The organism is Gillisia sp. JM1, from assembly GCF_000424645.1.
Lineage (GTDB): Bacteria > Bacteroidota > Bacteroidia > Flavobacteriales > Flavobacteriaceae > Gillisia.
Genome location: NZ_KE384219.1, coordinates 922,743 through 980,413, shown reverse-complemented (window position 1 = coordinate 980,413; position 57,671 = coordinate 922,743). Strand labels below are relative to the sequence as shown.

Annotated in this window: 51 protein-coding genes and 2 tRNA genes (2 of these 53 cut by a window edge); 35 read left to right on the top strand and 18 right to left on the bottom strand. The window is 35.0% G+C overall.

The window, feature by feature from the left end; genetic code table 11:
• The 8 genes from H033_RS0118900 to H033_RS0118865 all read left to right on the top strand — a co-directional run.
• A protein-coding gene (locus tag H033_RS0118900; RefSeq protein WP_026839696.1) for a MotA/TolQ/ExbB proton channel family protein crosses the window boundary here: on the top strand, nucleotides 1-179 show its end. The gene continues 523 nt to the left of window position 1, outside the view; 179 of the gene's 702 nt are visible here — the last part of the coding sequence; its start codon lies beyond the left edge, outside the window; it ends in the stop codon at nucleotides 177-179.
• 1 nt (nucleotide 180) lies between these two features.
• Complete coding sequence (locus tag H033_RS0118895) at nucleotides 181-582, top strand: ExbD/TolR family protein (protein WP_026839695.1); 402 nt, start codon at nucleotides 181-183, stop codon at nucleotides 580-582.
• Between the two features lie 13 nt (nucleotides 583-595).
• Nucleotides 596-1,414, top strand: a complete 819-nt coding sequence (locus H033_RS0118890; protein ID WP_026839694.1) for an energy transducer TonB — start codon at nucleotides 596-598, stop codon at nucleotides 1,412-1,414.
• 29 nt (nucleotides 1,415-1,443) lie between these two features.
• Nucleotides 1,444-2,637 carry a bifunctional folylpolyglutamate synthase/dihydrofolate synthase gene (locus H033_RS0118885; RefSeq protein ID WP_026839693.1) on the top strand — a complete coding sequence of 398 codons (1,194 nt, stop codon included), beginning with the start codon at nucleotides 1,444-1,446 and terminating at the stop codon, nucleotides 2,635-2,637.
• A 228-nt stretch (nucleotides 2,638-2,865) separates the two neighbouring features.
• A tRNA-Val gene (locus tag H033_RS0118880) sits at nucleotides 2,866-2,940 on the top strand.
• 71 nt (nucleotides 2,941-3,011) lie between these two features.
• A tRNA-Val gene (locus H033_RS0118875) sits at nucleotides 3,012-3,086 on the top strand.
• 87 nt (nucleotides 3,087-3,173) lie between these two features.
• Nucleotides 3,174-3,356: a GIY-YIG nuclease family protein gene (locus H033_RS20710; protein WP_231367662.1), complete on the top strand. Its 183-nt coding sequence runs from the start codon at nucleotides 3,174-3,176 to the stop codon at nucleotides 3,354-3,356.
• Between the two features lie 138 nt (nucleotides 3,357-3,494).
• A complete protein-coding gene (locus H033_RS0118865; RefSeq protein ID WP_026839692.1) occupies nucleotides 3,495-3,734 on the top strand; it encodes a GIY-YIG nuclease family protein in 240 nt (79 codons plus the stop codon).
• Here H033_RS0118865 and H033_RS0118860 read toward each other — a convergent pair.
• Nucleotides 3,723-4,643, bottom strand: a complete 921-nt coding sequence (locus H033_RS0118860; RefSeq protein WP_026838318.1) for a transposase — start codon at nucleotides 4,641-4,643, stop codon at nucleotides 3,723-3,725. The genes H033_RS0118865 and H033_RS0118860 overlap by 12 nt on opposite strands.
• A 58-nt stretch (nucleotides 4,644-4,701) precedes the next feature.
• Nucleotides 4,702-5,043: a hypothetical protein gene (locus tag H033_RS0118855; protein WP_026836780.1), complete on the bottom strand. Its 342-nt coding sequence runs from the start codon at nucleotides 5,041-5,043 to the stop codon at nucleotides 4,702-4,704.
• 88 nt (nucleotides 5,044-5,131) lie between these two features.
• Here H033_RS0118855 and H033_RS0118850 point away from each other — a divergent pair, with 88 nt between their 5' ends.
• The 5 genes from H033_RS0118850 to H033_RS0118830 all read left to right on the top strand — a co-directional run bounded on the left by H033_RS0118850 (nucleotide 5,132) and on the right by H033_RS0118830 (nucleotide 12,238).
• The gene (locus H033_RS0118850; protein WP_231367661.1) at nucleotides 5,132-5,350 is read left to right on the top strand and encodes a GIY-YIG nuclease family protein; all 219 of its coding nucleotides are present in this window, start codon (nucleotides 5,132-5,134) and stop codon (nucleotides 5,348-5,350) included.
• A gap of 398 nt (nucleotides 5,351-5,748) precedes the next feature.
• Nucleotides 5,749-6,474 (top strand): hypothetical protein, encoded by a 726-nt coding sequence (locus tag H033_RS0118845; protein ID WP_026839690.1) that lies wholly within the window; start codon nucleotides 5,749-5,751, stop codon nucleotides 6,472-6,474.
• Between the two features lie 15 nt (nucleotides 6,475-6,489).
• On the top strand, nucleotides 6,490-9,258 hold the full coding sequence (locus H033_RS0118840; RefSeq protein WP_026839689.1) for a TonB-dependent receptor domain-containing protein: 2,769 nt from the start codon (nucleotides 6,490-6,492) through the stop codon (nucleotides 9,256-9,258).
• 4 nt (nucleotides 9,259-9,262) lie between these two features.
• Nucleotides 9,263-10,468 carry a DUF4249 domain-containing protein gene (locus H033_RS0118835; protein ID WP_026839688.1) on the top strand — a complete coding sequence of 402 codons (1,206 nt, stop codon included), beginning with the start codon at nucleotides 9,263-9,265 and terminating at the stop codon, nucleotides 10,466-10,468.
• A gap of 9 nt (nucleotides 10,469-10,477) precedes the next feature.
• Complete coding sequence (locus H033_RS0118830; RefSeq protein WP_026839687.1) at nucleotides 10,478-12,238, top strand: hypothetical protein; 1,761 nt, start codon at nucleotides 10,478-10,480, stop codon at nucleotides 12,236-12,238.
• Nucleotides 12,239-12,292: 54 nt separating this feature from the next.
• On the opposite strand, the gene H033_RS0118825 is transcribed toward H033_RS0118830, so the two are convergent.
• Both H033_RS0118825 and gldJ read right to left on the bottom strand, forming a co-directional pair.
• Entirely contained in the window at nucleotides 12,293-13,591 is a 1,299-nt protein-coding gene (locus H033_RS0118825; protein WP_026839686.1) for a UDP-N-acetylmuramoyl-tripeptide--D-alanyl-D-alanine ligase, read from the bottom strand.
• A 134-nt stretch (nucleotides 13,592-13,725) separates the two neighbouring features.
• A complete protein-coding gene (gene gldJ, locus H033_RS0118820) occupies nucleotides 13,726-15,393 on the bottom strand; it encodes a gliding motility lipoprotein GldJ (protein ID WP_026839685.1) in 1,668 nt (555 codons plus the stop codon).
• Between the two features lie 352 nt (nucleotides 15,394-15,745).
• On the opposite strand from gldJ, the gene porV reads away from it, so the two are divergent.
• The 9 genes from porV to H033_RS0118775 all read left to right on the top strand — a co-directional run bounded on the left by porV (nucleotide 15,746) and on the right by H033_RS0118775 (nucleotide 25,170).
• Nucleotides 15,746-16,903: a type IX secretion system outer membrane channel protein PorV gene (gene porV / locus H033_RS0118815; RefSeq protein WP_026839684.1), complete on the top strand. Its 1,158-nt coding sequence runs from the start codon at nucleotides 15,746-15,748 to the stop codon at nucleotides 16,901-16,903.
• Nucleotides 16,904-16,987: 84 nt separating this feature from the next.
• Nucleotides 16,988-17,470 (top strand): cytidine deaminase, encoded by a 483-nt coding sequence (gene cdd, locus H033_RS0118810; RefSeq protein WP_026839683.1) that lies wholly within the window; start codon nucleotides 16,988-16,990, stop codon nucleotides 17,468-17,470.
• A gap of 106 nt (nucleotides 17,471-17,576) precedes the next feature.
• Nucleotides 17,577-18,578, top strand: coding sequence for a pyruvate dehydrogenase (acetyl-transferring) E1 component subunit alpha (pdhA, locus tag H033_RS0118805; protein ID WP_026839682.1), 1,002 nt, complete (start codon nucleotides 17,577-17,579; stop codon nucleotides 18,576-18,578).
• A 3-nt stretch (nucleotides 18,579-18,581) separates the two neighbouring features.
• Complete coding sequence (locus H033_RS0118800) at nucleotides 18,582-20,267, top strand: pyruvate dehydrogenase complex dihydrolipoamide acetyltransferase (protein WP_026839681.1); 1,686 nt, start codon at nucleotides 18,582-18,584, stop codon at nucleotides 20,265-20,267.
• A 70-nt stretch (nucleotides 20,268-20,337) separates the two neighbouring features.
• A complete protein-coding gene (locus tag H033_RS0118795) occupies nucleotides 20,338-21,330 on the top strand; it encodes a M28 family metallopeptidase (protein WP_034886456.1) in 993 nt (330 codons plus the stop codon).
• A 2-nt stretch (nucleotides 21,331-21,332) separates the two neighbouring features.
• Entirely contained in the window at nucleotides 21,333-22,013 is a 681-nt protein-coding gene (locus H033_RS0118790; RefSeq protein WP_026839679.1) for an SDR family NAD(P)-dependent oxidoreductase, read from the top strand.
• A gap of 10 nt (nucleotides 22,014-22,023) precedes the next feature.
• Nucleotides 22,024-22,623, top strand: a complete 600-nt coding sequence (locus H033_RS0118785; RefSeq protein ID WP_026839678.1) for a SprT-like domain-containing protein — start codon at nucleotides 22,024-22,026, stop codon at nucleotides 22,621-22,623.
• 19 nt (nucleotides 22,624-22,642) lie between these two features.
• Entirely contained in the window at nucleotides 22,643-23,731 is a 1,089-nt protein-coding gene (locus H033_RS0118780; RefSeq protein WP_026839677.1) for a mannose-1-phosphate guanylyltransferase, read from the top strand.
• A gap of 2 nt (nucleotides 23,732-23,733) precedes the next feature.
• Nucleotides 23,734-25,170: a DUF389 domain-containing protein gene (locus tag H033_RS0118775; RefSeq protein WP_026839676.1), complete on the top strand. Its 1,437-nt coding sequence runs from the start codon at nucleotides 23,734-23,736 to the stop codon at nucleotides 25,168-25,170.
• Here H033_RS0118775 and H033_RS0118770 read toward each other — a convergent pair.
• Nucleotides 25,167-25,931: an ABC transporter ATP-binding protein gene (locus tag H033_RS0118770; RefSeq protein WP_026839675.1), complete on the bottom strand. Its 765-nt coding sequence runs from the start codon at nucleotides 25,929-25,931 to the stop codon at nucleotides 25,167-25,169. The genes H033_RS0118775 and H033_RS0118770 overlap by 4 nt on opposite strands.
• Nucleotides 25,931-26,668: an MlaE family ABC transporter permease gene (locus tag H033_RS0118765; protein ID WP_026839674.1), complete on the bottom strand. Its 738-nt coding sequence runs from the start codon at nucleotides 26,666-26,668 to the stop codon at nucleotides 25,931-25,933. Before H033_RS0118765 ends, H033_RS0118770 begins: the two co-directional genes overlap by 1 nt.
• Before the next feature lie 122 nt (nucleotides 26,669-26,790).
• On the opposite strand from H033_RS0118765, the gene pafA reads away from it, so the two are divergent.
• Nucleotides 26,791-28,449: an alkaline phosphatase PafA gene (gene pafA, locus H033_RS0118760; protein WP_026839673.1), complete on the top strand. Its 1,659-nt coding sequence runs from the start codon at nucleotides 26,791-26,793 to the stop codon at nucleotides 28,447-28,449.
• Here the strand turns inward: pafA and H033_RS0118755 are convergent.
• From H033_RS0118755 to gcvP, 4 genes are all read right to left on the bottom strand, one after another.
• Nucleotides 28,446-29,294, bottom strand: a complete 849-nt coding sequence (locus H033_RS0118755) for a glycosyltransferase (protein ID WP_026839672.1) — start codon at nucleotides 29,292-29,294, stop codon at nucleotides 28,446-28,448. The genes pafA and H033_RS0118755 overlap by 4 nt on opposite strands.
• A 60-nt stretch (nucleotides 29,295-29,354) precedes the next feature.
• A complete protein-coding gene (locus tag H033_RS0118750) occupies nucleotides 29,355-29,873 on the bottom strand; it encodes a methyltransferase domain-containing protein (RefSeq protein WP_026839671.1) in 519 nt (172 codons plus the stop codon).
• A gap of 1 nt (nucleotide 29,874) precedes the next feature.
• A complete protein-coding gene (locus H033_RS0118745) occupies nucleotides 29,875-30,933 on the bottom strand; it encodes a 3-oxoacyl-ACP synthase III family protein (RefSeq protein ID WP_026839670.1) in 1,059 nt (352 codons plus the stop codon).
• Between the two features lie 193 nt (nucleotides 30,934-31,126).
• Nucleotides 31,127-33,976: an aminomethyl-transferring glycine dehydrogenase gene (gene gcvP / locus H033_RS0118740; RefSeq protein ID WP_026839669.1), complete on the bottom strand. Its 2,850-nt coding sequence runs from the start codon at nucleotides 33,974-33,976 to the stop codon at nucleotides 31,127-31,129.
• 120 nt (nucleotides 33,977-34,096) lie between these two features.
• On the opposite strand from gcvP, the gene H033_RS0118735 reads away from it, so the two are divergent.
• Nucleotides 34,097-34,921, top strand: coding sequence for a hypothetical protein (locus tag H033_RS0118735; RefSeq protein WP_026839668.1), 825 nt, complete (start codon nucleotides 34,097-34,099; stop codon nucleotides 34,919-34,921).
• Here H033_RS0118735 and H033_RS0118730 read toward each other — a convergent pair.
• From H033_RS0118730 to purK, 5 genes are all read right to left on the bottom strand, one after another.
• Nucleotides 34,908-35,165: a hypothetical protein gene (locus H033_RS0118730; RefSeq protein ID WP_026839667.1), complete on the bottom strand. Its 258-nt coding sequence runs from the start codon at nucleotides 35,163-35,165 to the stop codon at nucleotides 34,908-34,910. The genes H033_RS0118735 and H033_RS0118730 overlap by 14 nt on opposite strands.
• Before the next feature lies 1 nt (nucleotide 35,166).
• Nucleotides 35,167-35,718 carry a sigma-70 family RNA polymerase sigma factor gene (locus H033_RS0118725; RefSeq protein ID WP_026839666.1) on the bottom strand — a complete coding sequence of 184 codons (552 nt, stop codon included), beginning with the start codon at nucleotides 35,716-35,718 and terminating at the stop codon, nucleotides 35,167-35,169.
• A gap of 91 nt (nucleotides 35,719-35,809) precedes the next feature.
• Nucleotides 35,810-37,843, bottom strand: coding sequence for a M3 family metallopeptidase (locus H033_RS0118720; RefSeq protein WP_026839665.1), 2,034 nt, complete (start codon nucleotides 37,841-37,843; stop codon nucleotides 35,810-35,812).
• 227 nt (nucleotides 37,844-38,070) lie between these two features.
• Nucleotides 38,071-38,553, bottom strand: a complete 483-nt coding sequence (gene purE / locus H033_RS0118715; RefSeq protein ID WP_026839664.1) for a 5-(carboxyamino)imidazole ribonucleotide mutase — start codon at nucleotides 38,551-38,553, stop codon at nucleotides 38,071-38,073.
• Between the two features lie 36 nt (nucleotides 38,554-38,589).
• Nucleotides 38,590-39,750, bottom strand: coding sequence for a 5-(carboxyamino)imidazole ribonucleotide synthase (gene purK, locus H033_RS0118710; protein WP_034886455.1), 1,161 nt, complete (start codon nucleotides 39,748-39,750; stop codon nucleotides 38,590-38,592).
• Nucleotides 39,751-39,883: 133 nt separating this feature from the next.
• Here purK and H033_RS21490 point away from each other — a divergent pair, with 133 nt between their 5' ends.
• From H033_RS21490 to H033_RS0118695, 3 genes are read left to right on the top strand one after another with little or no spacing between them, the layout of a single operon-like run.
• Nucleotides 39,884-40,990 carry an adenylate kinase gene (locus H033_RS21490; RefSeq protein WP_081661915.1) on the top strand — a complete coding sequence of 369 codons (1,107 nt, stop codon included), beginning with the start codon at nucleotides 39,884-39,886 and terminating at the stop codon, nucleotides 40,988-40,990.
• Nucleotides 40,991-41,050: 60 nt separating this feature from the next.
• On the top strand, nucleotides 41,051-42,058 hold the full coding sequence (gene obgE, locus H033_RS0118700; RefSeq protein ID WP_026839661.1) for a GTPase ObgE: 1,008 nt from the start codon (nucleotides 41,051-41,053) through the stop codon (nucleotides 42,056-42,058).
• Between the two features lie 60 nt (nucleotides 42,059-42,118).
• The gene (locus H033_RS0118695) at nucleotides 42,119-42,640 is read left to right on the top strand and encodes a DUF4136 domain-containing protein (protein ID WP_026839660.1); all 522 of its coding nucleotides are present in this window, start codon (nucleotides 42,119-42,121) and stop codon (nucleotides 42,638-42,640) included.
• A 301-nt stretch (nucleotides 42,641-42,941) separates the two neighbouring features.
• Here the strand turns inward: H033_RS0118695 and H033_RS0118690 are convergent, their stop codons facing one another.
• The 3 genes from H033_RS0118690 to H033_RS0118680 are packed head-to-tail and all read right to left on the bottom strand — an operon-like array spanning nucleotide 42,942 to nucleotide 50,211.
• Entirely contained in the window at nucleotides 42,942-44,561 is a 1,620-nt protein-coding gene (locus tag H033_RS0118690; RefSeq protein WP_026839659.1) for an OmpA family protein, read from the bottom strand.
• Nucleotides 44,562-44,574: 13 nt separating this feature from the next.
• On the bottom strand, nucleotides 44,575-45,516 hold the full coding sequence (locus H033_RS0118685) for a type IX secretion system membrane protein PorP/SprF (RefSeq protein WP_026839658.1): 942 nt from the start codon (nucleotides 45,514-45,516) through the stop codon (nucleotides 44,575-44,577).
• Nucleotides 45,517-45,540: 24 nt separating this feature from the next.
• On the bottom strand, nucleotides 45,541-50,211 hold the full coding sequence (locus H033_RS0118680; RefSeq protein WP_026839657.1) for a gliding motility-associated C-terminal domain-containing protein: 4,671 nt from the start codon (nucleotides 50,209-50,211) through the stop codon (nucleotides 45,541-45,543).
• Nucleotides 50,212-50,421: 210 nt separating this feature from the next.
• Between H033_RS0118680 and H033_RS0118675 the strand changes: the two genes are divergently transcribed.
• The 8 genes from H033_RS0118675 to H033_RS21105 all read left to right on the top strand — a co-directional run.
• On the top strand, nucleotides 50,422-51,303 hold the full coding sequence (locus H033_RS0118675) for a tetratricopeptide repeat protein (protein ID WP_026839656.1): 882 nt from the start codon (nucleotides 50,422-50,424) through the stop codon (nucleotides 51,301-51,303).
• Nucleotides 51,304-51,364: 61 nt separating this feature from the next.
• A complete protein-coding gene (locus H033_RS0118670) occupies nucleotides 51,365-52,720 on the top strand; it encodes a UDP-N-acetylmuramate--L-alanine ligase (protein ID WP_026839655.1) in 1,356 nt (451 codons plus the stop codon).
• Nucleotides 52,721-52,796: 76 nt separating this feature from the next.
• Nucleotides 52,797-53,495 carry a RadC family protein gene (radC, locus tag H033_RS0118665; RefSeq protein ID WP_026839654.1) on the top strand — a complete coding sequence of 233 codons (699 nt, stop codon included), beginning with the start codon at nucleotides 52,797-52,799 and terminating at the stop codon, nucleotides 53,493-53,495.
• Nucleotides 53,496-53,507: 12 nt separating this feature from the next.
• Complete coding sequence (locus tag H033_RS0118660) at nucleotides 53,508-54,797, top strand: DUF7033 domain-containing protein (RefSeq protein ID WP_026839653.1); 1,290 nt, start codon at nucleotides 53,508-53,510, stop codon at nucleotides 54,795-54,797.
• Nucleotides 54,784-55,473, top strand: a complete 690-nt coding sequence (locus tag H033_RS0118655) for a YjjG family noncanonical pyrimidine nucleotidase (RefSeq protein ID WP_026839652.1) — start codon at nucleotides 54,784-54,786, stop codon at nucleotides 55,471-55,473. Before H033_RS0118660 ends, H033_RS0118655 begins: the two co-directional genes overlap by 14 nt.
• Before the next feature lie 46 nt (nucleotides 55,474-55,519).
• Nucleotides 55,520-56,071: a hypothetical protein gene (locus H033_RS0118650; protein WP_026839651.1), complete on the top strand. Its 552-nt coding sequence runs from the start codon at nucleotides 55,520-55,522 to the stop codon at nucleotides 56,069-56,071.
• 3 nt (nucleotides 56,072-56,074) lie between these two features.
• Complete coding sequence (locus H033_RS0118645) at nucleotides 56,075-57,484, top strand: DUF5723 family protein (protein ID WP_051228096.1); 1,410 nt, start codon at nucleotides 56,075-56,077, stop codon at nucleotides 57,482-57,484.
• A protein-coding gene (locus tag H033_RS21105; RefSeq protein ID WP_051228093.1) for a hypothetical protein crosses the window boundary here: on the top strand, nucleotides 57,481-57,671 show its start. It continues 658 nt past the right edge of the window; 191 of the gene's 849 nt are visible here — the first part of the coding sequence; the start codon lies at nucleotides 57,481-57,483; its stop codon lies beyond the right edge, outside the window. Before H033_RS0118645 ends, H033_RS21105 begins: the two co-directional genes overlap by 4 nt.

Here is a 57,671-nt window from a genome sequence, read left to right as displayed (position 1 = left end):
AAATGGGTACACTTGCTGAAGGTATTTATACTGCAATGACAACGACCGTAGCTGGGTTAATTGTAGGGATTATAGCCTACATAGGTTATAACCACTTAGTTGTGAAAACAGATAAAGTGGTTCATCAAATGGAGGCTACAGCAGTAGATTTCCTTGACCTATTAAACGAACCTGCTTAAAATGAAATTAAGAAGTAGAAATAAAGTAAGCGCAGATTTTAGCATGAGCTCTATGACAGATATTGTATTTCTGTTATTGATCTTTTTCATGTTAACTTCTCCAACTATAACTCCTGAGGCCTTAGATCTTATTTTACCAAAAGCAAAGGGGAAGACTACTAATAAATCTAATCTTTCTGTAAGTATAACGAAAGATCTACAGGTTTATATAGATAATGACAGAATAAGCAATAGTGCTTTAGAAAGCACGCTTATCAAGAGATTAGCAGGGGTTGAAGATCCAACAATTATATTAAGGGCTGAAGAAGGAGTGCCAATAGAAAAAGCAGTGAACGTTATGGACATTGCTAATAGAAATAAATATAAGATTGTACTTGCTGTTAAGCCTGAAAAAGTAAATTAATAATAAGAACTCTGTGAGCTTTCTAGATACTAAACACGAAAAAAAATCTTTTACCATCACGGTAGTAATACACGTGTTGCTCATACTTATTTTACTACTTTTTGGGTTACAATATTTAGATCCACCGCCAGAAAATGGAATAGCAATTAATTTTGGCACGTCAGAAGTGGGTTCTGGAGAAAAGCAGCCTACGGAAGCAATTAAATCTGCACCACAAAAATCTGCTCCTCCTGTAGTTGCTCAACCTAAAACTCAAGTTGAAGAGGTAGTAACTCAAGAATCTGAAGAAGCTCCGGTTATTCAGAAAAAAGCAGAGAAAAAACCTATAGTTCAGGAACAAAAGGTGGAGCCTAAAAAGTTACCACCAGCTAAGAAGCCAGATCCTACTCCAGATAAGTCTACTACAGATGCTATGAGTAGTATCTTGAACGGTCCGAAAAGTGATGGGACTGCAGCCGGGGGTGAAGGGGACGACAGAGTTGCCGGAGATAAAGGAAGCAGAGATGGTGATCCCAATGCTAGTTCTTATTATGGAAATGGTTCAGGATTAGATGGTGATGGAAATTATAGATTAGGTGGGAGAAAAGCATTGAATAAGGAGAAGATTCCGCAAGATTGTAATCAGTCTGGAATTGTGGTCGTAGAGATCAAAGTGAATCAAAATGGACAAGTTATAAGCGCAAGTCCGGGACAAAAAGGAACTACCAATAGTGCTACTTGTCTAACAGAGCCAGCCAGGAAAGCAGCCTTAGCTACAAGATTTAATAGTGATTCTAATGCACCTGCTGTTCAAACAGGATTCATTACCTACAATTTTAAATTATCTGAATAGTGTCTACTTATTCCCAAACTGTTGAGTGGATGTTTCAGCAGTTGCCCATGTATCAACGTGTAGGTGCAGATGCCTTTAAAAAGGATCTTTTCAATATTATAAATTTATCAGAATTCTTAGGGAATCCTCACAGGACCTTTAAGACGGTTCATGTTGCAGGCACTAATGGTAAAGGTTCTACAAGCCATATGCTGGCTTCCATTCTTCAAGAATCTGGATATAAAGTAGGTCTCTATACCTCCCCACATCTTATCGATTTTAGAGAACGTATTAAAATTAATGGCCTTGAGATCCCAGAAAATGAGGTTATCTCTTTCATAGATTCCAACAAGAATTATTTGGAGCAGCATAATCTTTCCTTTTTTGAAATGACTGTTGGAATGGCCTTTAGTTATTTCAGTAAAGAAAAAGTAGATGTTGCAATTATTGAAGTTGGCTTAGGGGGAAGATTAGATTCTACAAACATTATTAACCCGGTACTTTCTGTGATCACTAACATTGGCTTAGATCATACTAATATTTTGGGAAATACTCTAGAGGAGATCGCTTTAGAGAAGGCCGGAATTATAAAGCCGAATACCCCCGTGGTTATTGGTGAGTTTCAAGACGAGACCTTTCCTGTATTCGAAAGGGTAGCTAAAAATAAATCTGCAAAGATACTTTTAGCTTCTTCTCAAAATGTAGTTTTCGCATCAGATCTTAAGGGAGATTATCAAGAAAGAAATTCTATAACAGCATATTCCGCAGTGAAAGAACTTCAGCTACTCGGATTCAATATTTCTTCAGAAAATATTACGGATGGTTTGCTCTCTGTAGTTAAAAACACAGGGCTTCAAGGAAGATGGCAGCAACTTCATGATAAACCCAAAGTGATATGTGATACGGCTCACAATAAGGAAGGTTTAAAATATGTCATAGCTCAGTTGAAAAAAGAAACTTATAAGCGGTTGCATATAGTTCTTGGATTTGTAAGTGACAAAAAATTGGAAGATGTATTGCCTCTATTTCCTAAAGACGCAAATTACCATTTTTGTAAACCTGATATCCCGAGAGGGCTAGATGAAAAAGTACTTCTCAAGGCAGCTTTGCAATTCCATTTAAAAGGAAGCGCATACAAAAGCGTGCAAGAAGCTTATGAAGTTGCTTTGCGCTATGCAAAAGAAGATGATCTCATCTTTATTGGGGGTAGTACTTTTGTTGTTGCTGAAATTCTCACTCTTTAACACAAAATTCTTCTGTTTTGTCGACTATATCTATTTAACCGCGCAAGACTTTTCACATAATTCAGTTAGAGGATTGACTCTGAATCAATTAATTCACGGTTTATATTTTGGCTCTACTAATCAGGAATTTTACTTTTACTAAAATCTGTAAATAATTAATTTTTTTCAAATTTTAGTTTGTGATATTCAAAATCTAGTCTATATTTGCATCCGCATTCAAGCGTTTGCGGGCAATTAGCTCAGTTGGTTCAGAGCACCTCGTTTACACCGAGGGGGTCGGGGGTTCGAATCCCTCATTGCCCACTAAAAAGCTTCCTTAAAAGGTAGCTTTTTTTAATGAAATATTGGAATAACATCCTATTGTGTTAATAATAGGGCAATTAGCTCAGTTGGTTCAGAGCATCTCGTTTACACCGAGAGGGTCGGGGGTTCGAATCCCTCATTGCCCACGAAAGAAAGCCTTCCATTTATGGAGGGCTTTTTTTGTGTACTTTGATTTAATGCGATTTTATCTCTACATTCTTCATTCTAGGCAATTGAATAAATACTATGTTGGTCATACTTCCAACATTGAAGAACGGCCAAAATCTCACTTATACAATCATTTAGGGTTTACTTCCAAAGCAAAAGATTGGGTTCTTGTTTATTCTGAAGAATTTTCTAAAAAACAGATGCACAAGCCAGAGAGCTACAAATTAAGAAATGGAAAAGTAGATTAATGATTGAAAAATTAATTGAAGAAAAAAAGGTTTAGAGCATCCCCATTTAAATCGGGAGGGTCGGGGGTTCGAATCCCTCATTGCCCACTAAAGAAAGCCTTCCATTTATGGAGGGCTTTTTTTGTGTGCTTTGGTTTAATGCGATTTTATCTCTACATTCTTCATTCTAGGCAATTGAATAAATACTATGTTGGTCATACTTCCAACATTGAAGAACGGCCAAAATCTCACTTATACAATCATTTAGGGTTTACTTCCAAAGCAAAAGATTGGGTTCTTGTTTATTCTGAAGAATTTTCTAAAAAACAGATGCACAAGCCAGAGAGCTACAAATGGATCAAACCATATTATTGGGGAGCTCAAAAATTATGCATATAATTTAGTTAGTCTATAGAGGAAGAATTTCACATCTCTGACACCTCTAAATGAAGCTCTGAATTCTTTTATTTTGGCATTAAAGGATTCCGCTGAAGCGTTGGTGCTTCTGTTGTTAAAATAGTTTAGGATGGTCTCGTAGTGCAGTTTTACGGATCTTGCAATGGTATTGAAAGACTTAAATTCGGAATTGTCGACTTTGTTGTACCAGTGTGCCAATTTTAGCCTAGCTACATCTTTATTTGTGTTGTTTCTAAAAATATGGCTTAGCCCTTGAGAGAAGTTGTATGCTTTTTCAATAGTTGGGTATAGATCAAATAATATTTCAGCCCTTTCTATTTGTCTTGCCGTCCATTTGGCTTTTGATTTGAACAATAGATATCGGCCTCTAGCGAGCAGCTGCCTGTGCGTGTCCCCATTACTGAGAAGCTCTGGTTTATATGTTTTTTCATTTTTCCTGGCTTCTTCAATAGCTTTGTTTTCTTCTTCTATAATTTCCCACCTTAATCGGATACGTTCTTCTTGCACTGCTTCTGAGGCCAGTTTTTGAACATGGAACCTATCTGTGACTATTTCGGTTTTGGGGAAACATTTTTTAGCGATCAAATTCATGCTCCCAGCCATATCCACAGTGACTTCTTTTACCATATTGCGCCTTTCTACTGGGATTTCATTTAGTACCTCAATGACATCAACTGCTTTGGTTCCTTTAACAATGGCCACTATGCTGCCTTTCTTTCCGTTAGCTGCTTTGTTTGTTAGAATAGTGTAAAGTTCACCGTTGGATAAAGAGGTTTCATCTAAACTCAAATAGTTGCCCAAGTTCTTTCCATAGAGCAGCCAATCTTGTGAATGCTCTTTTTGCGCCCAATCCTTAAAGTCGCTGAGATGGTTTTTGTAGTGGTACTGCAGCGCTTTGCCATTGGTCTTATAATAGTCACCAAACCGTTTGGCACTTACCGCATGAGTATCAAGCGATACCTTTTAAAAAAGAGCCAAACTCGTTAGTTATCCGAGTGCCTTTAGCTATTAAGTTCCAATCTCTTTTTACTATCTCTCCTGTATTGACCAGGGTCCAACGCCTACGTTTTATATGGAGCAATACGGATTTACCCCTTAGCGGAAAATCTTCAACCGTTATTTCTGGTAAGAAGCCTTTGGATTGTGCTATTTCTGATTGATATTCTTTGGGTAGAATGTTCTTCTCTTCTAAATAGAAATGAACCTTGTCTGTTGATGATTTATGACTGATGATCTCGAAGTATTCCAATATGCCTTCTGGCAATAAATAGCGGGCTAATTCTTTATCCAAGTTCTAAGTGTTTTGCTTGCAAAGATACATTTCTCCCCAAGTATTTACCTTGATCCGATTTTATCTCTACATTCTTCATTCTAGGCAATTGAATAAATGCTATGTTGGTCATACTTCCAACATTGAAGAACGGCTAAAATCTCACTTATACAATCATTTAGGGTTTACTTCCAAAGCAAAAGATTGGGTTCTTGTTTATTCTGAAGAATTTTCAAAAAAAACAGATGCACAAGCCAGAGAGCTACAAATTAAGAAATGGAAAAGTAGATTAATGATTGAAAAATTAATTGAAGAAAAAAAGGTTTAGAGCATCCCGATTTAAATCGGGAGGGTCGGGGGTTCGAATCCCTCATTGCCCACTAAAGAAAGCCTTCCATTTATGGAGGGCTTTTTGTATTTTGTAGATATGTATTTTTATCTATATATTTTAGGATCAAGCCTAATTATTGAGTTTATGCAAAAATTGGTCTTGATCCATAATTTGCATCTTAAAGAGTTGCTATATGTGCATCCAAAATCTCATATATTTTGCTACCTAATGATTATTCTATAAAAATATGAATTCGATTAGGTTTGAAAACCGCTAGAAATCAGCATTTAAGAGTGGTATCTCTTGTAAGAAATATGTTGTAGTTTTAGGTAATATTTTATTTAATACATTTTAAAACTGTTAGGTTATTTCCTGACATCTAGTTTATAGATATTATGCTTAAATTTATTATAACGTATCTTTCCTTTTTTTGTATAGGTCTGCTATTTAGTCTGAAGTCTTATAGCCAAAATTTAGTACATAAAGATAATTCTGAGTATTATCTATTATTCGACGAGGTTGTCGGAATACAAAACACAAAAATTTATAACGGTACAGAAATCATTCAAGGGCATAGAGTTTCAAATGAAAAAAATGAATATTTCTTTGAAGACTCTTTTGTGTCCTCAACCGTTATTTTTGATGGTCAACCTTATTTCAATGTAGACTTAAATTATAATATTTTTGAGGACCTAATAATTATTCGTTTAAAAAATGATATTGGAAAGATTGCTTTCAAACCAGTTCAAGAGAAGGTAGAAGGTTTTGTTTTCGGACCGTTTGAATTTACAAATTTCACTTCATTAAATTCTCCAGAATTTAATGGATTTTATCAGATTTTGGAAGATAACGAAGAATTTACACTATTAAAAAAACATAAACTTAAAAGAATAAGCAACTTAAAAAAGAAGATGTTTTTTTATGAATTTATTCCAGTAGAAGGAGAATACTATATTCAAAGAGTCGGTACTCTTAGCGAGATTAATTCCAAATCGGACTGGTTAAATCTGTTTCCAAATCATGATTCGGCAATTAGAAAATTTTTCAGAAAAAACAGGAAACTTAGAAAGCAATATCCTGAAGAGTTTATCCAAAACTTATTTTTCTCTACTACAAATTAAAAGAATGACTAATTCATGAAAAAAATTTTACTTTTTGTTTTTTTGATTTGTTTTCAATTTGTTACGGCTCAAAATATACAGGATAGCTTATCTGTTTCGTTTAAAAATGTTAGCATTAAAGAGGCGATTCTAGAAATAGAAGAAAGTAGTTCGTATTCCTTTTATTTTATAGAGGACTGGTTTGATGGGTCCACATTAAGTGGTGATTATAAGAATGAGGATGTTAATACGATTTTATCTGATATTCTTAAGAAAACAGATCTCAATTTTTATATAATTAATATTAATCAAATTGTACTAATAAAGAATAATATAATCTATGATGAACTTCCCAGCGGTTTTTTCGGAAGGAAGCAAACAGTGGTTCAAGTAGAAAATGCGCAAGATGTGACCCGAAGAGATAATCCTATATTCTACGGAGAAGGCACTCAGAAACAACAAAGAATTAAAACAATCAATATAGGAAAAAAGATTAAAGGAAATGTAAAAGATAGTTTTACACTAAAAGGTATAGTTACCGATTTGAAAAGTGGCAAGCCTATTCCTAGCTTAGCTCTTTTTGTTAATGCTTTGGGAAAAGGTGTAGTTACCGATGATGAAGGTTATTATGAAATAATTTTACCGCCCGGGGCACACATGTTAGAAACACAATCTTTTGGATCGGAAGATTTGCTTACGCGTGTAGTAATTTATAATAATGGAGAGCTTAATTTAAGCTTGAATGAGAATTATGAGCAATTGGGGGAAGTTTATATAGAGAGCAATACTGATGCAAATGTGGTAGAAGTACTCGCAGGTACTGAAACTATTAAGTTTGAGGAAATTAAAACAATTCCTTTGGTTTTAGGGGAACGTGATATCTTAAAAGTTGCTACCACCCTGCCAGGAATTAGCTCTGCAGGAGAAGGTGCAGCAGGTTACAATGTGCGTGGAGGGAAAGCAGATCAAAATCTTATATTACTAGATAATGGGGTAATTTTTAATCCTTCCCACTTTTTTGGATTATTTTCTGCCTTGAATCCATTTACCTCTGGCGAAATCAATATTTATAAAGGAAGTATTCCTGCTAAATATGGAGGCCGACTATCCTCTGTTTTCGAAATTAATACTAAAAATGCCAGTACACAGAAATTTGGGGGTGAAGCTTCCATAGGCCCCGTAACTGGGAATTTGGCATTAGAAATTCCTATTGTACATGAGAAATCTGGACTTTTGATTGGAGGAAGAGGAACTTTTTCTGAATATATCTTGAGAAACCTCGACGAAGAATCCTTAAATAATAGTGAAGCATCTTTCTATGACCTTGTGGGTAAATACCATCATAATTTCGATGATAAGAACTCATTAGAAGTTACCGGATATTATAGTCGGGATAAATTTAGTGTGAGTTCAGATTCTCTTTTTAGTTATAGCAACAGACTTGCTTCTTTTAAATATGATCATAAATTTAATAATAGGCATTCAGGAAGTCTGATATTTTCAAATAGCGATTATCAATTTAATATCGATTATGAAAATCATTTGCGAAATAGTTTTAGATCTGGTTATCGCATTAACGAGAGTGAAGTAAAGTTTGATATGCAGTATAGGCTTAATACCAAGCATAGCTTTAATTACGGGATTTCAAGTAAGCTATATTTAGTAGAACCAGGTGAAATCGAACCACTCGGTGAAGATTCCCCCATACAACCTCTGAGTATACAAGAAGAAAAAGGTTTGGAATCGGCAGTTTTTTTAGAGGACTCATTCAGAATAAATGATCAACTTACATTAAATGCCGGAGTTCGTTATTCTTTATATGCCGCTTTGGGTGAAAGCACCAATAGGGTTTATCAGGATGGTCTGCCTAAAAATGATGCTACAGTCATAGATATTCTGCAATATGATAATAATGAAGTTATTGAAACCTATCACGGGGCTGAGGCTAGAATTTCGGCCAGATATTTATTGAAACCAGATTTATCTGTAAAAGCCGGTTATAGTAATACCTTTCAATACATTCACACTTTGTCTAATAACACCACTATTTCACCAACTGATATCTATAAATTATCCGACGCCAATATAGAACCACAAAGAGCTACCCAATATACTTTGGGTCTGTTTAAGAATATCTATGATAATATGTACGAATTGAGCGTGGAAGGTTATTACAAAAATTCTGATGATATTCTAGATTTTGAAACTGGAGCTAATTTATTTTTAAATGAAAATGTTGAAACCGAAGTGCTACAGGGGGAAGGGCGATCTTATGGTTTAGAATTTTTAGTAAAAAAGACGAAAGGGAGGTTGAATGGCTGGCTAGGTTATACGTATTCCAAATCTGAAATTAAGTTAGATGGTGATTTTGCTGAACAGATTGTAAACAACGGAGAATACTTTCCTTCAAATTTTGATAAGCCGCATGATCTTAGCATTGTTGCAAACTACAAGGTCACTAAACGTTTTAGTTTTTCAGCTAATTTTGCATATCAAACCGGGAGACCAGTAACTTATCCTACAGGAAAGTTTAATTTTAATGGATCAGAATTCGTTACTTATAGTGATCGTAATAAATTTAGAATACCAGATTATTACCGACTGGATGTAAGCTTTAATGTAGAAGGAAACCATAAAATTAAGAAGTTTGCACATAGTTTCTGGAATATTTCAATCTATAATGTCTTGGGTAGAAATAATCCTTATTCAGTATTTTTTGTGACTAAAGATGGGAAAATAGAAGCCTTGCAGAGTTCTATTTTTTCTATCCCTATTCCTACAATTACATATAATTTTAAGTTTTAATTAAATGATGGATTTTATTAAACATAGAGATTTAAAAATAAGCTGGTATTTTAGTTTAGTGGCTATATTGTTTTGTAGCTGCGTGGAGCCTTACGATATCGAAACTAAAACCTTTGAAAGTGCTTTAGTAGTAGAAGGTACTATTACAGATCAGCGAGAAACGCAGGAAATCAAACTTTCCAGAACCTTTAGATTAGAAGAAAATAATCCAGCACCAGAAAATGATGCCAAGGTGAAAGTTGTAGGGGACGATGGTGTTGAATATTTCTTCAGCTCAATTGGGGAAGGTATATATCATTCTAACAATCAATTTCGAGCCATTTCTGGTGTGAATTATTCTTTAGAAATAATGACCGAAGATGGAAGCAGCTATGCTTCAAAACCAAGTACTTTGAGTGGAACAAGTATCATAGATGATATTTCTGCAATTAGAACAGTTCAAACAATAGATGGCCTAGATTCGGATGGAATTGTAATATTGGTAGATAGTAGGAATGCTTCCGCTAGCAGTATTTATTATCGCTATACCTTCGAGGAGACTTACAAAATTAAATCACAATATAACGTTCAAAAAAAGCTTATAGTAACAGAAGGCGGCGGTCTGGAAGTAGTCTGGAAAGAAGAACCAGATAATATTTGTTATAGAACAGAGTTTTCTAACGATATAATTTTGACCAATACAAATTTAATTACAGATAATAATATTGAAAAAGCACAGGTTCATTTTATAGATAAAAGTAATACAGCTTTAGCGTATAGATACAGTATTTTGGTAAAGCAATACTCACTTTCTAGAGAAGCTTATGAATTTTATGAAATTTTAAAGGAACTATCGGGCTCAGAAAGTCTTTTCTCTCAAAATCAACCAGGATTTATTAACGGAAATTTGTTTTCTTTAGATAATCCAAACGAAAAAGTTTTGGGTTATTTTTCAGTTTCTGCGGTAGATTCCAAGAGACTGTTTTTCAGTTTCACAGATTTTTTTGATCTTTTAGAGTTTCCTAGGTCAAAATTTGACTGCTCAATAACTCGACCAGACGCATTTGCTTTACTTGGACTTATTGAATCTGGAATAGTTCAATATTATGGCGATGCTGGTCTGGGCAGTCCTTCCGATGAGGGAGAGGGTCCGTACAGAGTAGCCAACATTATTTGTATAGATTGTAGAATATTAGGAACAACTGAAGTTCCCGAATTTTGGATAGAATAAGTAAGATATATGAAACAATTAATTTATCTATTTGCACTTTTTACATTTTCTATCCCTAAAATTTTGGGACAGAACCAGGACACGAATTTAGCGGAGCTTGAAGCTAAAATTCCTCAGGAAAAAGTCTTTATTCATTATAATTCATCAATACTTTTTCCTGGGGAATACCTTTATTATAAATTATACACTTTAAACAAAGAAAATAAGAATTTAAGTGATATTAGTAAAATAGCTTATGTAGAACTTATCGATAGCTCTGGTAAATCTGTTATAAAGCATAAGCTCAACCTAGATGGAGGTTTGGGACAAGGTGACTTTTTTATCCCTACTTCACTAAAATCTGGGAACTATAAAATAGTAGGTTATACAAAATGGATGCGAAATGGAGGAAGTAAAAATTACTTTAGTGGGAATATAACCATTATTAATCCCTACAGAAATGATCAAGAAGCCATTCTGAGTACAGTTGATTCCACCTTAACCACTAAGAAAGTATCAGAATATCTACAGGTTGTAGATAATATGGATGATTTTAAAATTGAATTAGCTGAAGGAACCACTTACGGGAAAAGAGATATGGTTTCTTTTAGCATTCAGAATTCAAGGATATCCAAAATTACAGGAAATTTTTCCATATCGGTTAGAAAAAAGGATAGTCTTGATTTGCCAAAACGAGTAACCGCAACTAATTTTTTGGATTCTTACCTTGTTAGTAATAGAAATACAAATAGAGACTCTACGTTTTTGCCCGATCTAAGGGGCGATCTTTACTCCGGGAAAATTATAGTAAAGAGTAATTCGCAAGAAATTGCACAACAGGAAAAAATAGCGATTTCTATACCTGGAGATGATTTTGCACTTCAATTGAGTCAGGCAGACAGCAAAGGAAACTTTTATTTTATATTAAACGAAGGTGATTATGGAGATGATATGTTCCTTCAGGTAACGGGAGAAAATCGAAAAGAATATGACATTGAAGTGAATCAAGAATCCTATTTTGATTTTGCTAATATGAAGTTTGAGGGATTTGTAATTAATGAGGACCTTCGAAATTTAATAGTTAAAAGGAGTATATATAATCAGATAGAAAATAGTTATTACTCGGCTAAACCAGATACTCTTAGGATTAAACAGCATAGTGTACCTTTCTATGGATTAAAAAATGTAGAAACATATAAGTTGGATGATTATACCCGATTCAAGACGGTCCAAGAGACTTTCATAGAAATAATAACTAACGCTAGAATAAGAAAGGGTGAAAATGGCGAGGCAGTATTTGAGGTATATCCTTTATTAAATGCACAAAACTTAATTTCACCTGCTCTTTTATTGGTAGATGGAGTTTATATACAGGATACAGAACGATTATTAAACTATGATGCTCTTAAAATAGATGAAGTGGAATTAGTTAGGGATAAATATTTTTATGGTTCTAAGATTTTTACTGGAATAATCGCTATTCAAACTAAAGATAACGATTTTCTGGAAGGATTTACGGGAGACTTTATTACCAAAGAAAGCATGATAATTCCTCAATTAGAAAAGTTCTATTTTAAACCCGACTACTCTCAAAATAAACCAAATTCTAATCGTATTCCAGATTTCAGATTACAATTATTATGGGAGCCAAATTTTGACTATTCAGAAGTTACTAATGGAGAAGTGCTGTTTTACACTTCAGATGTTCCAGGGGAATACGAAATTTCAATAGAGGGTTTTACCGCAAACGGTGCACCTGTTTCTTTGATTAAAAGTTTTAAAGTAAAATGATGAATTTTCATCCCTGAATAAAAGTGATGTTTATAGCAAAATAGAAGCTCTAAATTATTTTTTTACAGCGGACTTTAAAACATCTAAAACACGCTCCAGAGCCATACCTCTTGAGCCCTTAATAAGAATATAGGAATTATTGAATTCTGTGGTTTCTAAGCTAAATTGTAAATCCGAAAATGATTTTAACTTCGTGATTTTATGCCTTGCGCTGGTGGTTTTATAAAAATTATCTCCTACTAAATAAGCATGTAACACATTTATACTTTCAAGATAATTCACGATGTTTTGATGCTCTTCTTCAGAAGAAGTTCCCAGCTCAAACATATCCCCTAAGATCACTATTTTATTTTCTGCAGGATTAGCTTTAAAACTTTCCAATGCAGCTTTCATGCTCGTTGGATTTGCGTTATACGCATCCATTAGTAAAGTGTTGCTGCCAAGTTTAACGATTTGAGAGCGGTTATTCTTTGGGAGATAGCCGATAATGGCTTTCTGAATTCTTTCTATTGATATTTTGAAGTATAGCCCAACGCAAATAGATGCGGCAATATTTATGGCATTGTAGGCACCTGTAAGCTGACTTTTAATTTTGATTTGCTTGTATTGAACTTCGGCTAAAGTATTAGTGCTATCATAATTAATTACAACGTCGGCATCGACCGATTCTCCGAAAGTAAATATATCATTATAGATGGTTTGATTTTGCTGAATAGGATCATCAATGTTCAAAAACAGCTTCCCGTTATTTGACTTTAAATACTTGTATAATTCACTTTTGCCTAAAATCACTCCTTCTATGCTTCCAAAGCCTTCCAGATGTGCTTTCCCGAAATTGGTGATATAGCCAAAATTAGGTCTTGCTATTTCGCATAATTTTTCGATTTCTTTTATGTGGTTGGCTCCCATTTCTACTATTCCAAATTCAGTTTTGGAATTCATAGATAGTAAGCTGAGAGGAACCCCTATATGATTGTTGAGATTGCCAACTGTAGCTACCGTTTCAAACTTTTTCTTTAATACGGCATGTATTAATTCCTTACTGGTGGTTTTTCCATTACTTCCTGTAATTGCTAGAATTGGAATGTTTAAAAATTCCCGGTGATAGGTGCTTAATTTTTGAAGTGTCTCTAGGACATTTTCAACTAAAATATAACGATCATTCGGCTTATTTAATTCTTCATCTATAATTGCATAGCCTGCGCCTTTTGAAAGTGCTTTTTCAGCAAATAAATTACCGTTAAAATTGTCCCCCCTCAATGCGAAAAATAGCTGATTGGTTTTAATTGCGCGGGTATCTGTAGCCACGCCTTTGCTCTCAAGAAAAAGCTGATGTAATGTTTCAATATTCATTACTTAAATATATTAAATAGCAAACGGTTTAAAAAGTAGTTTTTCAAATTTTAAAATAAATTAGAAACCTAAGTGTCCAATTATTATAAACGAAAAATAAACTTTTTAAACCGCTTTATTCAAAGACGCAGAGATTAATTTCTTGCTGTCTTGTTTTTGTCTTTAGATTTAGAACCAACTCTAGACATTGCATTTCTAAACCCTATATAGTCTGTAGCCATATCTTGAGGGAAATATCTTCTTTGGGAAGGGTCTAACCAATACGCTCTATCTCTCCATGAACCACCCTTATATACACGAACTTCATCACTAATCATAGTAGTCCTGCTAGTTTCGTCGTATTTAGGTTTTACATTTCCTGTACTATCTGTGTCTGTGCTGAATTGAGGAGAGTTATACATTCTCTTAGATGGATTAGAGATCTCGTTGAAGGGCTCGTAATACCTTGTGGAACTTTTATCTCCATCACGGAAGTTTCTATTGTCACTTTCGTTAAAGTTTGTTCTAAGATAAGTGTCCTTTTCATTAATTGGGACTTGTGCAATTTCTCCAGGAAGGGCACGAGCCATAATTCTACCGCTACTTAAAGTATCATATACTACACCTTCTGGCGCAACAATTTTTACTGTACCATCATCATTAATAGCATTTTTGGTATAAACATTTCCTCTATAGTAATTAAAGTCGTTAAATTCATCATCTACAATAGGTCTGTAAACATCGGCAACCCATTCTGCTACGTTTCCGGCCATATCATAAAGACCATGATCGTTTGCTGCGTAAGACTTAACTTCTGCAGTAATATCTGCACCGTCATCACTCCATCCTGCAATTCCGCCATAATCACCGTCACCTTGTTTGAAGTTAGCTAATTGGTCTCCTTGTCTTTTCACGTCTCCTGAGCGAGTATATTGGCCATCCCATGGGTATTTTTTTCTACCACGGTAAACATTATAATTTCTAATGCCTACTAATCCTAAAGCTGCATATTCCCATTCCGCTTCAGTTGGCAATCTGTATTCAGGTAATAGTACACCATCCTTACGTTGGATGTAGATGTTTTTAGCATTACTCGTATCCTTCGCAGTGCCTAATTTATCGGCATTTTTACCTCCACGTGTAATACTATCGTTTCCACCATAAGCCATGGTAGGTGCATTAAGATATGTTTCTGTATCAAAAGTAGTACCTGCTGAAACATCTGTATAACGAGCACCTTCTTTAGTATAGCCTTCATTTTCTAATTGTAATTCATTTACCCTATTGGTTCTCCATTTACTAAATTCAGTTGCCTGAATCCAGTTTACTCCAACTACAGGATATCTTGAATATGCCGGGTGGCGTAGGTAGTTATTTACCATGGTCTCGTTGAAACCTAGTCTATTTCTCCATACCAAAGTATCTGGTACAGCACCAGAATAAATATTTTTATAATTTTCTTCACTTGGAGGAAAAACATTTTTCAACCAATCCAGGTATTCCATATACATGATGTTGGTGACTTCAGTTTCGTCCATGTAGAAGGACTGAACGTGTTGCTGAGTAGGACTGTTATTCCAGTCATGCATAACGTCATCCTGAACTCTACCCATTGTAAAGGTTCCGCCTTCAACAAAAACAAGTCCAGGGCCAGTTTCCTGCTCCTTATAATCTGTCTTGTATTGGAAACCACCTTCTTTAGAATTAATATCCCATCCAGTAGCTCGTGAGTTGTTTTTGTAATCTCTAGAATTGTTACAACTAAATAAGCTAGCGCCTAGAGCGATAGCAAATAGTGTCTTAAAGGCAACATTAGTCCTCATATTTTATTCTGTTTGTGTAGTAATTTAGGCCTTGCAATATAGTGATTAACGCGAAAAATACAAGTTTATTTTATCTTAATCAAAATATGCTAAACACTTAATATTCTTAAGGCTTAGAACTTTTTTGACATATCTAATATTGTCACAAAAGTAAGATTAAAAGTTCAGGTTTGAAATATTTTTAGTTAAGCACATTAAAACAAGTGGGTAGATACAATAAAAACTGCAAATTGTAGTTTTAATAGAATCCTTGAGTTTTTACTAACTCTATTAAAATTCAATGCAAAATTGATGAGAGGAACTTCTCTTAACAAAAATAAAAATATATATTTGTTAAAGACTAATTAATGTGATGAAAAAAATTACTATACTTTTTCTTGGATTTTCCCTTTTGTCAAACGCACTTGTCTTCTCTCAGGAGGAACGCGATAGGGTTATAACTACAGCTATACCTTTCTTGTTAATTGCTGCTGATGCTAGAGCAGCTGGTATGGGAGATCAGGGAGTTGCAACTTCTGCAGATGCTTTTTCTCAACAATGGAATCCTGCTAAGTTTGCATTTATAAATAGCGAACAAGGTATTGGTGTATCCTACACGCCTTATCTAAGCAGTATAGTTAATGATATATTTTTGGGGAACCTTACCTATTTTAATAGACTTGACGATAGAAGTGCTGTTGCAGCAAGTTTAAGATATTTTAGTTTGGGATCTATTGAAACTCAGGAGAACTTTGGAGATGAAGCTTTATTATTGAGTCCGAACGAATTTACTTTAGATGTTTCTTATTCTTTACGATTAGCCGATAATTTTTCTATGGCGGTTGCAGGACGTTACTTAAGATCAGATCTTAAGTTGGCAGTAAATAGTGAAGATGCTACTGCGGCTTCTTCTTTTGGTGTAGATATAGCTGCATTCTATCAAAGTCAAAATATTGTATTTTCCAATTTTGACGGAAAAATTAGAGGAGGAGCAAATATCTCTAATATTGGTCCAAAAATTAAATATGATGAAGTAGGTCAGGAAAATTTTATCCCTACCAATCTTAAAGTTGGAGGAGGATTCGATTTTATTTTTGACCCTTCTAATAGGTTAGGAACTTATCTTGAATTCAATAAATTATTAGTTCCAACACCACAAGATTTTAATGGGGATGGGCAGATTGATGTTGCAGATGAAGATGAATATAATAATATTGGTTCTATTGAAGGAATTTTCAAATCTTTTGGAGATGCTCCAAATGGGTTTAGTGAAGAACTGAAAGAAGTTACCTGGGCCTTGGGTGCAGAATATGTTTTTCAGGATCAATTCTCACTGAGATCGGGATATTTTAATGAAAGTTATGATAAAGGTTCAAGAAAATTTGTGGCGATAGGAGCCGGATTTAAATATGCGCCAGTTGTAATAGATGTATCATACTTGTTTTCAACATCCCGACAAATAAGCCCTTTAGAGGGAACGCTAAGGTTTGGGTTAGTCTTTAATTTCGGGGAAACATTCTACGATAATTAATAATTTGTATATTTCCTGAAGTTCGTTACGTGGCCTATTTTAAATGGTTACAATACTATCACGAACAAAAATCAACTACTTTAAATGAAATTAATTACTGTTTCTACATCCATAGAGATTTACGATTCTATAGATGAACTTCCAGTGGAAGTTATAAAATTAATGAATACAGCTGTTGAAGCACGGGAAAAAGCATATGCTCCATATTCAAAATTTCAGGTTGGTGCTGCCATACTTTTAGATAATAATGAAGTGATTCCCGGTAGCAATCAGGAAAATGCCTCTTATCCCAGTGGTTTGTGTGCAGAGAGAACCGCAATCTATTATGCAGGAGCCAAGTACCCTAAAGCTATTATTAAGATAATGGCAATTTCGGCTACTTCCTTAAATCATGCTGTAACTTATCCAATACCTCCTTGTGGAGCATGTAGGCAGGCTATTGCAGAATATGAGGTCAAGCAAAATGAACCTATAGAAATTTATTTTATGGGAGAAAGTGGTGAGGTTGCAAAATCCAATTCTCTGAAAGATTTATTGCCTTTTGCATTTGATAAGTCAAATCTATAACGATTTAGTAGTTTTTAATATTAAAACTGTTTTTCATTCCTATTGAAAATAGTATTTTTGTTATCCGCTAGGCAAAAACCAGTGTCCGGTCTAAATATATTTGTAAATGAAGAAAATTACCAAAGCCACATATTTGAAGTGGTACGAGGATATGCTTTTTTGGAGAAAGTTTGAGGATAAATTAGCTCAAGTATATATTCAACAAAAAGTACGAGGTTTTTTGCACCTATATAATGGTCAAGAAGCAATTTTAGCCGGATCATTGCATGCAATGGATCTTACCAAAGATAAGATGATCACTGCTTATAGAAACCACGTTCAGCCAATCGGGATGGGTGTAGACCCAAAACGAGTGATGGCAGAACTATTTGGTAAAAAAACAGGTACTTCTCAAGGTTTGGGAGGTTCTATGCACATATTTTCCAAAGAACATCGTTTTTACGGTGGTCATGGAATTGTAGGTGGACAAATCCCTTTAGGAGCTGGATTGGCTTTTGCCGATAAGTATTTCAAAAGAGATGCGGTTACCTTAACTTTTATGGGAGATGGTGCTATGCGCCAAGGTTCTCTTCATGAAACTTTAACCATGGCTGTTAACTGGAATTTACCAGTTGTTTTCTGTGTAGAAAATAATGGGTATGCTATGGGAACTTCCGTCGCCAGAACCTCCAAGAATACAGAGATCTGGAAAATGGGGTTGGCTTATGATATGCCTTGTGGTCCAGTAGATGCTATGAATCCTATTAAGGTTGCAGAGGCGATGGATGAAGCTATTAAGAGAGCTAGGGATGGAAAAGGACCTACTTTCTTGGAGTTGAAAACCTATAGATATAGAGGTCATTCCATGAGTGATGCACAGAAGTATAGAACTAAAGATGAAGTTGCCGAATATCAAAAAATAGATCCTATAACTCAGATTTTAGAGGTTATAAAAGATAAAAAATACGCAACAGAAAAAGAGATCAAGGAAATAGACAAGCGTGTAAAGGATTTGGTTCTGGAATGTGAAAAATTCGCAGAAGAATCAGACTATCCAGACGCAAGCTTGATGTATGATGCTGTTTACGAGCAAGAAGATTATCCGTTTTTATCACATAAAGTAGAGTAAATTATGGCTGAAGTAATAAATATGCCACGTTTAAGTGACACCATGGAAGAAGGTGTTGTTGCTAAATGGTTGAAGAAAGTTGGAGATAAGGTTGAGGAAGGAGATATTTTGGCTGAAATCGAAACAGATAAAGCTACTATGGAATTTGAATCTTTTCACGAAGGGACATTATTGCATATTGGAATTGAAGAAGGAGAAGCCGCTCCCGTAGATAATTTACTTGCCATTATTGGTGAAGAAGGAGAGGATATTTCCAGTTTATTGAAGGATAATAAATCTTCCGATAAAAAGGAAAAAGCTAAGGAATCTAAGGATGAATCCAAAGATGCTCCAAAAGCAGATTCTAAGAAGGTTAAGGAAAAAGAGGATGATGATAATAGTGAAGAGTCTGAATCTTCAAATGAAATTCCTGAAGGAGTAGAGGTGATCAACATGCCTAGACTTAGTGATACCATGGAAGAAGGTACAGTAGCTTCTTGGCTTAAAAAAGAAGGAGATAAAGTAGAAGAAGGAGATATTTTAGCTGAAATCGAAACCGACAAAGCTACTATGGAATTTGAATCTTTTTATAATGGAACTTTATTGAAAATTGGAGTTCAAGAAGGAGAGACAGTAAAAGTTGATACTTTATTAGCTATTATTGGTCCTGAAGGAACAGATATTTCTGGAATTACTTCCGGGGAACCTAAGTCGAAATCTTCTGGTAAAAAAGAGGAAACTGCTTCTAAGGAAGAGGATTCTGCTAATGATGCTTCAGAAGAAAAATCGAATGTGAATACTACCGAGGCGAAAGATGGAAGTAGAATATTCGCTTCACCTTTAGCAAAGAAGATTGCCGAAGACAAAGGAATAGATCTGGCAGAAGTTAATGGTTCTGGCGAAAATGGACGAATTGTAAAGAAAGATATTGAGTCTTTCCAACCTTCAGCTAAACCTGCTGCGGCAAAAACAGAAAGTCCTGCGGCTTCTTCAGAAAAAACAGTTCAAACATACACACCCGCTGGCGAAGAATCTTTTGAGGATATCAAGAATTCTCAGATGCGTAAGACTATTGCAAAGCGTTTAGGAGAATCTAAATTTACTGCGCCTCACTATTATTTAACTATAGAAGTGAACATGGAAACTGCAATCGCTTCCAGAAAACAGATAAATGAAATTCCAGATGTTAAGGTATCATTTAACGATATGGTGATCAAAGCTTCTGCGATGGCATTGAGAAAACATCCTAGAGTGAATTCTCAATGGACTGGAGATGCTACAAAAATTGCGAAACATATCCATATGGGTGTTGCCGTAGCTGTAGAAGACGGATTGGTTGTGCCTGTTGTAAAATATGCAGATCAATTATCTATGACTCAAATTGGAGCACATGTAAAAGACCTTGCAGGAAAATCGCGAAATAAAAAGCTGCAACCATCAGAGATGGAAGGAAGCACTTTTACGGTTTCTAATCTTGGAATGTTCGGGATCACTGAATTTACCAGTATCATAAATCAGCCGAATTCTGCAATCCTTTCGGTAGGAGCAATTGTAGAAAAGCCGGTAGTGAAAGACGGACAGATCGTAGTAGGGAATACCATGAAAGTTACTTTGGCGTGTGACCATAGAACTGTAGATGGCGCTACTGGAGCTGCTTTCTTGCAAACTCTAAAAGTATATTTGGAGAACCCAGTAACTATGTTGGCATAATCCAAAGACTTTTTAGAATATACTATTTAAAAATCCCGCGCTATTGCGGGATTTTTTTATCTTTATAACTATGATAAAAACATATTTAAGTACAGCTTGTTTAGGACTACTATTGTTGTTTTCCGCGTGTAATCTTACACAAAAATCTACAGAAGAATCCAAAGTTATTATTCCGGCTAAAATTGAAACGCCAAAAGCATCAATTGATCAGACTTCAGTTAAATCTGAAATAGAATTTCTAGCATCTAATGATTTACAAGGTCGGAATACGGGATCCGAAGGGATAAACAAAGCAGCAGTTTATATACAGGATATCCTCCAAAAGAATAACATTAAGCCTTATTTTACAACTTATAGAGATTCTTTTGAAGTTAAAGATGCAATTGGATATAATATTGTTGGGTTTAAGGAAGGAACAGATCCAGTTTTAAAAAATGAGTTCTTAATAATAAGTGCCCATTACGATCATATTGGGTTACTATCTCCAATTGGAAAGGATTCTATAGCAAATGGTGCTAATGATAACGCAGCGGGTTCTGTTGCAGTACTGGAATTGGCAAAATACTTTGGAGCTGCACCAATAAATAAAAGAAGTATTCTCTTTGTTTTTCTTTCTGCGGAAGAAAAAGGCCTTTTAGGTTCCAAGCATTTAGCAAAAAGATTAAAAGACGAAAAGCTAGATCTATACGTTAACTTGAATATAGAAATGATTGGAGTGCCTATGGTTGGAAAAGATCATATGGCGTATTTAACAGGATTTGAAGAATCTAATCTGGCAGCTAAATTCAATGAATATTCTAATGAAAAGGTTCTAGGGTTTCTGCCGAAAGCAAAGGAATTTAATCTTTTTAAACGCAGCGACAACTACTCATTCTACAAAGAATTCAACGTGCCGGCGCAAACCATTAGTACTTTCGATTTTACGAATTATAATTATTACCATCAAGTTCAGGATGAAGCAGATAAGATGGATATTCCGTTTATGGCAGATCTAATAGAATCTATTATTCCCGGAATATATACTATGGCAAATACATCAACTAAAGAAATAAAATTAAATTAAAAATGAAGCATGTTGTAATAACAGGAACCAGTAGAGGAATTGGATTTGAAATGGTCAAGATTTTTTCTGAAGCCGGTCATCATGTAATAGCATTATCCAGGAAATCAGAATCTCTTCAAGCTTTAAATTTGAAGAATGTTCAGGTAATTGCTTGCGATATTACTAAGGAAGAGGAGCTTCAAAAAATAGCGGCTCATATTGCAGTGACTTGGAATAATGTTGATGTTTTAATAAATAATGCAGGAGCAATTTTAAATAAATCCTTTGCTGAAGGATCTTTGGCAGAATTTAAAGCCATTTATGATACTAATGTTTTCGGAGTGGCCGGACTTATTCAAAAATTACTTCCTGTTATGAATTCTAATTCTCATGTAGTTAATATAAGCAGTATGGGCGGAGTACAAGGCAGTATGAAATTCCCCGGTCTTTCTGCATATAGCTCGAGTAAAGGAGCCTTAATAACTCTAACAGAGATGTTAGCAGAAGAATATAAAGAAAATGGACCGTCTTTTAATGTATTGGCTTTAGGTGCTGTACAAACTGAAATGTTGGAAGAAGCATTTCCAGGTTATAAAGCACCGGTTTCTGCAAAAGAGATGGCTAAGTATATCGTTGATTTCAGTCTTACTGCTCAAGAATATTATAACGGTAAACTTTTACAGGTTTCTAATAGCACCCCTTAAAGAGGAAGAAATGAGTGATGTTCTTGAAAAATATTTACCGAGTCATGCTGTATCTCCATTATTCAAACTTATTGAGCAAAATAACATTCATCTAAAGATTGTTAATGAAAGGGTTACTAGGCATGGAGATTACAGAAGGAAAGAAAATGGAGTTCATCAAATAACCATCAACGCCAATTTAAATAAGTTCAGATTTTTAATAACCTTAGTTCATGAAATTGCTCATCTACTAGCCTTCGAAAGGTTTGGTACAACAATTAAACCACATGGTAGGGAATGGAAATTCACCTTTCAGCAAATGATGTTACCATTTATAAGACCTGAAATATTTCCAGTACAATTACTACCTTTAATTGCAAAACATTTCAAAAACCCGAAAGCGAGCAGCGATACCGACGCCCAATTATCTGTAGCCCTTAAAAGTTATGACCCCGAAAATGATAAAAATTATGTTTTCGAACTTCCTCTTGGAGGTGTGTTTAGAATTTATAACGGTAAGGTTTTTAAAAAAGGTGCTAAGAGAAGAAAACGCTATGAGTGTGTGGAGATGGATACCGGTAGGATTTATTTATTTCAACCTAATGCCGAAGTTGAGTTAATAGCAGGCTAGATTTTAAAGAAAAGAAATAATGAAAAGTTACAATCAAGATTATTATGCGGTAATTATGGCTGGTGGAGTAGGTTCCAGATTCTGGCCTTTAAGTACAGCTAAATATCCAAAGCAGTTTCACGATATGTTAGGCCTAGGGGAAACCTTATTGCAAAGCACTTTTAATAGACTTACCAGTGTAGTTCCCTATGAGAATATCCTTATTTTGAGTAATGAGGCATACAACGATATTATTAAGGAACAGCTTCCAAAAATAACTCAGGAGCAAATTATATTGGAGCCAGCAATGCTAAATACTGCGCCTTGTATCTTATTAGCGGCAATGAAGATCAAGAAAAAAAATCTAAATGCTGTAATGATTGTAGCTCCTAGTGATCATTTTATTAACGATGAAGATGCCTTTGCTGCAGATATAAATTTAGCTTTAAAAGCTGCTAGTAAAGAAGATATTCTTGTAACATTGGGAATAAAACCCACTTTCCCAAACACCGGCTACGGATACATAAAATACGAAAAAGAAGAGGGGAAAGATCTTCAGAAAGTGGAGGTTTTTACTGAAAAGCCAACATTAAGAAATGCTAAAAAGTATTTAGAAGAAGGGAATTACGTATGGAATGCCGGAATCTTCATTTGGAAAGCATCTTTTATTGCTGATTCTTTTAAAACGTATTTGCCAGAAATGTTCGATCTATTTAATGAAGGAATAGAACATCTAAACACTCCCAAAGAAGAAAAGTTTGTTAAGGAAACCTATCCAGAGGCAAAAAATATTTCTATAGACTATGCAATCATGGAAAAGTCAGATTCGGTTTATATAATTCCTGCCTCCTTTAAATGGAGCGATTTGGGAACTTGGGGTTCCTTATATGATGAGCTAGCAAAAGATGAAAATAATAATGCCGTGGTGAATACGCGATTGCTGCCTCAAGATGCTAGTGGAAATATAATCTACACTCATAATTCTAAAGTTGTAGTTTTAGAAGGGCTTCAAGATTATATTATAGTAGACGATAAAGATGTTCTTCTTATTGTACCCAAAGAAAAAGAACAAGAAATTAAGGAAATTAGAAATGCGGTGATGACAAAATTTGATGAGAATCTAGGATAAGAATGGTAAATCAGGATAACATAGGAAGCAACCCTCCAGAATCAGAAACTTTCGATACGGAATTCTCTAAGGCTAAAGGTCTATGGGAAAATATCAAAGTTTTTATTTCTGAACTATTGGATATTCGGCCGGATACGGACAGAGAATCTACTGTAGAAGCTATCACGAAAGATATTTCCTTTAAAGGGCATAACGCATGGATCCTTATCTTTTCCATTTTTGTAGCCTCTATTGGACTAAATGTTGGTAGTACAGCAGTGGTAATAGGTGCGATGCTTATTTCCCCATTAATGGGACCAATTGTAGGGATAGGACTTTCTGTAGCGATTAACGATGTAAGGATGTTAAAAAGATCCTTTATCAACCTTGGTGTGATGGTATTTCTGAGTGTACTTACTGCTACTTTTTATTTTTTTATATCTCCAATCAAAAATCCATCACCAGAGATCTTAGCTCGTACGTATCCTACTATTTTAGACGTTTTGGTTGCTATTTTTGGTGGTTTGGCATTGATTGTTGCTAAGACGAAAAAAGGAACCATTGCAAGTGTGATTTTTGGAGTTGCCATAGCCACAGCATTGATGCCGCCACTTTGTACTGTAGGTTATGGATTGGCAATAGGAAATTTGGAATATGCTAGTGGAGCACTTTACTTATTTTCGATAAATGCTGTTTTTATAGCCTTATCAACATTTCTGGTTTCTAAACTGCTTGGTTTTCCTTTGGTGAAATATGCCAACCAGAAAAAAAGACGCAGAATTGCACAAATAGCAACTGCAGTAGCAATAATCGTGATGATACCGAGTGTTATTTTGTTCGTCAATCTCCTTAGAATTCAAGTTTTTGAATCGAAAACAGAAGAATATTTAGCAAATGTGGTCAAGTATGAGGGTACAGAAACTATTAAATACGAGGAAGATTTTAATAAGAAAAAGATAGAAGTCTATCTAATTGGAAAGGTGGTTCCTAGTAGAACAATTGAATTTTGGCGTGAGAGCCTAAACGATTACGAAGCTTTAAAAGGCAGTAAATTAATCATTCATCAGGGAATAAACGATGGTGGGGATATCCATTTATTGTCATCTCAGGTTAAAAGTGGAATATTAGAAGAACTTTATCTTAAGAATCAAGAAGTGATAGAGAATAAAGATGCCCAAATTAGTTTTTTAGAAAATGAACTTTTGAAATATAAGCAAGAAGATTTTTCTTTTGAAGAGATAAGCAGAGAGCTCAAAATCAACTATCAGGAGGTTGAGAATTTGGCTTATGCACATACTATTTCAACTAATTTCAAGAAAACAGATACTATTCCCACATTCAATGTGACTTGGGATCGGAAAATAAAAAGGGCAGATAAGATCGCAAAGGTGGGCAAGATTCAACAGTGGTTAACTCTGAGGTTGAAATTAGATACGCTTAGTGTTAGATCTCTTAATTAATACCCTTTTAATTGCGCATCCCTTACTTTTTTGAAAAGATCTGAAGAGTATACGAAATCGGTCACTGTTTTGTCTTCTGTTTTAAAGATCTGGGATTTATCGCCTTTCCAAGCTAGAACACCATCCTTTAAAAATGCAATATTTTCCCCTATTTCTAGCACAGAGTTCATATCGTGCGTTATAATTACTGTAGTTATATTATTTTCTCTGGTAAGTTCTTGAATAAGTTTATCTATAATAGTAGCTGTTGTTGGATCTAACCCTGAGTTGGGTTCATCACAAAACAAATATTTTGGTTTGTTTACAATAGCCCGCGCAATTGCTACTCGCTTTTGCATACCACCACTTATTTCAGCGGGATATTTATTTTCGTTCCCATCTAAATTCACACGTTTTAAAACTTCGGCTACTCTGGTTTTTAATTCGCGCTTTCGCTGCTTTGTAAACATTCGTAAAGGAAACATTACGTTCTCCTCCACTGTCATTGAATCAAATAAAGCACCTCCCTGAAATAACATTCCTACTTCTTTCCGCAGCTCACGTTGTTCTTCATCTGTAAAAGAAGAGTATGCTGTTCCATCATATTCTATAGTTCCTTCTTCGGGTTGAAATAAGCCGAGCATACATTTTAAAAGCACACTTTTACCCGAACCAGATTGGCCTATAACGAGGTTTGTTTTACCAGTTTCAAAAACGTAGTCTATTCCTTTTAGAATTTCTTCGCCACCAAAACCTTTATGAAGATTCTTTATTTCGATCATTAACTAAGTAATAATTGGGTTACTATATAATTTGTAATAATAAGAACAACACTAGTCCATACGAAAGCAGTTGTACTTGCATGTCCAACTTCTAATGCTCCACCTTTCATATAGTAACCATGATATGCAGGTATTGTTGCAAGGATCATTGCAAAAATGAATGTTTTAATAAATGCGTAAACAATATGAAAACCTTCAAAACCATCCTGAAGCCCGGTAAGAAATAGATCATTCCCTACAAAACCTCCAAACACTGCCGCTGCGTATGCTCCAATAATTCCTAAAAACATTGAAATTGCAATTACAAATGGATATGTAAGCATTGCAATGATCTTTGGAAATATAAGATAGTTCAAAGAATTTATACCCATCACTTCAAGTGCATCAATTTGCTCTGTTACCCTCATAGATCCAATACTGGAAGTTATAAAAGAGCCCACTTTACCTGCCATGATAATAGAGATAAAGGTAGGAGCAAATTCAAGAATTATAGATTGCCTTGCAGCAAAAGCTATCAAGGTCTTTGGGATCAAAGGATTGTTGAGGTTTAAAGCCGTTTGTATAGCAACAACGCCACCAATAAAAAAGGAGATAAAAGCAACTATTCCCAAGGAACCAATTATAAGCTCATCGATTTCTTTGAAAATTAATTCTTTAAGTACAGATCGTTTGGTCATTCTACCAAACACGCCTTTAATCATTAAAAAGTATTCACCAATAGAATGGACGTAGCTCATCAAGGAATTTTTGTAAAGCTAAAATACTAAAATTTAGCAGGAAACTATTTAACGTAGAATTAAAGTTTAAAGACTAATTCTTTTAGTATTTTTGAAATAATTACCATCAGTTCATCTAATTTATGAAATATTCCATCACGATTCTTTTAATTTTGGTTCTCTCTTTTACCTCTTTAGCTCAAGTCAAATTAGAAAACTCAATTAATCCCGATAAGCCAAAATTAGTAGTTGGTGTTGTTGTAGACCAGATGAGATATGACTATCTAACTAGGTTTTGGAATAAATATGGGAATGATGGGTTTAAGAGATTAGTTGCCGAGGGTTTCAACCTTAAAAACAATCATTTTAATTATATACCAACCTATACTGCTCCAGGGCATGCTTCAGTTTTTACAGGAACTACTCCGCAAAATCATGGAATTATCAGTAATAGCTGGTATAGTAAATTTGAGGAAAAATATATTTATTGTGTTACAGATGAAAGTGTACAGCCACTAGGAACAATTGCTTCCGCAGGGAAAATGTCTCCTCATAGATTATTGGCTACAACTATTGCAGATGAAAACAGATTGTTTACTCAAATGCGAGGGAAAACAATTGGGATAGCCCTAAAAGATAGAGGAGCAATATTGCCAGCGGGTCATACAGCCAATGCTGCTTATTGGTTTCATGGACAAGAAGAGGGAAAATGGATAAGTAGTACTTTTTATATGGAGGATCTACCAAAATGGGTTAAAAATTTCAATATTTCTGGAACGGCACTTTCTTATATGAAGCCATGGGACGCAATCCAAGATTTAGACACGTATTTGGAAAGCGGCATAGATGAGAACCTTTTTGAAGCTGGATTTAATGGAAAGGAAACGGCTACTTTTCCATACGATTTACAAGCTCTTGGAAAAGAAAACGGGAATTATGACCTTTTGAAAGCTACGCCTTATGGGAATTCCTTAACTACAGATTTTGCAATCGCTGCCATTAAAGGTGAGGAATTAGGTAAAGATGAATATACAGATTTTTTAACGGTAAGTTTTTCCAGTACAGATTATGTAGGCCATAATTTTGGAGTAAATTCCAAAGAAATAGAAGACACTTACCTAAGATTAGATCTCGATTTAGCAAGACTGCTTTCAGAATTAGATAAAAATGTTGGAAAAGGAAACTATACCTTATTTCTTACCGCAGATCACGGTGGGGTAGATGTGCCAACTTATTTAACTTCAGTTAAGATTCCTTCAGGATATTTTGATGATGTTAAATTTGAAGAAGATTTGAATAAGTTTCTAGGTAAAAAGTATAGTAAAGGAGGAATCATAGAATCTGTTTCAAATTATCAGGTTTTTTTTAATTACACTACTTTGGCTCAATCAAACATAGATAGAATATCCCTGGAACAAAGCATTGCTCATTTCATTTTACAATATCCTAAAGTAAATAAGGTGTTTACTAGAACTCAGTTAGAAAGTGGAAGTTTTACTGCTGGAACTGCAGCCTTGGTTCAAAATGGTTACAATCAGAAACGCAGTGGGGATGTAGTTTTTGTGTTAGATCCTGCGGTGATTTCTTATACTACCACAACCGGCTCTACACACGGAAGTGGCTTTTCTTACGACACTCACGCACCTTTAATTTTCTTTGGAAAAGGAATAAAACATGGGAGCACGGCAGCAAGATCTGAAGTAGTAGACATTGCTCCAACGATCTCTGTGCTATTGGGAATTTCATTTCCAAACTCGGCAACAGGAGATCCTTTAGAAGAGGTGTTAGAGAAAAAGAATTAAATTATTTTTCCCAATATTTTTTTCCATCTAAGGTTTCTTGCGAAACGACCTTGTTCTTGAGATAAGAGAAATGGCTGTCTTTGTTTTGAAGCTTTAAAATAACCACTAATATAATCTTGAAATAGGCTGAAGTCTTTTTTTCTAAAGGCTAGCTTCGCAGATGCAATTAAGGTAATTAACAGCCCATATCTAAGTTTGTAAAAAGCCTCACCTTGTTTATACTTAGATTCTTTATTATAGATGCTTCCTGTAGGTTTAAGATGTTTTACCAAAAGACTTTGATTTGTCTTTATTTCCCATCCATGAAATTGAGCTAAGAGCTCATCTGCAGTATCCCATCCCATGGCAGGTTTTAATCCCCCAATATCCTTAAAACAAGCTTTACGATAAGCCTTAAGTGCTCCTCTTATATGGTCTTTATTGGTTAGATTTTCTAAAACCCAATTTTTATCTTTTTGAATACTGCAAAATCCTCCTGCAATTCCAACTTCTGAAGAATTTTTAAAAAGATCAACTACTGTTTCCAGATAGTTATTAGGGAAAATAAGGTCAGCATCAAATTTACATAAGATATCATAATCGTCATCGAGTGTTTTAAGTCCTTGATTAAATGCTTTGACCACTTTGCTTCCCGGAAGGTGGGCTTCCGCTGAGGTAATAGAGAGCAATGAGATAAAAGGAGATTTAACTCTAAATGCTGAAACTATATCTGCTGTGGCATCATTAGATTGATCATCTACAACCACTATTTTTTCTGGTGCGTAGGTCTGGTTTACTAATGACTGTAATGTAGAGCCAATATTTTCAGCTTCATTATGTGCAGGAATTACAATGTAAATCTTCAAAATATAACAGAGTCAATTTAGTAGAATTGAAGGTGAGGATAAATTTTCAGAAAATAAAATTTATCGCTCCGCATATACAGCGTAATATCTCGGGGTCATGGTTCTAAGTAGTGGCCTAATTCCAATTTTTTGTACAGGATTCGTCCATTTTGTCCTTTTCTTGATATTCCATCCGGCTTTTTCCAAGAGCCAGTCGAATTGCCAATCTTCAAATTCATGATAATGTCGATCTCGCATGTCGGTCTTACTTCTGTAGGCATCGGCAAACCAAAGTTTCAAAGGTACTGTGGCAACAAGTTTAGTTGTTTTAAGATCTTTCAATAAATTAAACGGAGATAATAAATGCTCAAATATTTCAAAAGCAGTTACTAAATTGTATTCATTTTCATGATCGACTTGTGGATGAAGATCTAGATCTTCTCCAGTAGTATTGGTAACCTCATACTTTTGAGATTTCATGATAGCAGAAAATGGATTTTCTACACCCAGATCTAAAACCTTTGCAGGAGCTGGGACAGCATTTTCAAGAAATTCTAATGTTTTTTTAAATCGTTTATTCGGAAATGTATTTTCGTACATTCTAGTATTGGTAGACAAGTGCATTAATATTCATTCCTGCTCCAACGCTTGCAAGGATGATAACGTCTCCTTTCTTTAAGTCTTGATTTGGAATGTTTCCTGTAATTACCAAGTCTAAAAGTGTGGGAACGGTTGCTACGCTACTATTTCCAAGTTCATGAATACTCATTGGCATCACATTCTCTGGAGCTTTCATTTTATATTGCTTGTAAAAACGGGCTATAATAGCTTCATCCATTTTTTCATTAGCCTGATGTAAAAACACTTTTTTTACATCTTCAATAGATTTTCCGCTTTCTTCCAAACAAGCTTTCATAGCTTCAGGTACATGTGTTAAAGCAAATTCGTAGATCTTTCTACCATTCATTTTAATATATCTCGTGTCAACTTCTTCTTCATTTCTATTAGATTTTCCGAAGTAGATATGATGCGCATCTTGATATGCATAGGTAGCAGAACTATGAGCAAGGATTCCGCCTGGTTCTTCTGAAGCTTCGAAGATCGCAGCTCCAGAACCATCAGAAAAAATCATAGAATCTCTGTCGTTATTATCTACAACTCTAGAAAGTGCTTCAGCTCCAATAACCAAGCATTTCTTGGCCATCCCACTTTTAATGAAGGCTTGAGCTTGAATTACCCCTTCTATCCAGCCTGGGCAACCAAAAAGCACATCGTAACCAACGCATTTTGGATTTTTTATTCTGAGATTATGTTTTACTCTTGTGGCAAGACTAGGTACAGTATCGCTCTGGACACTTCCAAATCTAACATCCCCATAGTTATGGGCGACGATCAAATAGTCTAATGTTTCGGGATCTATACCGGCATTTTCTATAGCTTTTTGAGCGGCAACAGTTGCCATATCTGAAGTGCTTAGGTCATCTTCAAGATACCTTCTTTCTTCAATTCCGGTAATCGCTTTAAATTTTTCAATAGTTATCTCATTAGCATGAGGAAAACCTGATCCATCTAAATTCAAAAATTCATGTTTCAAAAAGTCTGAATTCTTTCTCTTTAAGTTCGGAATAAAACTTCCTAAACCTGTCATCTTTATGCTCATTGAAACCGAGTGTTTTTTAATTATATCAACTAAAATACTAAAAGCAATTTAAGAAAACCTTAAGGAATTACATAATTTGCTGCATTTTATGGTTTTAGTAAATTTTGCGCCTTTAATTATTAAATCGATAATTATAACGCATTAAAATAAAAATAGCCCAAAGTTTAAATTTAAACTTTGGGCTCAAAAATATTTATGCTTCCATATATTCTTCAATAGGAGCACAGGTACATATAAGATTTCTATCTCCATATGCATCATCTACTCTACGAACTGTAGGCCAAAATTTATTATCTGCAACATACTCCAATGGGAATGCTGCTTGTTCTCTAGAATATGGGAAATCCCAAGTATCTGCGGTAAGCATTGCCATTGTATGTGGTGCGTTCTTTAGGATATTTACTTCATCTTCTGTAGAAGAATCGCTAATTTCTTTACGAATAGAGATCAACGCATCGCAAAATCTATCTAATTCTGCTTTGCTTTCACTTTCTGTAGGTTCAATCATTAAGGTTCCTGCAACAGGAAAAGAAACCGTTGGTGCATGGAAACCATAATCAATTAATCTTTTAGCAATATCTACTACTTCAATTCCATTGTTTTTGAAAGGTCTACAATCCACGATCATCTCGTGAGCCGCACGGCCTCTTTCTCCAGAATATAAAGTTTGATAATGATCTTTTAAACGTGCCTTGATATAGTTAGCATTTAAAATCGCATATTCTGTAGCTTTCTGAAGTCCTTTTCCTCCAAGCATTTTGATATAACCATAGGAGATAAGACATGCTAATGCAGATCCCCAAGGAGCTGAAGAAATAGCAGTAATCGCTTGTTCTCCACCAGTTTTTATCACAGGATTACCCGGTAAAAAAGGAAGTAATTGTTTTGCAACGCATATTGGTCCCACTCCTGGGCCACCACCACCATGTGGAATTGCAAATGTTTTATGAAGGTTCAAATGGCATACATCTGCTCCAATTGCACCAGGATTGGTTAATCCAACCTGTGCATTCATATTTGCACCATCCATATAAACTTGACCTCCGTTATCATGGATCAATTGGGTGATCTCCTTAATAGCCGACTCAAAAACTCCGTGAGTAGATGGATAGGTTACCATTAAAGCAGCTAAATTATCTTTATGTTTTAATGCTTTCTCTTTAAGATCCTCTAGATCTATATTTCCTTCTTTAGTAGACTTGGTTACTACTACTTTCATGCCCGCCATCACTGCAGAAGCAGGATTGGTACCATGTGCAGAAGAAGGGATCAAGCAAATATTTCGTTTTGAATCTCCACGAGATTCATGATAAGCACGAATAACCATTAATCCTGCATATTCTCCTTGAGCTCCAGAATTTGGTTGCAAAGAAGTACCTGCAAAACCTGTAATTTCAGTTAATTGGTCTTCTAATCTTTTTAAAACTATTTGATATCCTTCAGCCTGATCTATAGGTGCAAAAGGATGAATATTCCCCCACTGTGGATTGCTTAAAGGAAGCATTTCAGAAGCTGCATTCAACTTCATAGTACAAGAACCCAATGCGATCATGGAGTGGTTAAGAGAAAGGTCTTTTCGCTCCAATTTCTTGATGTAACGCATCAATTCGGTTTCAGAATGGTAAGAACTAAAAACTTCATTCGTTAAAAATTCTGTTTTTCTATTTACTTCTGAAGTGATAGAAGTCCCATCAACTAACTCTTCTATCTTATCAAATGCCTTATTGGCAATTTCAGCAAAAACGGAAATTATTCTATTGAGATCTTTAATAGTGGTTGTTTCGTTTAATGCGATTACCACTGTTTCTGAATCTGGATAATAGAAATTGATCTTATTATTTTCAGCTAAAACTTTAATAGCTTTAGCATCTGCTTTAATTTGAATTGTATCAAAGTAAGAATCATTAAGTTGTTTGAAACCTAATGTTTCTAATTTTTTATGTAACGTATAGGCTGAAGCATGAACAGTGTTTGCTATATATTCCAATCCTTTTGGGCCATGATATACAGCATACATCCCAGCCATCACTGCAAGTAATACTTGTGCCGTACAAATATTAGAAGTCGCTTTGTCTCGCTTAATATGTTGCTCTCTGGTTTGTAATGCCATTCTTAAGGCTCGGTTACCGTTAAGATCTTTAGTTACACCAATTATTCTTCCAGGGATACTTCTTTTATATTCTTCTCTTGTCGCAAAATATGCCGCATGAGGTCCACCATAACCTAATGGGATTCCAAAACGCTGTGTGGTTCCAACAACTACATCTACTCCAAAATGACCTGGAGATTCTAATTTGATTAAACTTAAAATATCTGCTGCAACCACTACCTTGATCCCTGCATCTTTACATTTAGCAACATAGCTGGAATAATCAAATACCTGTCCAGATTTTCCCGGGTACTGGAGTAATGCTCCGAAGAATTCTGAAGAAAAATCGAATTCTGTGTGATCTCCAATAACCAATTCGATCCCCAAAGGAATAGCTCTGGTTTTTAGTAAGGAGATAGATTGTGGCAATACTTCTTCTGAAACGAAGAATTTTATAACCTTATTTTTTTTCTGATCTTTTTCTCTTACAGCAAATAACAATGCCATTGCTTCTGCAGCAGCTGTGGATTCGTCTAAAAGAGAGGCGTTAGCCAATTCCATTCCTGTTAGATCTGCGATCATAGTCTGGAAATTCAATAAGGCTTCTAATCTTCCTTGAGCAATTTCTGCTTGATAAGGAGTGTAGGCAGTATACCATCCTGGATTTTCCAAAACGTTACGCTGTATCACTGCTGGCATAATGGCTTGGTGATATCCTAAACCAATATAAGATTTGAATACTTTATTTTTTGCAGCCAGTTCTCCAATATGTTCCGCATATTCGTTTTCGCTTAAAGCCTTATCAAGCTTTAAAGGAGATTTTAAACGAATATCATCTGGAATTGTTTCGAAGATAAGCTGGTCTAAAGAGGAGGCGCCAACGGTGGAAAGCATTTCTGAAAGCTCACTTTCCTTGGGACCGATATGTCTAAGTGCAAAAGAATCTGTTCTCATCAAAATTTAGTTGTGTTTTGTGCTGCAAAATTACAATTTTAAACGTAAATTTTTACAATTTAGCTACTTAGACTTGTTAAGATTTTATAACCTATTTTTGACACGAAAAGCAGGCAATAAATGAACTTGAAATCTGTACTCAATTTTTATATTAGTAGTAGTATTCATGTGGCTTTGTCGGTAGTGAGTCTGGCTATTATAACGATGCTTGATTTTGAAATCTTATTAGATTTTAACTTATGTTTATTCATATTCTTTGGTGCCATTACGGGTTACAATATTGTAAAGTATGTCGGAATTGCTGGATTGCATCATTTAAGTTTGACTAAAAACCTTAGGCTCATCCAGGTTTTCTCATTCTTTATCTTCCTAGCCTTACTATATATTTTGTTTCAATTATCGTGGCATGTTATTGTTTTTTCTGCTGTAATGGGATTATTTACCTTGCTTTATATTCTTCCATTTTTTGGAGGCGGAAGAAATTTAAGAGCCTTAGCCGGACTAAAGATTTATGTGATTGCATTTGTCTGGAGTGGCGTAACAGTTTTGTTGCCCTTAATTGGGAAAATTGAACTGACGCAATGGGATGTACTTCTTGAATTTACTCAAAGATTTCTCTTCGTTTTTGCATTAACTCTTCCTTTTGAAATTAGAGATCTTAAGTTCGATATGGCTAATTTGAGAACAGTGGCGCAGATTTTTGGAGTGCGTAATTCTAAAATTATTGGAGTTCTAACTTTATTAACTATTCTTCTTCTGGAGTTTATAAAAGTAGCGTCCGATATAAGAAGTGTGATTTCGTTAATCCTAATTATTGTCCTTCTGAGTAATCTAATAATTAATTCCAGAATAAGACAAACTAAATATTACTCTTCACTTTGGGTGGAGGGAGTGCCCATTTTGTGGTGTTTATTGCTTTTAGGAATGCATTTTATATATCTTTAAGCTCTTTTTTAATTCCCTCTTGCCATACTTTTTTCTCATCTTCTGTACAGGTTTTAATATCAGATTGTTCTATCAATTCTGTAAGACGATTATTATTTGAAGAGTATTTTCTACATCTCTTGCAAAGAATAAGATGCAATAGCATTTTTAATTTTTCGGGACCAGAAGCTTCATTGTATTGCTTTTTATCACAGCAATAAGCAGCTTCTGAGCAATCTATTAAAAGTGTTTTTTTGTAATTCATATTAAAACCAGTTTTTTTCTAAACATTGAGCTAAGGTTGTTCGTGCTCTATGTATTATAACCCAGAGATTAGACGGGGTAATATTAAACTCATTACAAATAGCTTCAGTATCAAAACCATCTATAGTTTTCATTTTAAAAATCTTGGCCTGTTTTTCGGTTAATTGATCCATACATTCTAAGATGGCAATTCCTAATTCTTCGTTCTCTATTAAATCCTCAGCCGTCTTATCAAATCTGTCGGGGGCGTTTTCTTCTAACCAATCTCCTTCATTAGAATCATCGTTATACTGGATTTTTATCTCAGCCTTTCCTTTCTTAGAATTTCCTTTTCTATAATGATCTATGATCTTTCTTTTTAAAATAGAGATCAACCAAGTGCGTTCGGTAGCCTCGCCTTTAAAATTTTTCATAGATTTTAAGCCCGCCAAAAAAGTTTCAGAAATAAGATCATGGGCTACCTCCCGATCATTCACTCTAACAATCGTAAAATTGAAGAGATAATCGGAGTATTTATCTACCCATTTATTTGGATCTATTTTGTTTTCGGACATAGGTGAATAGCATTATTTCTTCAAAATTAAGAAAAGTTTGACACCAAACTATTAATTGAAAGATAAGATATATCTAGGTTAATATAGATTTTTATTGCTTTTCTAATAATCCAGCCCTTTTAAGCAAAGCGTCTGGTTGCGGTTCTTTTCCTCTAAAACGTTTGTACAAGGTCATTGGTTCTTCTGTTCCTCCTAATGAAAGTACAGTTTCTTGAAACTTTTTGGCTACTTCTGGATTAAATATTCCTTTTTCTTTAAAATACTCAAAGGCATCGGCATCTAGTACTTCTGCCCATTTATAGGAATAATATCCAGATGAATATCCTCCTTGAAAAATATGAGAGAATGAAGTGCTCATACAGTTCTCTTTCACATCTGGATAAAGCTTCGTAGGTGCAAAGGCTTCATCTTCATGTTCCTTTATACTAGTGATTTCTGAAGGATCCACTGCATGGTAGCTCATGTCTAACATTCCAAAGCTTATTTGACGTAAAGTTGCCATTCCTTCATGGAAATTGGAGGCTTTCTTGATTTTATCTATTAATTCCTGCGGAATAATTTCTCCAGTTTCATAATGTTTGGCAAAAAGTTGAAGCGCTTCCGGTTCGTAACACCAATTCTCAAGCACCTGGCTAGGTAGTTCTACAAAATCCCAGTAAACGCTTGTTCCAGAAAGACTAGGATATGTGGTGTTAGCTAACATACCGTGTAATGCATGCCCAAATTCGTGGAAAAGTGTGGTCACCTCATTAAAGGTTAATAAGGAAGGTGTTTTTTTAGTTGGCTTGGTGAAATTGCAAACTATAGAAATATGAGGTCTGCTATTTTTGTCATCTATTATTTCTTGAGATTTATAAACAGTCATCCAGGCACCATCCCTTTTTCCTGCTCTTGGATGGAAGTCGGCATAGAATAACGCAACCTCTTTTCCTTCACTATCGGTAACTTGGTATGTCTTTACATCTTCGTGATATACGTCTATGTTTTTTACTTCAGTAAAAGTTAAGTTGTAGAGTTTTTTAGCAACCGTAAACACTCCGTCAATCACATTATTAAGCTGAAAATAGGGCTTTAATATTTCGTCATCCAGATCGAATAATTTCTGTTTCAATTTTTCCTGAAAATACGCAGCATCCCATTTTTGAAGCTGATCTATTCCTTCCAGATCTTTAGCAAAACTTTCAAGTTTGGTGAATTCTTTTTTCGCGGCTGGTCTAGCTTTTTCCAGTAGCTCCTCCAAAAACGTATTCACAGTTTCTGGTTTTTTTGCCATTCGTTCTTCTAAAACAAAGTCGGCATGAGATTTATAGCCTAATAATTTTGCGCGTTCAAATCTAAGTTTAACGATTTGAAGCACATTATCTTGGTTATCCAACTCATCATTATGAAAGCTTTTTGCGCCAAAAGCTAGGGCCATGGTTTTCCGAAGCGTTCTGTTTTTTGCATATTTCATAAAAGGGATGTAGCTAGGATATTCCAAAGTGAAGATCCAGCCGTCCTTATTTTTCGAGTTTGCGACTTCGCTAGCAGATTCTTTAACATGATCTGGAAGGCCATCAAGATCAGCTTCATTGGTTATATGAAGTTCGAACTTATTGGCTTCGGCTAGTACATTTTCTCCAAATTTAAGGCTGAGAGAAGAGAGCTTCTTATCAATTTCTCTCAATTTAGTTTTGTCTTCCAAATTCAGATTTGCTCCATTTCTGGAAAATGCTTTATATTTTTTATCAAGCAACATCATTTGCTCACCATTTAAGCCTAGACTTTCCTTTTTGTTGAAAATTGCTTTTACTCTTCCAAAAAGGTTTTCATCTAGAATGATGTCATTTTTGAATTCTGTAAGAAGAGGTGAGACTTCCTGAGCAATCTTTTGAATCTCATCATTGGTTTCGGCCGAATTCAGATTAAAAAAGATACTCGTAATTCTATCCAATTTTTTACCTGAAAACTCCAATGTCTCAACTGTATTCTTAAAAGTAGGAGTAGAAGTGGAGTCTGAAATTTCTTTTATTTCACTTTTAGCTAATTCTATAGCCTCTAATATAGCAGGCTTAAAATGTTCGGTTTTTATTTTTGAGAAGGGAGCAAAATCAAATTCTTGAAGAAGCGGATTATGAGTATTCATTATAAATGTTCTTTAAGTGTATAATAAAATAGTATAGCGTAACAATTAATTTGTAATGTTTAATCTTTTGTTAAAAATTATGTAACTTACATTCTTGAAATTATGTTTTATGTTAATATAGTAAGTAGTCTTTATAGTTTGGAATAATATATTTAGAATGGTTAATAAATGATAATTTTTTACGAAGAAGTACTACAGAGAAAGCCACATTTTATGTGGCTTTCTTGCTATTTTATAGTTTTTGCTCCTTCTATAACTTTTTGTTTTAAGCCTTCCTTATATACCAATATTTTATCCAACATGCATTTGTCTGAGCTGCCTAAAATTTGAGCAGCTAGAATTCCAGCATTTTTCGCACCATTTAAGGCTACTGTCGCAACAGGAACCCCTCCGGGCATTTGTAATATAGATAAAACTGAATCCCAGCCATCTATGGAGTTACTCGATTTTACCGGTACACCAATAACCGGAAGCGGAGATAACGAAGCGACCATTCCTGGTAAATGCGCTGCGCCACCGGCACCGGCAATGATTACTTTTATTCCACGAGTGTGAGCATTTTTGCTGAATTCAAATAATTTCTCTGGGGTGCGATGTGCAGAAACTATATCTACTTCCACCTCTATATCGAAACCTTTTAAAATATCAATGGCTTCTTGCATTACAGGCATGTCACTAGTACTTCCCATAATTACTGCTACTTTACTCATTATTTATGTTTTAATAGTGTCAATCTAAATTGATATTTAGTTTTTACTAATTACTTTTAAGGTTTTTTTAACCTCTTCGGCAATAGTTCTAGCTTTCTTAATGTCTTTGTTTACAATGGTAACATGACCCATTTTCCTAAAAGGCCGAGTTTCTTTTTTGCCATAAATATGCGGAGTTACTCCCGGTATTTTCAGGATTTGCTCCATATTTTTATAAATTGGAGGGCCCGTATAATTTTCTTCTCCAGATAAATTTACCATTATTCCTGCAACTTTGCTTTCTGTATTTCCTAATGGCAGATCCAATATTGCTCTTAAATGTTGCTCGAACTGGTTTGTGTAACTAGCTTCAATACTATAATGACCACTATTATGTGGTCTAGGTGCAACTTCATTTACAACTAATTCATCATCTTGAGTTAAGAACATTTCAACAGCTAATAAACCAACATGTTTAAACGTATCCGAAACCTTTTCTGCTAGCTGTCTGGCTTTTACTGAAATTGATTCTTCTATTCTCGCAGGGCATATTACATATTCTACCTGATTTGCAACTGGGTGAAATTCCATTTCTACAACAGGGTAGGAGATTACTTCGCCTGAAGGATTACGAGCTACAATAACCGCCAACTCATTTTTAAACGGAATTAATTTTTCAGCCAAACATTTTCCTTCAGGGATTTGATCTAGATCTTTTTTAGATTTCACGATCATTACACCTTTTCCATCATAGCCTCCGGTAGCACTTTTCCAAACAAATGGCAATGAAACTCGGTTTTCATCAAAAGCTTTTAGTAACTCTAGCCTGGAATTAAAGGCCGAAAAAGAAGCAGTTGCAATATCATTATCTATATAAAATTGCTTTTGAACAACCTTGTCGCTGATTTTCTCTAAAGTACTGGAAGAAGGAAATACTTTAATGCCTTCCTTTTCTAGTTGCTTTAAAGCCTCAACATTAACTGACTCTATCTCGAAAGTTACTAGGTCTGCTTTTCTACCAAAATCAAGAACAGCATCATAATCCATTAAGTCTCCTTGGATAAAAATATTGGCTGAAATTTTGCAAGGAGCCTCTTCACTTGGATCCATCACAATTGTTTGAATATCAAGTTTTCTGGTCTCATAAAGAAGCATTTTCCCGAGTTGTCCACCACCTAAAATACCTAATTTAAAATCTGAAGAAAAATAATTGATCATAGTGATTCCGATATTTAAACAAAAATAATTTTTTAAGATGGAATAGTCCAAGTATTGTAACACAAATGCATTTATTTATTAAGGGGATAGGATGATAAGAATCCCTATCTTTGCTGCTTTAAAATTTATAATAGTGATCCAGTTACACGATCTTAAGTTCGAGCCTTTTATTTCTGAAGAAAAAATTACCACAGCAATAGATGCAATGGCTGCGCAAATCAACCAAGATTTTGAGGGTAAAACTCCAGTTTTTTTGGCTGTTTTAAATGGAGCTTTTATGGTTGCTTCAGAAATTATTAAGCGTTTTGAAGGTGATTGTGAAGTTGCGTTTGTAAAGCTAGAATCTTATAAGGGCTTAGGAACTACAGGAAAAGTAGAAACCTTGGTTGGATTAAATCTCTCTTTAGAAAACAGACATGTTATCATAATTGAAGATATCGTGGATACAGGGATCACTTTGGCCGCCATTTATAAAATCATGGAAAAGGAAAATGTTGCAGATGTTCGCATTGCATCTTTATTCTTTAAGCCAGAAGCATATCAGAAAAATTTCAAAATAAATTATATAGGAATACAAATCCCCAACGATTTTATTGTGGGATACGGATTAGATTATGATGGTCTTGGCCGAAATCTAACTCAAGTCTATAAACTTAAAAAAGAGAACATGACAAATTTGGTGTTATTTGGACCTCCGGGTGCAGGGAAAGGAACCCAAGCAAACTTTTTAAAGGAAAAGTATAATTTAATACATATCTCAACTGGAGATGTGTTTAGATATAATATTAAAAATGAAACAGAGCTTGGACTTCACGCTAAATCCTTTATGGATAAGGGGCAATTAGTCCCAGATGATGTTACTATTAAGATGTTGGATGCAGAAGTAGATAAAAACCCGGAAGCTAACGGATTTATTTTTGATGGTTTTCCAAGAACTGTTGCCCAGGCAGAAGCTCTTGCCGAGTTAATGAAGGAGAAGAATACGGAAGTTTCGGCAATGATCGCTTTAGAGGTAGATGATGAGGTTCTAGTGGAACGCTTATTAGAAAGAGGAAAAACGTCTGGGAGAAGGGATGATGCAGATGAAACTGTTATAAGAAATAGAATTCATATCTATTATGAAGAAACTGCTATTCTAAAACAATTTTATCTTAAAGAAGATAAATATTTTGGAGTAGATGGAGTAGGATCTATTTCAGAAATCACAGAAAGAATTAGTAAAGTAATTGATTCTTTATAAATAAAATCACAGTTAAGAATTACCACAACCGATTGTAAGATCGCAGAAAAATAGAAGATAATGACAGAAGGGAATTTTGTAGATTACGTAAAGATCCATGTTGCTTCCGGAAAAGGAGGACAAGGATCTGCGCATTTACGTCGGGAAAAATATATTACAAAAGGTGGACCAGACGGTGGTGATGGTGGTCGTGGAGGACATATTATCCTAAAAGGTAATAAGAGCCTTTGGACACTTTTTCATCTTAAATTTAAAAGGCATGCAAGGGCAGAACATGGATCTCATGGATCTAAACAGCGAAGTTCTGGTGCAGATGGAGCAGATCAATATATAGAAGTTCCATTGGGGACTGTTGTTAGAGATACAGAGACAGAAGAGATCTTATTCGAGATCACCGATGATGAGGAAGAGCGTATTGTAGCGCAGGGTGGTAAAGGAGGTTTAGGTAACTGGAATTTTAAATCTTCCACTAATCAAACTCCAAGATATGCACAGCCTGGAATAGATGGGCAGGAAGTAGATGTTACTTTAGAATTGAAAATTTTGGCAGATGTAGGATTGGTTGGTTTTCCAAATGCAGGAAAATCTACTTTGTTATCTGTAATTACTGCTGCGAAACCAAAAATCGCCGATTACGAATTTACTACTCTAAAGCCAAATCTGGGAATTGTAGATTATAGAGAGTTTAAAACTTTTGTGGTTGCTGATATTCCTGGAATTATTGAAGGTGCTGCGGAAGGTAAAGGAATTGGACATAGATTTTTACGACATATAGAACGTAACTCTACCTTGTTATTTTTAGTTCCAGCAGATGCGCCAGATATTATCAAACAATATGAGATCCTTTTGGATGAGCTTAGAAGGTATAATCCTGAAATGTTGGATAAGGATCGTCTAATTGCCATTTCTAAAAGTGATATGTTAGATGAAGAATTAAAAGCCGAATTGAAATTGATTTTAGATAAAGGCCTTAATTCACCATACCTCTTTATTTCCTCGGTAGCACAGCAAGGTTTAATGGAACTCAAAGATAAACTTTGGGAAATGCTGAATACCGAAGCTTCTTAAATTTATTACTGAAACTTCTCATGGGATGATTTTTGCTTAACTTTAAGTAAAAATAATCCCATGAAAAATTTTAAATATCTTCTTTTAGTACTCATAGTCACTTCTTGTAATGCTCCCAGAGCAACCTATGACTATGATCAGAATATGGAATTTAATTCCATTACTACCTATCAAATCTATCCAGATCTAAAATCTAATCTAAGTCAGTTAGACGAACAGCGAATGTTGACTGTACTAGATTCAGAAATGAGTAAAATCGGATTTTCTTCTTCAGAAGCATCAGATGTTTATTTGAACTTCTATTCAACTTCTTATGAAGAACCTAGCAGAAATAATATTGGAATTGGAGTAGGAGGTACTGGCAGAAATGTTGGAGTAGGTGTTTCTGGCGGAATTCCGTTAGGAGGTGCTAATACTTATTTAAGAGTAACCTTCGATTTCATTGATGTGAAGACAGATTCTTTAATTTGGCAAGCGGTTGTAGAATCTCCATTTGATAGAGATGGCTCTCCAGAAGAGCGGGAAAATCAACTTAGGGCAATGGTGCAAAAGGCATTGAAAGGATATCCGCCTAATAAATAAAACCTACTAAAATAGTTAAAATCAGTAATGTTCAGTTAAAGACAAATGACCGCTTCGCTGCAAGCAACAATACTTGAGACTTGATATCAACTAACTGAAAAACACCATAAATTACAACATTATTTTATCGACAACTTATTTAAACAATAATGTTTCGATCGCAGGTTCAAAAACAAAAAGTATGAGCTGAACTATTGTAAATATTGTTCTCATAAAAAATCTGAAAAGTTTTAATCAAATTTAATAAAATAAAAAAGCCCCAATTTCTTGGGGCTTTTTCTTGGTTAGTTAGTTACAACTTTTAGTTCATGATCGTGAACTCACTACGTCTATTCTTAGCATATTGCGCATTAGTACATCCGGTTGGTTTAGTACAATCATTTAATGGCATAGATTCACCGTAACCTTTAGAGGTTAAACGATCTCTTTCAATACCATGACTTACTAAGTATTCTAAAGTAGAAGCAGCACGTCTTTCAGAAAGAGCCATGTTATAGCTATCTGTTCCTCTAGCATCTGCATGAGACCCTACTTCAATATTTAATGTTGGGTATTTCGTCATTATACTAACAACTTTATCTAAAGTAACTTCAGATTCTTTCTTGATGGTAGCTTTATCAAAGTCGAAGTAAATGTTTCCAACGTCTTTTAGTTGTTGTCTTCCAGTTTCGGTATTGGTTTCTCTTTCGTCAATTTCAACAACAGGAGGCGTATAATCCTCTCTTAAGAAATTGTAAAGATTATCTGTACCTCTTCTGTTAGATGCAAACCATCCTGTGTCTTCTCCTTCTTTTACAACGTATGCAAAATCATCGAATCCACTGTTGATAGTAGTCCCTAAGTTCTTAGTTTCAGAAAAATCACCTTCAGACTTGTAGATATCTAAGTTACCAAAACCTTGATGTCCATCTGAAGAGAAATAAAGTACACCTTCTTCACTAATAAAAGGAAACTGTTCTCTATGAGCAGTGTTCACTCCAGCTCCTAAATTTTGTGGAGTTCCAAAAGATCCATCTTCGTTAACATCTACCATGTAGATATCGAAAGATCCATTAGTTCCAGGCATATCACTTGCAAAATATAACTTCTTGCCATCTGCACTTAAGCTTGGGTGCTCTACAGAATAAGAATCGCTAGAGAAAGGAAGTTTTTCGATATTACTCCATGTTCCATCTACCATTTTAGCACTGTAAAGGCTAATATGAGCAATTTTATCGTCTTCTACTTTTACTCTCTTATCGTTGGTTCTGTCAAAATACATTGTCATTCCGTCTTTGCTAAAAGTAGCAGAGCTTTCGTGAGAGTCTGTATTGATGTCTCCAGGGAAAAGTACAATCTCGCTTAATTGACCTTCATCATCTGTTGTAGCAGTGTACAAATCTAATGTTGGTTTTTTGTTCCAAGGATATAAAGGACGTTCTGCATTTCTTGTAGAAGCAAAAGTCACTTTATCATCTCCATAAAAAGAGATTCCAAAATCTGCAGAAGCAGCATTGTTCATCACTTGGTTAGAAGTAAATACATGAGATACTGTAGTGTCTAGTTCTTTTCTGAATTTTTCGAAATCAACTGTTTTTCCGTAGAACTCAGAGAAATACTTGTCTCCTTCTTTAAAATTTCCAACTGCCATAGAAGCATGTGCATATCTGAATTTGTATTCAGGAGCAACTGCTTCACCAAACTTAAGGAACAAGTCCTTGTATACCTCAGATGCATTTTGCATTTGGTTGGTATAAAAGTAAGAGTCTGCAAGATTTTGAAGAACTTCTTGATCTTTGTTATTTACATTCTCATATGCATCAGTAGCATCCATAAATGCTCGCTGGGCAAAAAATCTATCGGCCTTTTTGATCTCAGAACTTTGGGAAAATCCTGAGAAACTAATAACCGCTATTAATATAAAACTGTATAATTTTTTCATGTTGTTTCTGGTTTTAGAAGAATCTAGGTGATTTATCATATCCTTTAGACAATCCGAATAGGTCTAGATCGAATAACACAAGGAATTCGTGGGTTCCGTCGTTGTAGTCTCCAAGGTTTGAAGTTGTTCTGTCGTATGCATACCCAACTTTAATTTGTGGAGTAACAGCGAAGTTCACAAGACCAGTGATAGCATCACCGAATCTGTATCCTAACCCAGCTTCTAATCTATTAAACATTAATACGTTTGCAGTAATATCTACAGATAATGGAGCTCCTTGTACGCCTCTAGCCATGAACGCAGGCTTTAATTTGAAGTCTTCGTTGATATCGAAAACATATCCACCAGTTACAAAATAGTGAATGTTCTCTTCTCCAAGAGTTCTTAAACCTTGTTCGTTTTCTAAATGCTTAGAGGTAAGAAGATTTGGTGCAGAAAGACCAACATAGTATTTCTCTCCAAAAAAGTAAGCTCCAACTCCAACTACTGGAAATACTTCGTTAATATTCTCACGAAAAGCTGGATCATCTAATTGGTTCAATGTCAATCCTGAAATATTAGCATCAAAAGTGGTTAAACCACCTTTAATACCTAAGGACAATTTATTGGTTTCGTCTAAAGGTAGTACGTATGCAAAATCTGCAGTAATGTTATTTTCCTTTACCCAGTCGCCAATTTCATCGTGGACAATAGATATACCAAGTTCTACTCGTTCACTCACAGGAGTGTGGGCAAAGAAATTGGCGGTGCTTGGAGCACCGTCAATTCCTACCCATTGAGATCTATATATACCACCCATTTTTAACATTCCCGGATCATCGGTAGCGTAAGCAGGGTTTAATACACTCATGTTATACATGTATTGAGTGTATAGGGGGTCTTGCTGAGACATTCCTTCAAATGAGATAAGGATAATGCCTGTGAAAATTAAGAATTTTGTTATATGATTTTTCATTTCTTTCTAATGTTTATCCTTTAGTTATATACTTAAGTATAATTTTCCTTGCACCGGAGTTGTTTGTCCGTCGTTGTAATTCAGGATATAGAAGTATACACCTACTGGTAAAACGTCATTTCCTAATGTCCCTGATTGGTTTGAGATACCATCCCAATCTGGAGTGCTTGCATTTCCTTCGAATACAACATTACCCCATCTATTAAATATTTCGATAGTGTAGTTAGGGAAAAGGGTAGCAATATCTGGAATTACAAATTGGTCGTTTTTCCCATCATTATTTGGAGAGAAACCTTCAGGAATTCCACAGAATTCAACTTTTGCAACAACCGCAAGTCTCTCTGAACTTTCACAACCTGTAGTTCCATTTACAGAAGCTCCATAATAAGTAACTCCATTTTGAAGAGCAGTTGTAGCTGAAATGGCTGAACCACCTGTAGATGAAGGGTATACTAGAACTCCGGAACCACTAAAGTTGTTAATTAAGTCTTGAACAGTAGGATTATCACTTCTGCAAAATTCATCACCTTCCATAGAAAGCGCTGGAGCAGCAGGATCTGTAATTGTTACAACTATTTCAGTAGCGTCAGATGAACAGGTATCAGTATCATTGTTAGATACAGCATAGTAGCTCATTCCGCTTACTAATGCAGTTGTAGCATCAGCAACATCTGTTAAGTCGGCATTGGTATAGATAACAATATTATCTCCTGTTACAACGATATCTCCAACTGTTGGATTATCGATAAGGCAGAAAGATTGACTTGCTTCAGCTGTTGGAGCATCGGCAGGGTCTGTTACTGTTATAATAAACGTTGAACTAGCTTCACCAGTTACACAGGCCTCTATATCATCTTCATTAACCGTATAAGTAATAGTGTAACCATCATCATTTGGTCCAACAGAAGGGTCAAACATTGTTCCTTCTGCATTTACTCCAACACCTGAGAAAGTTCCGCCAAGAGATGCTCCAGATTCAGTTAAGTACATTGATAGTAGAACTGAATCATCACTAGAACATACTGTTTGATCAGCAATGTCGCCTGCATTTGCAGGAAGTGGATCATTTACTGTTATAATAAACGTTGAACTAGCTTCACCAGTAACACATGCATTTTCATCATCTTCATTAACTGTATAAGTAATGGTGTATCCATCAGTATTTGGTCCAACAGAAGGGTCAAACATTGTTCCCTCTGCATTTACTCCAATACCAAAGAATGTTCCTCCAAGAGTTGCTCCAGATCCAGTTAAGAATCCTGATAACATGATAGAATTCTCACTAGAACATACTGTTTGATCAGCAATATCACCTGCATTTGCAGGAAGTGGATCTGTAATATTAATAGTTACAAAAGTGGTATCATCTGGACAAACTGAATTATCGCTGGAAACTCTGTAGGTATATCGTCTTGCAACATCTACAGAAGGATCAAAGATAGTAGTTCCACTTGCTAAGGCTGGAGTAAATGTTCCACCAGCATCTGCCATTCCTAAGATAGACTCGTTTAATAATGGTATTATATCAAAAGCTTCTTCATTAGAACATACAGTAATAATTGTTGTAGATCCAGCGTTTGGAGAATCATCAATAATTACACTTACTCTACCTCTTGAAGTACAAGTTGCATCTGGATTTCCAGCAAAATAATCACCATTTGCTAAAACAGCTGTTGCTGCTAAGGCATCTGTTGAGGTTGCTGTTGAATACCATGTTGCATTTGCAGGCATAAGATCTCTTACTTGAGGTCTTCTAGGGTTATTGCCGTTGGAATCTGAAATAGACTCACAGAATTCCTGAGTAGTATCAGCAACTTCGGGACAAACTACAACCTCATTTGTAATTGTAACTATCAAATCAGAAGAGTCAATACATCCATTAGATGAAGTTACAGTATAAGTAAAGGTGTAATCGTCAGAAGTATAATTTGATGGGTCTAGGTCTCCATTTGCATTTCCTGGAGAAAAAGTTCCTCCAGCGTCTGGATTACCTTGAATAAAAGCAAATAAATTCACTGGTTCTTGCTCTGTACTCAAAGTAACACTACTGTCGTCTCCTGCATTTGGACCTTGAATAACATTGATTGTATAAGTCGCTGCATCTGTACCACTCACACAAGTTATACTATTATCTACTGTGTAGGTAATAATTGTATTTTCTCCAATAGTTGCAGTAGAAGGGTCAAACTGACCATTTGTAAGACCTGAGAATGTACCTCCTGGAAATGCATCTGCTGCTAACCTGTCATTCAAGTTTTGAATTCCATCAGTTGAACAGAATGTTAAAGAAACATTTTGCCCTGCATTAGCGACTATAGGATCTGTAATATTTATAGTTACAAATGCAGTGTCATCAGCACAACCTGAGTTCTGACTAGCAACACGATAAGTATATCTTCTAGCTACATCAACGGCTGGATCAAAAAGATCAGTTCCGCTGGCTAATGCTGGAGTTATTGAACCCCCTGCATCAGCTGCACCTAAGATAGATGGATTCATTCTGCTTGCAATATTAAAAGGAGCTTCAGAAGAACATACATTTAAAATGGTGGTAGAACCCGCGTTAGGAGCATCATCTATATTAACTAAAACAGGCATTCTAGCATCACAAGTTCCACTGGTGTTTCCAGCAAAGTAAGTATTACCGTTTATTAAAATAGTATTTCCTGGAATTGGTGTCTCAGAATCTGCGGTAGCATACCATGTTGCATCTTGAGGTGAAAGCTCTAAAACTCGAGGTCTTCTTGGGTTGTTCCCATCAGCATCACTTATAGATTCACAAAATGATTGAGTACTTTCTGTAACATCAGGACACCCTTCATCTAATAAAATGGTAACATTAATATCAGCTGAATCTGTACATCCATTGTCTGTGGTAACGGTGTATGTATAAGTTCCTGAACTTGCAGTTGAAGGGTCAAAATCACCATTGGCATCTCCTGGAGAAAATGTTCCATTTGCATCTGGCGTATCTGAACTATTGTCTACTAACACGTCATATAAATTAAAAGATGGATCAGTAGAATTTACTTCAATACTTGTATCGTCTCCTGCATAAGGAGATTCATTTACTAACAAACCTATGTTTGAAGTATCTGTACAATTTCCGTTATCTACACTGTAAACAGCAGAAGCGTTGAATGGAAATGCATTATTATCAACTGCATTAAAGTATGCCAATGCAATTGACTGTAAATCAGAAGTACTAAAACTTCCATTCAAATCTGCGTTTGTTATTCTTTGTGCTAACAAGGCTTGAGCAGCAACAGGATCTGTAAGTGCTAAGTTGATGATAGTTTCAATCTCATCCTGACAAAACTCTAAAGTTTGGTCTGGCCCAGCGTTTGGTGCTTGCTGAACTTCTACAGATATCACTGAAATGTCTGTTGGACAATTGGAATTACCAAGAATAGTATATCTAAAGGTGTATGTTCCAGCGGCATAATCTTCAGGAATGAATGTGTTGTTCCCAGAAGTTAGCGCAGGTGTGAAAAAACCTGTCGTTTGAGGTGGTCCTAATTGTGAATCTCTAATTCTACTCACTAAGTCGAAAGGAGCTTCATTCGTACAAGTTGCAGTCTGGGTAGTACTCCCTGCGTTTGGAGTGTCAAAGAAGTTGACAGTAATTCTATCTTGAGTACAATCATCTCCAGTATTTCTATTGAAATAATCTTCTCCTTGAACTAATTCTGTAGAAGGATCTAATGGGTCTGCAGAATTAGATTCAGCATAAAAAGTTCCACCTTGAGGATCTAAATCCTGAACTTGTGGTTTTCTAAAATTATTACCTGTTCCAACAGATTCACAGAAACTTTGAGTAGTTTCATTTAAGGTAGCAGGATCAATGTTTACTGTTACCGGAGTCCTAGTCTGACTTTCACAAGGTGGAAAAGGATCATTTCTATCATTAATAATTTGGGTAGCATAATATGTTTGCCCATTAATTAATATGGTACTGTCAGGAAGTGGTTGAAAAGAAGTATTTGTTCTATACCATCTGATAGCTTGTGTGTCTGGGGAAGTTCCTTGAGCTTCTAGATCAGCAACTGTTGCTCCTTCACAAAATGTTTGTGGAGAATCTGCTGTAGGAGGTGGAGTTGCTTTTGGCTCATATCCAACTGCAACCCGTAAAGAAGGACAATTTGAAGCTGAACTATTATCTTGACTTGGACTAACCTGCCCTACAAAATAACTTTCATTAGGCGTTAAAGGCCCTGTAGCTATTGCATTCCCGAATTCTTCGGAATAGACTTGAATACTATAATTTGTTATAGGTGTAAAATATGTTGCAAGTTCTTCTGCCGTAAAAGTATTAGAACATGGACTTATAGTAAAACTGTTTTCATCAGGGAACAAAGTATTGTTGGGATAAGGAGCAGCATTTACGGTTACGCTAATCGCAACTCTAGTAGTACATGTGCTAGACTGGTTACCAGCAAAATAGGTGGTATTGTCTAATAATTCACTATCTGGAATTGGTTGAGTATCGGTCGTTGAATCCGCAGTTGAGAAAATTGCATTTCCATCAGTATCAATATCACCAACAGTTTGTAAAAAACAAAATGTCTGATCTGAAGGTGTGTTACCTGCAGTAGGGCAGTTAGTTTGCCCGTAAGTGGGCGAACTTCCAATTAGTAAAATAAGGCCGAAAAGGAGCATAGCATACCTTTTCTTCCCTAATGTAAAATTTTGCATAGGCTAGGTGTTAAGTTTAACATTAAAATATTTAGTTAATAAATGGCCGCATAAGGCAAAGCAAATATTGCAAATATTTTCAACAATATGGTTGTTTTTGAGCAATAATTTAACGGTATGAAGTATTGGAGTTAATGTTTTGTTAATCTGATGCTCAGGTTGCTATCTGGTAAGAATTATGCATGACATTAATTTCTTACATTACGTTTTATGAAAAAAATTCTCATTTTATCTATCATATTATTAACTTCATTGTCCTATTCTCAATCGATTTCGGACAAGGCAATTTCCTATCTAGAATCAGGAAAAGTAGCCGAAGCTAAGACCCTTCTGAATGAACAAGTTAATAAAAATAATGCAGACCTTATTGTCTTCGAATTATTAGGGGATATTGCCAGTTTTGAAAAAAACTGGGATACAGCTATTTCTTATTATAAAAAATTGGTTGTTGCTAATCCGGAAAATGCAAACTTTAATCTAAAATATGGAGGAGCGCTGGGGATGAAAGCATTAAGCGTTTCGAGATTACAAGCGGTGGTTTATATTCCAGACATTAAAAAGTATTTATCCTTAGCTGCAGAGCAAGATCGCTCTCAAATTGTAGCTAGACGCGCTCTGGTAGAATTATATATAAAATTGCCAGGGATCTTAGGAGGAAGTGATGAAAAAGCATTGATGTATGCCAATCAACTAAAAGATCTAAGTCCCGTTAATGCTTACTTAGCAAAGGGCTTTATTATAAAGGAGAATGAGAATATTAAAGAGGCATTAGTTTATTATAAAAATGCATTTAATAAGTACAGAAACACCAATGGCAATATGAAATCAAATTCTCTAAATTATGAGCTTGGAAAAGTTGCGGCAGAGCTTAATTTAGAATCTCAATATGGCATGCAATTACTTGATACTTATACGAAAAACTACAGTTACAAAGATAGGTGTTCTATGGAGTGGGTGTATCTGCGTAAAGCCCAGATTTTGGCAAATATGAGGAATAAAAAAGCTGCATTAGCATATATTGATAAGGCTCTAACGCTTAAGGCTGATTTTAATGAAGCCTTGGATGAAAAGAAGCGAATTCATGAACTATAATTGAGTATTTCTATGCATTTTAGTATGCTATAATACCTATATTTGCTTCAAATTTTATTACATGAATCTTCATTTTATTGCTATTGGCGGAAGTGCTATGCACAATTTGGCATTGGCATTACATCATAAAGGATATAAAGTTACGGGAAGCGACGATGCTATCTTTGAACCATCTAAATCTAAATTAGAAAAAGAAGGCTTATTACCCGCCGAGATTGGTTGGTTCCCTGAAAAAATATCAAATGAACTAGATGCTATTATTTTGGGTATGCACGCTAAAAGCGATAACCCCGAATTACTTAAAGCTACAGAGTTAGGAATCAAAATATATTCTTATCCAGAATTTTTATTTGAACAATCTAAAAATAAAACTAGAGTAGTTATTGGAGGCTCCCATGGGAAAACCACAATTACTTCAATGATTCTGCATGTTTTGCATTATAACGGTAAGGAGATAGACTTTATGGTTGGTGCTCAATTGGAGGGATTTACTAATATGGTTCATTTAACAGAAGAAAATGATTTTATCTTATTAGAAGGAGATGAGTATTTATCTTCTCCAATAGATAGAAGGCCAAAATTTCATCTTTATAAGCCGAATATTGCTTTATTAAGTGGAGTTGCCTGGGATCATATCAATGTTTTTCCTACTTATGAGAATTATGTAGAGCAATTCGAAATTTTTGTAGATTCTATTGTTAGTGGAGGTATCGTGGTTTATAATGAGGAAGATCCTGAACTTGTTAGAATTGCAGAGAATACAACTAACCAAATTCGAAAGCATGGATATAAAACGCCTGAATATTCTATAGAAGACGGAATTACAGTTTTAAACACTGCAGAAGGGGATTTGCCAATAGAATTGTTTGGAGCTCATAACCTCAATAATCTAGCTGGAGCAAAATGGATCTGTCAGCATATGGGAGTAGATGAAGATGATTTTTATGAAGCTATTTCAACTTTTAAAGGGGCTTCTAAAAGGTTGGAGAAAATAATAGATGCTAATAATACCTTGGTGTTTAAAGATTTTGCTCATAGTCCATCTAAAGTTACTGCCACAACTACCGCAGTAAAAGATCAATATCCTGATAAAAATGTAGTTGCATGTTTAGAGCTGCATACTTATAGTAGTTTAACTCCTGAATTTTTAAAACAATATAAATCTAGTTTGAATAGTGCCGATGAAGCCATAGTTTTTTTCTCTCCGGAAGCACTTCAGATAAAGAAGTTGCCTCCAATAACCGAAGCGCAAATCTTTGAAGCATTTGGAAACACAGATCTAAATGTTTTCACTAATTCTGAAGACTTCAAGCTTCATCTAAAAAATATGGATTATGCAAATAAGGTGTTATTGCTTATGAGTAGTGGGAACTATGGCGGATTAGATTTTAATGAGATCAAAAACTGGATTTCTTAGCAGTTTAATTTTTTCAAATTAATTAGAATTTCGCTCATAATTGCTTGATTTGTTTATATTTATATAAATAATCTGCATGAGTAACGATAAAATTCCTTTTACGATAAAAAATTGGGCAATAGACGATAGACCCCGAGAAAAATTGCTTCAGAAAGGAAAACTTTCTTTAACAGATGCTGAATTGATTGCAATACTTATTGGTTCTGGAAATAGAGATGAGAGTGCTGTAGAACTTTCAAAGAAAATTCTTTCAAACAATCAGAATAACCTAAATATTTTGGGCAAGCAATCCGTTTCTCAACTTATGCATTTTAAAGGAATTGGAGAGGCAAAAGCTATTTCCATTATTGCTGCCATGGAGCTAGGGAGGAGGAGACGTTCTGAAGAAGCATTGGAAAATGTGAAGGTTACGTCCAGTAATTCTGTTTTCGAAGTATTACAACCTATACTTGGAGAATTGGCACATGAAGAATTTTGGATCCTATATCTTAATAACGCTAATAAGATCATCGAGCAATTCCAGGTAAGTAAAGGCGGGATCACTGGAACCTTAGTAGATGTTCGAGTTACCTTGCGCAAAGCTTTAGAATTAGGCGCAGTTTCTTTGATACTTGCCCATAACCATCCTTCTGGAAATTTAAATCCGAGCGAAGCAGATAAACAATTAACTCTAAAGCTTAAAACGGCTGCGGAAAGTATGGATATTAAAATTCTAGATCACCTTATTGTTACTGAAAAGTCCTATTTTAGCTTTGCCGACGAAGGATTGATGTAACTCCCATTTACAATGCTTTTAATTTATACTCAAAAAGTAACTCCCAGAATAACTTACGCATTTAAGCATATTTGCACTCGCGTATTAGGGATAGATATTAAATTCACTTCCAAAATAGAAGAATTCATCGCGTATGATAGTATGAAGTTCTCTTATGGTAAAAAGAGACTTGGAAATGAAATGTTTTTTCAGAATGTAGATTTATTACTAGAACAAGGTTTCAGCGATGTAGAGGTCAAGGTGCAGAAATGGGATAATACGAAGTGTTTATTCCCTGTTTCAGAAAATAGCGATCTACCATTCGATATTTTTGCTGCCACCTTTTATTTACTTTCCAGATACGAAGAGTATTTACCTCATGTAAAAGATAGTTTTGGGAGATTTCCAGCTTTAGAAAGTTTAGCATCTAAGGAGGGTTTTTTAGACTCTCCGGTTATTGATATTTGGATACAGAATTTCTCCAATTTACTTATTAATAGATTTCCAGAAATTTCCTTTAAGAAAAGAAAATATCAATCCTCCTCTTTAATTTCAGTGAGCCATGTTTTTAATTTCAAAAATAAAGGCTTGCTAAGAAGTTTCTCTGGAATTATATCGGACTTAACACAATTAAAGTTTAGCAGAATAACCGATAGATTAAGGGTTCTGCTTAGACTTAAAAAAGATCCCTACAATGTTTTTGATGATCTAATATTATTGGTTAAAGAACACAAGGTCAATTTAAATTTCATGTTTCAGTTAAGTAACTTCAATGTGTACGACAGAAATATAAATCATAACAGACTTAACTATAGAGAGATCATTAAATATGTAGCAGATTATTCTGAAGTGGGATTGCGATTAGGTTATTTTGCAATTCCGGATATTGAGGTTTTAAAGGTTGAAAAGAAGCGGTTTGAAAATATCATTCACGGGCCTTTACAAAATGTAGTAAATACAAAGTATAATTTACTCTTACCGGAACATTATGGTTTTTTAAATGAACTTGAGATCCCTAATGATTATTCTATGGGCTATCCCGAAACAATTGGATTTAGAGCAGGAACGAGTTTGCCCTTTTTGTTTTATGATATCAATTTAGAGATAACCACTCCATTAAAGGTGCATCCTTATGTTTTTCATTCTCAGGCAACACGTATTTATGATGCTAATGAACTTCAGGGAATTGTTCTCAAGATCATGAAGGATCTTAAAAGAGTAAAGGGGAATATGCTTACTATCTTTAAAAATCGAGATTTCTCAGAATATGCCAATTTTAATTATCATTATTCATTACTAAAGCAAATACATGAAATTCAATAACATAAAACACGTTTATTTTGATCTGGACCACACCTTGTGGGATTTCGATAAAAATTCAGCATTAACTTTCGATGTGATTTTCAAAGAAGAAAATATAGGTCTTGAAATTCAGGATTTTTTAGACACCTATATTCCTATTAATATAGACTATTGGGCACGATACCGAAATAACTTGGTTTCCAAAGAAGTATTGCGCGTCGGCAGGCTTCATGATAGTTTTAAGGCGATGAAAATTCAGGTTTCAGATGAAGTAATAGACAATCTATCAAATAGATATATTAGTGTTTTACCAGGTTTTAATCATCTGCTCCAGGATACAATAGAGATTTTAGACTACCTGAAGCCCCAATACAAGCTGCATATTATCACTAATGGTTTTGAAGAAATTCAGCATAACAAAATGCAAAATTCCAAGATAGCAGACTTTTTTGAAACCATTACCACTTCTGAAGAAGCTGGAGTTAAAAAGCCGCATTTTCAAATATTTAATATAGCACTTCAAAAAGCCAATGCAACCCCCGAAAATTCTATTATGATTGGTGATAGTTATGAAGCTGATATAGAAGGGGCCAAAAATGCAGGCTTACAAGCTGTGTTTTTTGATTATTATGGTAAAAATGAAAGTAGGCAAGTGCCTCAAATTCAGAAGTTAAATGAGTTGCGTAAGTATTTATAGCAATAAAGAATTTATATCTTCGTTTCACTAAAAGAATGTTCCCCAGATGTCTTTTGTAAAACTACTTCAAACCCCCATTTTGCTATTGCTTTTTAGCGTGGTTATGCTTTCTTGTGTAAAAGATATAGACCTAGATCAAACAGAAGAAATTGCACTTACACCAGACCTTCAGGTAAGTTTATTGGTTTTTGATGTGACCAGTGCGGATTTTGAGGACAAAGATACTGGAGAATTTACTGCAGTAATTCGGGATACGGTACGTTTAGAATTTTTAGATGATAGTTATATTCAAGATGATCTAAGTACCGTAGAATTTAGCTTTAGATATACCAACTTCTTTCCGCAGCAATTTAGAAATAAAATCTCCTTTCTTTCTGAAAATAATAGAGTGCAACATTCTTTGCAATTTGATATAGCGCAAGGTGATAAAAATAATCCTGTAGTAACAGATTGGGTAGAATTTATTGAGAATGAACGGATTGATGTTATTAAGAACTCCATTAAAATGGTGGTGGAGATCGAGGTGTTACCAAATCAAAATATTTTTGAAGGAGAGCTGAAATTTGAGTCGAAGGGACTTTTCTCATTTGAATTTTAGCGCATGAGACCCTACCTTTCTTTCGCAATTTTATTTTTTGGAATTTTCTTTTGCCAGGCCCAGAATAAGCAGTTACTCTATAATGTAAATGGCTTGCCGCAATCCTTGCTTAATAATCCTGGGGCAAATGTAAACTTCGATGGGCATATTGGAGTTCCGCTATTCTCTAAATTCCATATTTCAACAGGTTCTTCAGGTGTCAATTTGTTCGATATTTTTGATGATTCAAATCAAGATGTTAACCAGAAAGTAAGTGCTGCAATTAGACGATTAACCAGAAATGATTATTTTACGCTCCATCAGCAATTGGAAATACTTTCTTTTGGATGGAGACTAGATAATGGGCAATATCTTTCGGCGGGGGTTTATCAAGAAATGGATATGTTTGCCTATTTCCCTAAAGATCCAGCGCTATTGGTGAATGAAGGTAACAACGCTTATTTAAACGTTCCTTTTGATTTTTCTGATGTGTCTTTTACAGGAGAAATAATGACCGTTTATCATCTGGGAATCAATAAAAAAATAAACAGAAAATTAACGGTTGGAGCCCGCGGTAAACTGTATTCGGGAATATTTAATGTTGCTAGCACAAACAATTCTGGTAAATTTATAACTCGAGATGATCCTAACACCCCTAATTTTTATAGACATTTTGCTGAAAACATAAATATTCGGGTAAATACCTCTGGGTATGCTTCTTTGAATAATACGGGAATGACGGTACAGGAATCTACAGCAGATTTATTAAAACGTTCTTTTTTTGGAGGTAATATTGGTGCAGGAATAGATCTTGGAGCCACCTATAATTTAGCCGATAATTTTAGGATAACAGGTTCCATCTTGGATATTGGTATTATGTTTCAGCAGCACGATGTGGAGAACTATTTGTACTATGGAGATTATGAAACAGATGGGATAGAACCTTTGTTCCCAGACGTGGCTCCAAATGATAACACGATTCCTTATTGGGATCTTTTTGAAGATGAGGTAGATAGGAACTTAAAGGATGAGACCCTAAATGAAGATTATACCACGTGGAGACCTGTAAAATTTAATGCTGCTATAGAATTTGGTTTCGAGGAAATGTTTGAAGTTTGTGATTATAGGAAAACTTATAAACGTCGCAATTATAACCTTATCGGGATGCATTTATTTGGAGTAAAGAGGCCTAGATCTATGAATTACGCGTTAACTACGTATTATGACAGGAAGTTTTCTAATAATCTTCGAGCAAAAGTTTCTTATACAATAGATGACTTTTCATATTATAATGTTGGTTTGCTAGTTTCAACAAAAATCAAGAAATTTAATTTTTATATTGCAGCAGATAATTTAGCGGGATATTTTAACCTTGCAAAATCACAAAGTGCTTCCCTTCAAATTGGGATGCAATTTATATTTAAAAAACAATGAGAAATACTTATTTAATTTTTACGCTATTAATAGGTTTTTGTTTTACGAGTGTAGGACAAAATTTAAATTCCTATAAGTATGTTTCTGTGCCCGAAAAGTTTGATTTTTTAAAGGAATCAAATCAATATCAAATGAATGAGCTTACCAAGTTCCTGTTTGAAAAATATGGGTTCACTGCTATTTTAGA

Excerpts from the sequence above, each read along its gene's own strand:
- H033_RS0118895 (WP_026839695.1), top strand. The coding sequence starts at position 181 with ATGAAATTAAGAAGTAGAAATAAAGTAAGCGCAGATTTTAGCATGAGC.
- H033_RS0118885 (WP_026839693.1), top strand. The coding sequence starts at position 1,444 with ATGTTTCAGCAGTTGCCCATGTATCAACGTGTAGGTGCAGATGCCTTT.
- H033_RS0118865 (WP_026839692.1), top strand. The coding sequence starts at position 3,495 with ATGCGATTTTATCTCTACATTCTTCATTCTAGGCAATTGAATAAATAC.
- H033_RS0118845 (WP_026839690.1), top strand. The coding sequence starts at position 5,749 with ATGCTTAAATTTATTATAACGTATCTTTCCTTTTTTTGTATAGGTCTG.
- H033_RS0118840 (WP_026839689.1), top strand. The coding sequence starts at position 6,490 with ATGAAAAAAATTTTACTTTTTGTTTTTTTGATTTGTTTTCAATTTGTT.
- H033_RS0118835 (WP_026839688.1), top strand. The coding sequence starts at position 9,263 with ATGATGGATTTTATTAAACATAGAGATTTAAAAATAAGCTGGTATTTT.
- H033_RS0118830 (WP_026839687.1), top strand. The coding sequence starts at position 10,478 with ATGAAACAATTAATTTATCTATTTGCACTTTTTACATTTTCTATCCCT.
- H033_RS0118825 (WP_026839686.1), bottom strand. The coding sequence starts at position 13,591 with ATGAATATTGAAACATTACATCAGCTTTTTCTTGAGAGCAAAGGCGTG.
- gldJ (WP_026839685.1), bottom strand. The coding sequence starts at position 15,393 with ATGAGGACTAATGTTGCCTTTAAGACACTATTTGCTATCGCTCTAGGC.
- porV (WP_026839684.1), top strand. The coding sequence starts at position 15,746 with ATGAAAAAAATTACTATACTTTTTCTTGGATTTTCCCTTTTGTCAAAC.
- cdd (WP_026839683.1), top strand. The coding sequence starts at position 16,988 with ATGAAATTAATTACTGTTTCTACATCCATAGAGATTTACGATTCTATA.
- pdhA (WP_026839682.1), top strand. The coding sequence starts at position 17,577 with ATGAAGAAAATTACCAAAGCCACATATTTGAAGTGGTACGAGGATATG.
- H033_RS0118800 (WP_026839681.1), top strand. The coding sequence starts at position 18,582 with ATGGCTGAAGTAATAAATATGCCACGTTTAAGTGACACCATGGAAGAA.
- H033_RS0118795 (WP_034886456.1), top strand. The coding sequence starts at position 20,338 with ATGATAAAAACATATTTAAGTACAGCTTGTTTAGGACTACTATTGTTG.
- H033_RS0118790 (WP_026839679.1), top strand. The coding sequence starts at position 21,333 with ATGAAGCATGTTGTAATAACAGGAACCAGTAGAGGAATTGGATTTGAA.
- H033_RS0118785 (WP_026839678.1), top strand. The coding sequence starts at position 22,024 with ATGAGTGATGTTCTTGAAAAATATTTACCGAGTCATGCTGTATCTCCA.
- H033_RS0118780 (WP_026839677.1), top strand. The coding sequence starts at position 22,643 with ATGAAAAGTTACAATCAAGATTATTATGCGGTAATTATGGCTGGTGGA.
- H033_RS0118775 (WP_026839676.1), top strand. The coding sequence starts at position 23,734 with ATGGTAAATCAGGATAACATAGGAAGCAACCCTCCAGAATCAGAAACT.
- H033_RS0118770 (WP_026839675.1), bottom strand. The coding sequence starts at position 25,931 with ATGATCGAAATAAAGAATCTTCATAAAGGTTTTGGTGGCGAAGAAATT.
- H033_RS0118765 (WP_026839674.1), bottom strand. The coding sequence starts at position 26,668 with ATGAGCTACGTCCATTCTATTGGTGAATACTTTTTAATGATTAAAGGC.
- pafA (WP_026839673.1), top strand. The coding sequence starts at position 26,791 with ATGAAATATTCCATCACGATTCTTTTAATTTTGGTTCTCTCTTTTACC.
- H033_RS0118750 (WP_026839671.1), bottom strand. The coding sequence starts at position 29,873 with ATGTACGAAAATACATTTCCGAATAAACGATTTAAAAAAACATTAGAA.
- H033_RS0118745 (WP_026839670.1), bottom strand. The coding sequence starts at position 30,933 with ATGAGCATAAAGATGACAGGTTTAGGAAGTTTTATTCCGAACTTAAAG.
- gcvP (WP_026839669.1), bottom strand. The coding sequence starts at position 33,976 with ATGAGAACAGATTCTTTTGCACTTAGACATATCGGTCCCAAGGAAAGT.
- H033_RS0118735 (WP_026839668.1), top strand. The coding sequence starts at position 34,097 with ATGAACTTGAAATCTGTACTCAATTTTTATATTAGTAGTAGTATTCAT.
- H033_RS0118730 (WP_026839667.1), bottom strand. The coding sequence starts at position 35,165 with ATGAATTACAAAAAAACACTTTTAATAGATTGCTCAGAAGCTGCTTAT.
- H033_RS0118725 (WP_026839666.1), bottom strand. The coding sequence starts at position 35,718 with ATGTCCGAAAACAAAATAGATCCAAATAAATGGGTAGATAAATACTCC.
- H033_RS0118720 (WP_026839665.1), bottom strand. The coding sequence starts at position 37,843 with ATGAATACTCATAATCCGCTTCTTCAAGAATTTGATTTTGCTCCCTTC.
- purE (WP_026839664.1), bottom strand. The coding sequence starts at position 38,553 with ATGAGTAAAGTAGCAGTAATTATGGGAAGTACTAGTGACATGCCTGTA.
- purK (WP_034886455.1), bottom strand. The coding sequence starts at position 39,750 with ATGATCAATTATTTTTCTTCAGATTTTAAATTAGGTATTTTAGGTGGT.
- obgE (WP_026839661.1), top strand. The coding sequence starts at position 41,051 with ATGACAGAAGGGAATTTTGTAGATTACGTAAAGATCCATGTTGCTTCC.
- H033_RS0118695 (WP_026839660.1), top strand. The coding sequence starts at position 42,119 with ATGAAAAATTTTAAATATCTTCTTTTAGTACTCATAGTCACTTCTTGT.
- H033_RS0118690 (WP_026839659.1), bottom strand. The coding sequence starts at position 44,561 with ATGAAAAAATTATACAGTTTTATATTAATAGCGGTTATTAGTTTCTCA.
- H033_RS0118685 (WP_026839658.1), bottom strand. The coding sequence starts at position 45,516 with ATGAAAAATCATATAACAAAATTCTTAATTTTCACAGGCATTATCCTT.
- H033_RS0118680 (WP_026839657.1), bottom strand. The coding sequence starts at position 50,211 with ATGCAAAATTTTACATTAGGGAAGAAAAGGTATGCTATGCTCCTTTTC.
- H033_RS0118675 (WP_026839656.1), top strand. The coding sequence starts at position 50,422 with ATGAAAAAAATTCTCATTTTATCTATCATATTATTAACTTCATTGTCC.
- H033_RS0118670 (WP_026839655.1), top strand. The coding sequence starts at position 51,365 with ATGAATCTTCATTTTATTGCTATTGGCGGAAGTGCTATGCACAATTTG.
- radC (WP_026839654.1), top strand. The coding sequence starts at position 52,797 with ATGAGTAACGATAAAATTCCTTTTACGATAAAAAATTGGGCAATAGAC.
- H033_RS0118660 (WP_026839653.1), top strand. The coding sequence starts at position 53,508 with ATGCTTTTAATTTATACTCAAAAAGTAACTCCCAGAATAACTTACGCA.
- H033_RS0118655 (WP_026839652.1), top strand. The coding sequence starts at position 54,784 with ATGAAATTCAATAACATAAAACACGTTTATTTTGATCTGGACCACACC.
- H033_RS0118650 (WP_026839651.1), top strand. The coding sequence starts at position 55,520 with ATGTCTTTTGTAAAACTACTTCAAACCCCCATTTTGCTATTGCTTTTT.
- H033_RS0118645 (WP_051228096.1), top strand. The coding sequence starts at position 56,075 with ATGAGACCCTACCTTTCTTTCGCAATTTTATTTTTTGGAATTTTCTTT.